This is a genomic window from Natronomonas sp. (assembly GCF_036625485.1).
Classification (GTDB): Archaea; Halobacteriota; Halobacteria; order Halobacteriales; family Haloarculaceae; genus Natronomonas.
This window is the reverse complement of the sequence record NZ_JAZKTR010000005.1, coordinates 1-41,973: the sequence shown is the minus strand read 5'-3', so window position 1 is coordinate 41,973 and position 41,973 is coordinate 1. Positions and strand designations below refer to the sequence as shown.

The following is a 41,973-nucleotide window of genomic DNA, read 5'->3' as shown; positions in this document are numbered from 1 at the left end:
CACCTCGAGAACGTCTGGGCGGACCTCGAGGATGACCCCTCCGCCGAGGACGTCGCCGCTATGATGGAAGAGTACCCCAGCGCGGACCTCCCGTCCTCGCCGGACCCGCTCATCCACGTCTTCGAGGACCCCGAACGCCCCCAGCCCCGCATGGACCGCATGCTCGGCGACGGGATGGCCGTGGCCGCTGGCGGTATCGAGGAGACGCCGGGGGGCGTCCAGTACAACTGTCTGGCCCACAACACGATCCGCGGCGCAGCAGGGGCCAGCGTGCTGAACGGCGAACTCCTGCTCGAAGAAGGCTACCTGTAAGGCGTTTTGAGGGTTCGTTTTCTGGAGTGGCTGTTTCGGTCGGTTTTCTGGTGATAGCTACTCGAAAGGGAACGCAACCACACCCGAAGCCCTCGGCCGGCTTGACCCTCCGGGCCTCGTTGTGCTCCTCGTCGCTCACTTCGTTCGCTCCTGCGGTGCTTACGTCGTCCGGGAGGGACCGACCCGACCTCGCCCTTCGAGTCCCCCGAGGACCGCAACCGCACCACACGCCTCCCCAACCGACTCCTTCCCTCACTTCGTTCGGTCAGTCGTCCCTCGCGCGTTGGCTGGCCTGACCGCCGCTCGGGCGAGCCTCGCGGCGGTCGACCAGCGCGCGCCATTTATAAATGCTCAACTGGCCGGGAGCGAGTGGCCGCCCGTGGCGGCCCTCGCGACTCGGGGGAGGGCAGGGCGGTGCGGTCGCGGTTCCTCGGCGGAATGAAAGGGCGAGGCCCGGTGGCGCCGGAGGGGAGTCGCTAAGCGGGCACTATCCGACCGTAGGGAGGATATCCTGCTTAGCGACCGCCAGCGGGCAGAGGGCTTTCCGGTCGTTTGCGGTTGGAAAGACGCCAAGCCCGATTTATAAAAGAACGAAAGAAACTGCAGAGAGTCCAGCGAGTTACTCGGAGTCGGTAATCGAGCCGTCGCCCTGATACAGCGAGTACTCCTCGCAAAGCGCATCCACCTCAGCAGACGCCTCGGCCTTGACGTCCTCGTCGTCGGGGTTGTCGACGACCCGGTAGATGATGTCGGCGACCTGTTCGCAGGCTTCCTCGTCGAAGCCGCGGGTGGTCAGCGCGGGCGTGCCGGCGCGGATGCCGGAGGGGTTGAACGGCGAGCGCGTCTCGCCGGGGACGGTGTTCTTGTTCAGGACGATACCGACTTCCTCGAGGGCTTCCTCGGCGACGGTGCCGGAGGTGTCGGGGTGGGATTCCCGGAGGTCCACGAGAACGAGGTGGGTGTCGGTGCCCTCCGAGACCAGCGAGAAGCCGTGTTCCTGGAGGCGCTGGCCGAGCGCTTTCGCGTTGTCGATGATCTGCTGGGCGTACTGTTCGAATTCGGGCTGGAGGGCCTCCTTGAAGCCGACGGCCTTGCCGGCGATGTTGTGCATGAGGGGGCCGCCCTGTGCGCCGGGGAAGACGGCCGCATCGATGTCGTCGGCGTACTCCTCGTCGCACATGATGATGCCGCCGCGGCCCGCACGGATGGTCTTGTGCGTCGAACCCGTGACGAAGTCGGCGACGCCGACGGGCGATTCGTGGACGCCGGCAGCGACGAGGCCGGTGATGTGAGCGATGTCGGCGAGGTGGTAGGCGTCGACCGAATCGGCGGTGGCCTGCACGCGCTGGAAGTCGACCTCGCGGGGGTAGGCGGAGTAGCCGGAGACGATGATGTCGGGGTCGAACTCCTCGGCGAGCGAGTCGAGTTCCTCGTAGTCGATGTAGCCCGTCTCGGGGTCGACCTCGTACTGTTCGACCTCGTAGGTCTTGCCCGTGAAGTTGGCGGGGTGGCCGTGGCTGAGGTGGCCGCCGTGTTCGAGTTCCAGCGAGAGGATCTTGTCGCCGGGTTCGAGCATCGCGAGGTAGACGCCCATGTTGGCCTGCGTACCGGAGTGGGGCTGGACGTTGACGTGCTCGGCACCCCAGAGTTTCTCGGCGCGCTCGATGGCGAGTTCCTCGACCTCGTCGGCGTACTCACAGCCGGCGTAGTAGCGCTCGCCGGGGTAGCCTTCGGCGTACTTGTTGGTCAACTCGGAGGACTGGGCTTCGAGAACGGCCTCCGAGACGTGGTTCTCGGAGGCGATCATCGCCAGCGTGTTCTCCTGTCTGTCGCGTTCGCCTTCGAGGGCGTCGGCCACCGCGGGGTCGACCCCACGGACCGTATCGTAGCTCATGTGAATAGGTCGGGAACGCCGAGACAAGAAGCTACCCGTTCTTGGCAAGCAACTCCGGTGTCGGTGGTCGCAGGGAGTCCGTGGTTCACGTCAGGCGAGGCTGTCCCGTCGAAACGGGTACCGTGTCGTGGCGGTGCCGTCATCCACCGGGCTAGGGCATACTACTATACACTCGGGAAATCTCCGCAAGTATTGATGGTCGAGTGGGTAGCCAGCGACGATTGCCTCCGCGGGTTCGGCGAGCGAGAGTCCGTCCGCCTCGGACTCGCGGGCTGGCGGCCGCGGGGACATCCACCAGCGCTTCGGGCGTCGGTCGACGCCGCGACCGTGGGCACCACCTGCGGACTCCGGTTGCCGGCCACCACTCGCGTGGCGGATGGGACTCCGCTGTCGACGGGAGCATCGTTCGACGGGGGCGTCCACCGACTCGTCGTCGACGGCACCATCGAGACGCGAATCGCGTTCGAGGGGGCGGCGAGCCTCGAGACCGGCGGCGAGGACGACGATGACAGCGTCTGGGTCCGGTTTCCGGCGGAAACAGCCGTCGCGGTCGGCTTCCGTGAGGAGCCGCCCGAACGCCCCTCGCTGTCGGTGCCGCCGACGCCGGCGGGGCTGGCCGCGGCAGTGACGGCGGCCGGCGCGACGCCCCGGACGACCAACCCTCGACGGTCGCATCCGGGTTTTCGACCGCGAACGCCCGCGGTCGCACTCGACGGGTCGGCGACGGCGGCGGTGCCGACTGACCTGCTCTCCGGCCGCCCTGACGACGACCCGCCCACGATGACGGTCCCGGATTCGACGACGGCCGTCCTCGTGGCCGCGCCGCTTGCGTACTACCTCGGGGCGCGGCTTCGCATCGAGGAAGGGCCGCCCCGGCTTCGCGGCCCCGGTCTCGACCGGGCGTTCGCGCCCCTGCCGGAGTTCGCCGAGGACGCCGCCGACGCGTTGCGCCGGCTGGTCGCGCTCGATTGCCGGCTTCGGTCGCTGCCGGGTGAAGCGCCGAGTCGGCCGTCGGGAATCGAGGCCGGTATCGAGGACCGGCCGCCGACCGAGCGCCTCGCGGCGGCCCTCGAGTGTGACCTCGAGGGGTTACCGGCGTGGCCGTTGTCGACCTACGTCGACGACGACCCCGCCAACGGCCGATATCTGCCGTACCTGCTGGACCGGTTGAGCCTCGTCCATCCGGCGTCCGCGTCGAGCCTCGACCCCAAAGCACTGCTCGAACGGAGCCTCGACGAGTTCTTCCGCGGGGAGGCACCGAACGTCGATGCGGTCGACCCGGCGCTTTCCGAGAGCCGGCATCACGCGTGGCTCGGGGAGGGGACGCCAGTCGACGCCTACACTCTGCTCGGCGCCCCGACGGGCGGCACCTCGTCCGGTGGGGACCTCACCGTCGACGTCGTCTGCAACGACGCGGCGATGGCGGCCGAACGGGACGTCGCGGGGGTCTACCGGCAGCGACTCGCGGCCGACGCCGCCGACGTGACGGTCCACGAACGGCTCTCGACAGCGGAACTGGCGGCGGTACTCGAAGCGGAGGCGGACCTCGTCCACTTCATCGGCCACTGCGAGGTCGACGGACTGGTCTGTCGGAACGGCACGCTCTCGGCGGCCGACCTCGGAACCTGCGGCGCCGAGGCGTTCTTCCTCAACGCGTGTGGCTCCTACTACGAGGGGTTCGACCTCGTCCGGCAGGGGGCGTCTGTCGGCGCGGTGACGCTGACGACCGTACTCGACGAACAGGCCGTCTCGCTGGGGACGACGTTCGCCGAACTGCTCGCCGCAGGGTTCGCCTTCGAGCGGGCGCTGTCGCTCGCTCGCGGCGAGATCATCGTCGGCCGCGACTACGCGGTGGTCGGCGACGGGACCCACCGACTCCGACCGGCCACGCACGCGCCGGGTGTCTTCACGGTCACGCCGACGGACGGCGACCGCTATACGGTTCGCTACGACGTGACGCCGCCCGATGGGGCCGGCCGACGATACTGGGACCCCCTCACCGAGGGGTACCGGCCCTGTGGTGAATCGGCGCCGGAGACGATGGACGGCGACCGGCTCCGAGAGTTGCTTTCGAGGACCACCCAACCGGTCCGCTACGACGGCGCCCTCCGGTGGTCGGACGAGTTAGCGCACGAGATGAGTGAATCCCGACAGACCTAAAAGACGGGACCGACTCCCCTCAAATAAGCGTGACCGGCCCTTGCCGGTTATTTAAATATTGTTTTCGTGTGTTCCGCGCATAGGCCCGCTAATATTAAATATGCTGTAGAACATACTAACGCTCACGATAATGGAATCAAACCTTCTCGAGCGGACGGTGGCGGACGTACTTTCCGAGGCGCTTTCGACGGTCGACGACGAGCTGTTCGTGGTCAATCCCACGACCGAGACGATCGACAAACTGGTCGACGTGATGGGCGACGAGGGGCCGACCGTTCGCCTCCTCGCCGGCGAGAGCGTCCTGAAATCCGTCATGGATGACTTCCTCGTCGCGAGCCGTGCCGCCGACCACGTCGAGGCCGGCCGTCTCGAAATTCGCACCTACGAGGAACCGACCAACACGCTGCTCGTGACCGACTCGACGGTCGTCTCGGTGGTCCGCGCCGACGGCCGCGTCGCCGGCCTGACCACCGACGACGAGGCGTTCATCGAGAGCGCATACGCTCGCTTCAGCGAGGCGTGGGACGACGCCGACGCGTTCAATCTTCGGACGCCGGCCATCTCGCGGGTCGAATCGACGCTCCGTGAGGGCCTCGGCGAGCCGACCGCCGACGACTTCGAGAGCGTCCTCGCGTCGCTCGAAACCGCTCGCGGCAACGGCAACGGTCTCGACGAGGTGACCATCTCGCTTCTGGTCGCCGCCAAGAACGAGGACCTGCTCTACGACATCTCCAAGTGGGGCGAGGACGTCGGCATCGCCTCGAAGGCCACCTTCTCGCGGACCAAGAGCCGCATGGAGGAGATGGGCCTCATCGACACCGAGAAGGTCCCCATCGACGTCGGCCGCCCGCGCCTACGCCTGAAGCTCGGCGACGACCGACTCCGTGACGCCGACGCCGGCCAACTGGCCAGCGTCGCCCAGTCGATGCTCGCGGCCTGATCTCGGTTCCTTCTTCCGTGCCTTTATCGACGCGTCGCCTGAAGCGACGCGTATGCATCTCACTTCGACGCAAATCCCGCTCGAGACGGTGATACCGTGACGACGGTCGGCTTCGTCGGCGACGGCCCCGCGATCGAGGCGATCTCGGCCGCCCTCTCGGATGCGTCGGCCGCGACGACGACCGTCGACCCGGGCGCCATCGCCGGCGCGGACATCGCCGTCGTCGCGGCGCCGGTCGGCGACAGCGCCTTCCAGACGGCGGCGACGGCCGCCAGGGGGTCGGGCACGCCCGTCGTCTCGGTCGAACTGGGCGGCATCGGTGGCGAACCGGTCGCCGGCGTCGACGCCGCCGTCTCCGGCTACGCCCCGGGGACGGCCTGCTTCGACTGTCTCTGCGGCCGTATCGCCGCGACCGACCCCGAAACCGACGATGGCGACTGTGCGGTAGCGACTGCCCGGTTTGCGGGCGCGCTCGCTGGCCGGGAACTCGCCTCGCTCGTCGCCGGCGGCCAGTCGACGCTTCTCGGCGGCGTTATCGAGGTGCCACACGCCCAGCGGCGGGTCCTGCCGGTGCCGTACTGCGAGTGTGGCGAGGACCCCTCGCGGGGGGCGGTTCCCCGCGAGCGGGCCGAGCGGTCGCTGGAGGAATCGCTGTCGCTGGCGGAGGGCGCCTTCGACGCTCGTCTCGGCCCGATCACCGAGGTCGGCGAAGCCGAGTCCTTCCCCGTTCCGTACTATCTGGCGACGCTGGCCTCGACGCCCTTCTCCGATGCTGACGCCCCCAGCCACGCGGCGGGCGTCGGCGCCGACTGGGACCCCGCATTCATGAAGGCACTCGGCGAGGCGCTCGAACGGTACAGCGCCGCGGTCTATCGGACCGGCGAACTCATCAGCGAGCCGTCGACTCCCGTCGCCCCCGAGCGGTTCGTCCAACCGGGTGACGCGACGGCTGAATCGGCAATCGAGTACTGGCATCCCGCCGAGGACCTCGCGACCGGCGACCCCGTCGAACTGCCGGCCGAACTCGTCGTCTTCCCGCCGCCCGAACGGAACGTTCGCCCGCCGATCACGACCGGACTGGGACTCGGCAACGACGGCATCGAGGCGCTGTTGTCTGGCCTCTACGAGGTCATCGAGCGCGACGCCGCGATGCTGTCGTGGTACTCGAGCTACGACCCGCTCGGGCTGGCCGTCGACGACGAGGGCTTCGAGACGCTCGCTGCTCGGGCCGAAAGCGAGGGCCTCGATACGACGGCCCTGCTGTTGACACAGGACGTCGACGTGCCGGTCGTTGCGGTCTGCGTCCACCGCGAAGACGAGTGGCCGCGCTTTGCGGCGGGGATGTCCGCTGACCTCGACCCCGAGGCGGCCGCCCGCGGCGCGCTGGAGGAGGCCATCCAGAACTGGCTCGAACTCCGCCGGATGGGCCCCGACCGCGCGGCCGACGAGTCGGGGGCCATCGGCCATTACGCCGACCTCCCCGAGGCGGCGCGGGCGTTCGTCTCGCCGGAGACGACCGTCCCGGCCGACAGCGTCGGCCCCGAAACGGCGCCGGACGGGGCGGCCGAACTCTCCGCCGTCGTCGACCGGGTCGCCGACGTGGGCCTCGACGCCTACGGCGCGCGGGTGACGCCGCGGGACGTGGCCTCGCTCGGCTTCGAGGCGGTTCGGGTCGTCGTTCCGGCGGCGCAACCGCTTTTCACCGGCGACGCCTATTTCGGCGAGCGCGCGCGGTCGGTGCCCGATTCCCTCGGTTTCGAGTTCCAGCCCGAACGTCCAATGCATCCGTTCCCGTAGGTTCCCCGGCGAAAGCCTGCGGGTGGACCGGCCGTTTCTACATGTACATCCGGTCTTCGGGACGATGCTCCTTCTGTTGGGCTTCGAGTTGGGCGGCCAGTTCCGCGTACTTCTCGGAGACGGCCGCCGCGAACTCTTCGAGGGGACCGGTATCGAGGTCGAGTTCGTAGACGGCTTCGACGGCTTCCAGCAGGCGCAGCGAGGCGTCGACGTCCGGTACCTGTTCGTGAACCGGGGTGGTGAAGATGCAGGCCTTCAGCGGTTCCTCGATGGCTCGCTCCATCAGCGCGCCGTTGAGACCGTCGAGGAACCCGCCGGGCATCGGCGCGACGTCGTGGTCGCCGCCGAGGCGGGCCCGCTGGTAGTCCTCGCTGGCGACGTAGAACGGGCGGTGGTCATCGGGGCCGTGTGCGATAGGGACCCCCGAGAGGACGACCACCTCCTCGACGCTGCTGGATTCGGTGTATTCGAGGATGGCGTTGCCGAACGGCTCGGCGGCGTAGGTCGGAACGAACAGTTCGCCGACGGCGATGGTGATATCGAACCCGGGCTTCGAGAACAGTCGGGTGTGGTGGCGCGGCGTCCCGTTCTCGAAGGGCGTCACTGCGGGCAACTGATCGACGGCGATGTGGCCAGTCTCCTCGAGTTCGAGCTGTTTCCGGATGTAGTCGACGGCCGTCAGTCCGGCGAGACCGTACTGGGCGAAGCCGGCCACCAGCGTCTCCGTCGGGTTCGGGTGGTTGATGTCGAAATCGGGTGGACGGTGAGTGCCAAACATACTCTCACAATCGCGGGGCTCGGTCTTAGCTTGCGGGGGCGGAACGCTTTTTTCGCCCCCCGGCGACGGGATGGGTATGTCTGGCTTCTGGGCAGTTCTGCAGGCGGGGACGCCGACGCCGACGGAGGCGGCGGAGCCGTTGGTTCGTCCGCCGTGGCTGCCCGACTACGTCCCGATGTTCGGTTATCGGCTGGTGTTGGCGGTGGCGCTGGTCGTGGGGTCCTACTACTTCTCGCAGTTGCTCCGACAGATCCTCGGGCGCCGTATCGCCCGCCGGTTCAAACGCCCGTCGGTGACCCGGACCATCCTCCGGGGGATGCAGACGTTCATCGTGCTTTCGGCGATCATGGTCGCGCTGTCCTTCTTCGGCCTCGGCTTCGGCAACCTCGCCCTCTCCGTGGGTGTCTTCTCGGCGGTGGTCGGTATCGTCCTCGCGCCGATCATCGGGAACATCCTCAGCGGCGTCTTCGTCCTCTCCGAACAACCCTACGAGATCGGCGACATGGTCGAGATAAAGGACACCGAGACGAAGGGGTTCGTCGAGGACATCACGCTGCTGTACACCAAGGTGTTCACCCTCGATAACACCTTCATGGTCATGCCCAACGGGGCGATGCGGGACCGCGACATCGTCAACTACTCCGCGGAGGACACTCGCATCCGGCTGACGCTGGACGTCGGCGTCACCTACGAGAGCGACATCGGGACCGCACGCAAGCAGATGGAGGCCGCCGCCCGCCACACCGAGGGCGTCCTGAAGGGGGGTCCCGACATCCGTATCGGAAGTGCCCGATACCCGGCCTCGCCGACCTGCTATGTCAACCAGTTCGGCGACAGCGAGGTGCTGTTGCGGCTTCGCTACTGGGCTCACGAACCCTACAAGCAGACGGCGGTCCGCTCGCGGGTGATGTCGCACGTCTGGGAGCGGTTCGAGGAACACGACATCGAGATCCCGTACCCGCACTCGCATCTGGTCTTCGACGATACCAGCGGCGAGATGCAGGTCGCGATGCGGGAAGCCGCGGAGGGGCCGGCTACCCAGCAGAGCGGAGCGACCAGACGGGACGAACCGGAGAACGCGGAGGGCGAGGAGGGCGGCGAATCGTCGGCTGATACCGAAACCGAGGACGACGCGGACGCTACGGGCTCGCAGTGATCACCTTACACTCCAACTCGCGACGGAGGAAATCCTCGACGTCGGGGTCGTCGACGAGGCGACGGACCATCGACCGCCAGCGGCTGGCCTGTTTCTGACCGATGACGACGAAATCGGCGTCCTCCTCGGCGACCTCGTCGAGGATGGTCTCTTCGACGAGAAAGCCCGGTCGGACGACGTAGCGAGCGAAATTCAGCCGGCCGAACTCCCGTTCGACGGCCCGTTTGAGTTCGGTCCGGGTGACTCGCTGGTCGTTCTGATAGAGGTTCACGTGAAGAACGGTCAGTTCGGCCTCCTCTTCGCGCGCGATGTCGATAGCGCGTTTCACGGTCGCCCGGGAGTGTTCGGAGAGAGGGTACCTGACGGGCACGAGGACGAGCGTCATTTGTTGGGGCAAGCAGGGGGTCGGCCCTCAAGCTTCCGGTCGTCTCACCGATCCGTATCACAGGCCCGTCCGAACGATTCGGCCTTCGAGTTCGGGGGCGATACCGACCTCACGAGCGTACTCGGCCAGTATCTCGTACTGGATGTCGAGTCGGCGGATGGCGTTCCGCTCGGTAAGCGTCGGGAACTCGGCGTCGGTATGCAGAAGGAACTCCGAGGTGGCGAGCCGATAGGTTGCCTCCGGGTCGATGGGCTCGCCGTCGACGCGGGCCTCGACGAGTTCGTCCTCGCTGTAATCGTAGACGAGGCGGGCGCCGGAGACGTGGGCGTGCCACCAGTCCGATTGTCCGAAGCCGGTCGTTTCGGCGCCCTCCCGGAAGAGGTCGACCAGTTCCGTTCCGGAGAGTTCGGCGACGGCCATCGACTCCTCGAAGGGAACGAGGCTGACGAGGTCGGCGACGGTCACCTCGCCGGCGAGCGGCGCGCCGGTTCGGATGCCGCCGCTGTTCTGGAGGCCGACGACGGGCGGGTCGGCGCCGAGTTCGCGCTGGGCGGCCCACCGATAGGCGTCGGCGACGAAGTTGCCGACACGGCTCTCGCCGCGGAAGGCCTCCCCTTCGGTGCGACGGATCGGCTCGTCGACGCGACCGACGACCTCGTCGAGGCCGGCGGCTTCGAGGCGGTCCCGATAGGTCGCCGCGAGGTCGGCATCCAGCGGCGCCTCGGCGACGGTGTGGCGGGTCACCTCGTCGGCCGCGAGGTCGATCTCGAGGACGACCTTGCCACCGGCGCCCGGGCGGGTCAGGAGCGTGCCGGCGGTCCGTTCGATGCGTTCGGAGTGGACGTGGCCGCCGAGGACGACGTCGATGTCGCAGGCGGCCGCGAGGCGCTCGTCGGCGCGACCGAGATGCGACAGCGCGACGACGTGATCGACGTCACGGTCGCGGAGGGCGTCGACGGCGCGGCGGGCCTCCTCGATGGGATCGGTGAGGGAAAGCGACTGGGCGTTCTCGTTGCCGGAGGGGGTCGTCGGGTCGGTGAGACCGAAGAAGCCGACGCGGTCGCCGTCGGCCTCGTGGATAGCCCACGGTCGACAGCCGGCAAAGCGGTCGCCCTCGCTGTAGATGTTGGCGGTGAGCCACTGCTGTGGGGAGGCCGCAACGAGTTCACGTGTGCGGTCGAGGCCGAAATCGAAGTCGTGGTTGCCGAAGGTTTCGACGGCCGGCGAGACGGCCTCGAAGAAATCCAGGGCCTGCCCGCCGCGGGTGGCAAGCGGGAGGACGCCGGGGGCGACGTTGTCGCCGGTCCCGCAGACGAGAGTGTCCGCCCCGCGACGCTCCGCGACGAGGCCGGCGATGCGGCCGATCCGTTCGGGGTCGTCGTGGGCGTTTTCGATATCCGAGTAGTGGAGGAGACGCACGTCCGGGTCGAGGAACGGGAGTCGCAAAACCGTATCGAGATCGGGGCATCGGCGTTTCGGTCTCCGCCCGGTCCCGGCTGCTTCGTGTCGGGACCGTGAGCGTTTTGCCGCCGGGCGGCCCACCGCCTGTATGGACGAACGAGAGGGTCCCGACGGGCAGACGCTGTACGTCTCTCGCGAGGTCGAACGCGGCAACAAGGCGCCGTTCCGTGTCGTCTACACGGACCCCGAGGCCGAGACTCGATGGGGGTTCTTCTGTGAGAACTGCGAGTCGTTCGACACCGCCGTCGACTCGATGGGCCGCATCCAGTGTAACGTCTGTTCGAACTTCCACAAGGCCGAGGAGTGGGACGCCGCCCACGAGTAACTATCTCTATACGTTCCCGAAGAACCGGCTTACTGCAACCGTATCCCTGATCATCCGTAGCTTATAGGTCACCCACCGGGCACGTACTAATCTTTATCTCCCAGCGTGACGAATCCCCAAATGAATGGGAGCTGTTAGCACATCCCTCGACGAGGAGGCACGAGACATCTTCACCGACCTTGGCTACGAGGTTTCCGAGGATGGCGAGGAACTCCGCGCCGAACGCAAATGGCGGACCGTCCACGTGACGACTGCCGATCCCGAACAGGCCGCGACACACGGTAACTTGCGCTGTTTCGTCACGCGGGCGGAGGAGGCATCGACCGTCCGCGAACGGCTACTCGCCGTCGAACCCGATTACGACTGGGCGGTCATCAGCGTCGAGGAGAACGGCTATCAGGTGCTGCATCCGAGCGCGGACGTGCTGCCGGCGCCCTGACGGGCGCTATCGGCTGAACTCGTCCGTCGCCGCCGAAACCCCCGCGCCGGGGGCCACGTCGATTCCCTTCCTTGCGAGCGTCTCGCCGAGCGCGCCGACGGTCTCCAGTACCGGCCCGCGGCGGGCGCCATAGCCCATACAGCCGACGCGGACCGCCTCGTCCGCGAAGGCACCGAGGCCCGTCGCGATTTCGACGTCGTATTCCGCACGCATCGTCTCGACGACCTCGCCGGGGTCGAGCCCGCCCGGCAGTCGGGCGGTGATGAGACTCGGCAGCCGGACCGACTCGTCGACGACCGGTTCGAGGCCGAGCGCCCACAGGCCCTCCTGGAGGGCCGCGGAGGCGCGCTTGTGGCGGTCCCAACGGGCTTCGAGGCCCTCCTCGTGGACGATCCGGAGCGCCTCACGCAGGCCGTAGACGTTGTTTATGGGTGCGGTGTGGTGGTAGGCGCGTTCATCGCCCCAGTAGTCGTCGAGCAAGGAGAGGTCGAGATACCACGACCGGACCGGCTCCTCGCGGGCGTTGATCTTGGCCATCGCGTCGTCGCTGACCGAGAGGGGACTCGCGCCCGGCGGACAGGAGAGACACTTCTGAGGGCCGGCGTAGGCCGCGTCGATGTTCCACTCGTCCATCCGGAACTCGACGCCACCGATGGAGGTCACACAGTCGGCGACGACCAGGGCGCCGTGGTCGTGGGCGGCGGCCGTAATCTCTGCCATCTCCGGTTGGCGAACGCCCGTCGAGGTTTCGGCGTGGACGACGCCGACGACCGAGGGGTCGTGTTCGGCGCAGGCGTCGGCCACCGTCTCGGGGTCCAGTGGCTCGCCCCATGGCGCCTCGACGGTGACCGGCGTGCCGCCGGCCCGGCGGACCATCTCGGCCATCCGGTCGCCGAAGTAGCCGTTGCCGGGCACGAGTGCGGTTTCACCGGGCTCGACCAGATTACCGATGGCGGCTTCCATCGCGGCCGATCCGGTGCCGCTGACCGGAATCGTCCGCTGGTTGTCGGTCCGCAGCGTCTCGCGGAGCAGCGTCTGTGTCTCGTCCATCACCTCGATGAAGGCCGGGTCGAGGTGACCGACCGGCTCCGTTCCGAAGGCCCGGAGCACACGCGGGTGTGTCTCGCTCGGGCCGGGGCCCATGAGGAGCCGTTCGGGTGGCTGCAACTCGTCGACGGCAGATTCCATACACGAACGTGTACAGCCGCCGTACAAAAGGAAAGCGAATCGGGGGAGCCATCAGTCCGGTATCTGATAGGTCAGGATACCTTTAGGAGCCTGCGGGGAGTAGAACCGCTTGCGATGGTATTCAAGAAAATCACGCTCGTCGGTACGAGTGACGAGAGTTTCGATGCGGCGGTAGACGACGCCGTCGACCGAGCGGAGGCGACCCTGGATAACGTCTACTGGGTCGAAGTCGAGGAACTCGGTGTCGAAGTCGCCTCGGTTCCCGACCGAGAGTATCAGGCAGAAGTCGAGGTCGCTTTCCAGCTCGAATAACCATCGCGGTCCTTCGAAAGGGGAAGGAGCCACCCCGGACTCGTGCCGGGGATTTTTGAAGAACGAAGTACCGTCGACCAGCCGCCGCGCTCGTCTCGTTACGTCCGGAACGACTCGCCACAGCCGCATTCGCTTTCGGCGTTGGGGTTCTCGACGTGGAAGCCCGCACCCTGCAGGCCGCCCTCGAAGTCCAGCACCGAGCCGTCGACGTACTTCTGGCTCGCCGGGTCGACGAAGATCCGGAGCCCGTGGTGTTCGGTTATCGCGTCGTCTTCCTCGGGTTCGAGGTCGAAGCGGAGCCCGTAGGAGAGGCCCGCACAGCCGCCCTGCTGGACGAACAGTCGAAGGCCTGCCTCGTCGGTGTCGTAGCCCTCGTTGGTGAGAAGGTCCAGCGCCTGGTCGGCGGCCGCCTCGGTGACCTCTACCGGTTGGTCGGTCGTTTCGGCGGTCTGGCTCATGCCATACTGTATCAGACCCAGGGACATAACCCTGACGCACCGGTTTATATAGGCAGGACGAGCCTACCGGCGCTCGTCAGAGGGTCCGAACGCCCCGATTCGCAACGGGATGGATACGGCGTCCTGTGAACTGGTCTACCACGGGTTCCACAATGGTTTTAGCCTTGCTCGACCTATATTAAGGCGTATCATGAACAATCATTTCGAAGACGCCCGACACCACCTGAAGCGAGCCGCAGAGACCGCGAAAGCCGGCGTTTCCGAGGAACTCGAACCGCTCCGCGAGAAGGCACAGGACCTCATGAACCGCGAGGAAGACGAACCCGAACCCGGCCGGTTCGAGGAACTCAAACAGGAGCTCAAGGAACTGCAGGAGAAGGCCGAAGGCGAGACCCGCGAAGCCATCCAGGACGCCCGCGAGAAACTCGACAGCTACCGCAACCAGCGCACCGAACAGTAACCGCGTCGGTTGAAAAGGGTTAAGTCCGGCCGTCCGATATTTCGACGCGCGGGTCGGTGGTCTAGGTCGGTTATGACACCTCCTTCACACGGAGGAAGCCGGCGGTTCAAATCCGCCCCGACCCATGAGTATTCTCTCGGAGCGAAGCTCTGCTGAGCGGAGCGAGTACGCGCAATGGGGAGGGAAGGATTCGAACCAGGCGAGTCGCGCGCAGCGAAGCGAGCACGTCTCGACACGGTTCGAATCCGCCCGAAACGACGACCGAGGCTATCCCGTTCGCTCTTCCAGATACACCTCCGCCCGCTCTAGCATCTCGTCTTTCAGGCCGATGAAGACGCCGCCGTCCTTGCCGCCGACGAAGGTGTTCTCGCCGGATTCGATGATCTCGTTGAGGTCGGGATGTTCGACGTCGATGTGGGTGCTGCTGGCGCCGGATGCCTCGTCTTTCTCGTGGACGTACACCGTGGCGCCTTCGAGTTCGTGTTTGGATTCGTGGGGGCCGGTCATATCGGGTAGTCGGCCGCCAGCTCCAAAAGCGTCGGCCGGTGTCTGCAGATTTTAAACTATTCGCACGTTCTCCAACTGTGTGTCACTGATTGTCTTACTTTTGACTGTGGTGTGGTAAGTTCGTCAATCGTTGCCAATGGCTTTTGGAAAGTTTTGTCACTAGCTACTTCATCGTGACTCCCGCGGAACACCCATGCGCATCGACAGACGTTCGATGTTGAAGATGCAGGAGCGGCAATCGGCGGCTCGTTGTTCTCGACGACCGGCACGGGTGGGGGAAGCTGGTCGACGACGCGCTGGATACCACCAGCGACGAGCTACAGGAGGCGCTGTTCGTCCTTCAGCCGGGATCGAACTACGACTTCTTCGACGGGTATACGCTCCCGGAGGGACGCTTCGAGATGGAAGCGCTCGATATCGTCTACGCGAAGGCGACCGGGACGGAGAACGACCGCAGCGAGTCCGTGAGTACCGCCTTTTTGAGGGCTGGTGCCCACCCGACGATGCCGACGTGAACGACGCCTTGCAGGAGTGGAAATCGGAGATGCAGGCCGAACACGCCATCGAGAACCCCGACCTCGACGAGGGCCACCGAATCGAGGGTGTGACGCAGGTGAACTATCGAATCGCCTTCGAGTACGACCCGGCGGCCGACGCGCTCGAACGAGCCGAGACCGAACAGGTCGACGAACTCGCGGATCCGGAACTGCTGTCGTGTTCCTGTGGCGTGCGCGGAATGACGCGTGCGGAGGCGCTGAGCCACATCGAGGCGGCCGGAGAGTAGATTTCAGCGCACCGATCTGACCGGGACTTTATTGCGGTGCCGTCTGACGTGCGTCATATGGACGAGAACAAAGCGGTGGTGGCAGTGTTCGGCCTCGCCATCGGTGCGGCCACCGTCTACGTCATCTATCGGTTCATCGCGGCGTTTACCATCGCGGCGTTCCTCTATTATTCGACCCGGAAGTTCTACAACTACCTCAGCAGACTCCGGATTCCGGCCCGGACTCGTGCGGTATTGACGCTCTCGTTGCTCGGGCTTCCACTACTGTTCTTACTCAGTTACACGCTCGTTTTGATGGTACTGGAGGTTCGGCGATTCGTTCAGGAGAACCCCTTCGTCATGTCGACCGTCGAGGACACGCCGTGGTTCCAGAACACCGAGGACCTTCCGCAGTTGACGATAGACGGCCTCATCCGGGCGTACCAGACCGGCCAGATGGACCCCTTCATCGACTTCGCGGTCGACCAGGCTGGATACGTCACCAGCATCCTGTCGTCGTTCGTACTCAACCTGTTCATAATCGTCGTCGTCACCTACTACCTGCTCATCGAGGGCTGGAAGATCCGGGAGTGGTTGCTCGATTTCGAGGACGGTTCGACTGCGAAGGAGTTCTTCCAGGCGGCCGACGAGGAACTGGAAGCGGTTCTCTACGGCAACCTTCTGAACGTCATCGCGATCGCGATCATCGCCGTCGTATCGTATCTCGGCTATAACGCGTTTGCGCCGTCGACCGTAGAGGTCCCGTATCCTGTCCTCGCGGGAGTGCTGACGGGCATCGCGAGCCTGATTCCGGTCGTCGGAATGAAGATCGTCTACATCCCGCTGGCGGCTGCGGCCGCGCTGCCTTCCGTTTTGGGTGGGGACCCGTCGATGCTAATCTACGTCGTGGGCTTTCTCGCGCTTGCGGTCGTCATCGTGGACACGATTCCGGACCTGCTGTTGCGGCCGTATCTCAGCGGCAACCGGACCCACGTCGGACTGTTGCTTCTGGCCTACATCTTCGGGCCCATCATCTTCGGGTTCTACGGGCTCTTCCTTGCGCCCATCCTGCTCGTGTTGGCGCTTACCTTCGTCGACGTGGCTCTCCCGCCGCTACTCGGCGCCGAACCGAGCGACGACGACCGTCTCCCACCGAGCCAGCGGCGTCTCGACGAGTTCTGATACGACTCGTTGTATGGGTCTGTCGGACGCGCTTTTGCTGTCCGGACCGGCGCCCTCGGCAGGTGTTATCCGAGGCTGAAAACGGACGGAACCGTTTATGTGGTGTAGTCCGAAGGGATAGATACCGAATGAGTGCTCCGTGTAGCTGTCGCGACGACTCCGTTCTGGCGGTCGATCCGCCCGCCAACGTACTTTTGCGTGCGCCAGCGCTGTCCCAGAGCGGAACCTCGGTGTGTCCGCGGGTCGGTCCCGATGCAGCCACGGAACGGAACCTCCTTTTCGTCTCGCTGTCGGGGAACCCGGACGACCGATTGGATTCGTGGCGCCGTCACGGCGGCCTTCCCGAGAAAGTGGCCATCGTCACGGCCGACGCGACACGGAGCGCGGCGGCGACCGACGGTGCCTCCGGTATGTGCCGGTCGGGTGGCACGGTCATCTCGACGACGACGGTCTCCGAACCGGGCGACCTGACTGGAATCGGCATCAAGATGAACAAAGCGCTCTCGGCGTGGGAGGACGACGACGCCCGAACGCACGTCTGCTTCGACTCGCTTACGACGCTCCTGCAGTACGTCGATACCAGACGGGCCTTCCAGTATCTCCACGTGACGACGAAGCGCATCGAATCCGCCGGGGCGATAGCCCACTACCACATCGACCCCAACGCACACGACGATCAGACGTTGGCGACCATCGAGAGCCTCTTTTCGGACGTCTTCGAGTACGACACGGAAACCGGAACGTGGGCCCGGATTTGAGGCCACACCCGCTATCTCCCATCCGTTCGGTTTGGTTCGATTCGGTTCAGTTTCCCGACGTGAGGCTCGTATGCGCCACGACTGGCCGTGATCTCTATTGTCACGACAAGATGTGACACGGGCACTACCGGGATATTAAAAGCCGGCTATACTGAGCAGAGAAGTTATACGTTTCATCCCGAATCTCACCGGTAAGGGAACGCGTTACGCATAGATGACAGAACGAGATACGACACCGGACGATGAACGTGACCAACCGGAGACGGTTGGCGGCTTCCAGTTCGGGGTGACCGACGGCGGCGAGGACGCCGACGAGCGGCCGCCGACACGGGCCGACGGCGCCGGCGCCGGCCGCAGCGCGGGATTCGATTTTCAGGAGTGGCTCGGAAGTTCGCTGTCGGACCGCCGTGAGAAGGACTCCGGCTCCGAGGAAACCGGGTCGGTCGACATGACGGCGGCCGAATCGGTCAGTTTCGCTGGCTTCGATTTCGGCGAGTGGCTCGACGCCACCGAGGCGGAGGCGGTCGAAACCGAAACGGCCGAGACCGAGCCGGAACCCGATCTCGGTCCGACCTACTCGGGCTTCGACTTCCGCCAGTGGATGGCCGACGACGGCGCAACCGGTCCGACGGAACCGCCGGAGACGCCCCGTGTCGTCGGCGCGACGCCGGAACCCGACGTCTCGACGCGGGCACGACTGCTCGGCCTGCTCCCGTTCGTCGGTGGCCCCACGGAAGTCGACACCTACCCCGGCGGCTTCGAGTTCGCCGAATGGCTCGCCGAGGGCGAAGGTACCGCAGAGATCATCGACCCCATCGACCCGGGCCCGGAACCCCGAACCGGTCGAGGACGCATCAGCGACCATCGAGGGGCCGGGCTACCCGACCCCGCCGGGCGGGAGCATCACCGACACGCCGCCCGTCAAGGCCGCCGCGTTCGCGCTCTTTGCGGCGAGTCTCGTCGCGGTCGGGCTGACGCTGACGGGAGCGATCGGCGCGCTCGGACCGGCAGCCGGGTTCGGTAGCCCGGCCCCCGCCGACGATGGCGGCGAACCGGTCGCGACGGCCACACCGACGCCGACGCCGGAGAACGGCAGCGCGCTCGATCCGATCACCGACCCGATCTTCGGGTGACGCGTTCGGAAAAGCAGTTTCAGCGGTTCGCTTCTATTCGAGGCCGAGATCGACGTCGAAGCTGTTGCCGGCCCGTGGCACGCCCTTCGCGGTGACGGTTTCGCCGTTCATGAACGCGGCGGCGTCGCTGGCAAGGAACTGGACGACGTCGGCGATGTCCTCGGTGTGGCCGATGCGGCGGTCGACCTCCTCGCGGGCGGGCATCTGGTCTTCGTCGATGCCGAGCGTCTCGGCGACGCCGGGCGTCTGGATGAGCCCGGGGGCGACGCAGTTGACGCGGATGCCGTATTTGGCCCATTCGGTCGCCAGCGTCTCGGTCAGGCGGATGATGGCCGCCTTCGAGGCGCTGTAGTGGCTCTCGTGGGGCGCGGCGTGCTGGCCGTTGACGCTGGCCATGTTGATGATGTCGCCACCGCCGTTTTCGCGCATGTACTCGCCGGCGGCCTGGATGCCGTGGCGGGTGCCGTGGAGGTTGAGGTCGACGATGGACTTCCAGCCGTTCTCGGAGATGTCCTCGAAGGGGGCGACGAACTCACCGCCGGCGTTGTTGACCAGCAGGTCGACGCTGCCGAACTCCTCGACGGTTTCGTCGACGAACTCTTGGACTGCTTCGGCGTCCCGAACGTCGCATTCGACGGCGAGGGCGGTACCGCCCTCCTCGCGGATCCCTTCGGCGACTGGGTCGACGCGCTCCTGTGCGCGCGAACAGATAGCGACGTTGGCGCTGTCGGCGGCGAGTCGTTCGGCGATGGTCTTCCCGATACCCTGCGAGGCACCCGTTACGATGGCGTTGCGCCCCTCGACGCTGAACTGTGAGGTTGGCATACAAGCCCCAATGATTTACGGTGTTAAGTTAGTACCGGCACCGGAGACACCATCGCTAACCAATACGTCGCGAAGGGTGGATCATCCGCGGAGCGAACGCACCGCTTTCCGGGAAAACGTGTGCCAGCAACAAAGAATAACCCGCCTCGCTCGGTGCTTCGCCCATGGACGACGGCATCCCCGAACTGCTGGCCCGCCTCAAACTCCCCCTCTGTTATGCGATGGGCGGTATCTACATCATCGCCGGCATCATGCATTTCGTCGTCCCGGAGTCCTACGTCCAGATCGTGCCGCCGTATCTGCCAGCACCGCTGGCGCTCGTCTATCTCTCCGGTATCGCCGAGGCGGCCCTCGGCCTCGGCGTTCTGCATCCGCGAACGCGGCCCTACGCCGCGTGGGGGCTCATCGCCCTGCTGATCGCTATCTTCCCGGCGAACGTCTACATGGCGACCAGCGGCGTGGTCATCGAGGGGGCGTCGGCGCCGATTCGGGACCCCTCCTCGCTGGCGCGGTGGGCCCGTCTCCCGATGCAGGTCGTCCTCATCGCGTGGGCGTGGTGGTACACGACGCCGATACCGGACGCCGACTGATACCGCCGGCTTGTCGTCCGGTCGCACTCCCGACCGGCCTTTATCAGGGCCGCCGTCGAATCACGAGATATGTCTACCTTCGTGGTCGTCGGCGGGGACGCCGCTGGGATGAGCGCTGCCAGCAAGGCCAAACGCGATGACCCGGACCTCGACGTCGTCGTCTTCGAGAAGGGACAGTGGGTCTCCTACGGCGCCTGCGGCCTGCCGTACTACGTCAAAGGCGAGATCCAGACGCTGGAGGAACTCGTCTCGGTGACGCCCGAGGAGTTCCGCGAGGAACGCGATATCGACCTGCGGACGGGCCACGAGGTGGTCGAAACCGACCCCGGGGACCGTACCGTTACGGCCGAAAGCGACGACGGCGAGGTGACCGTCGACTACGACCACCTGCTCATCGCAACCGGCGCCGAATCGGTCGTCCCGCCCATCGACGGCAAGGACCGCGAGGGCGTCTACACGCTCGGGTCGATGACCGACGGCAAGGAACTGCGCGATTTCGTCGCTCGGTCCCGGGAGGAAAGCCCGCTCGAACAGCCGGACCGCGGGCCGGCCTGCCACTTCCTCGAAACCTGTGAGGCCCCCATCGCCATCGTCGGCGGCGGCTACATCGGCGTCGAGATGGCTGAGGCGCTGGCCGAAAACGACTTCGAGGTCCATCTCTTCCAGCGGGGCGACCGAATCCTCAAGGGTTTCAGCGAAGCGACCAGCGAGGCGGTCCGCGAGCACGTCGAATCGAACGACGTCGCGGTGTACCTGAACGCTGAGGTCGAGGCCTTCGAGGGCGACGACGAGGTCGAGGCCGTCGTCACGGCCCACGGCGAACGCACCGAGGTGGGGATGGCGCTGCTCGGCGCGGGCGTCCGACCGCGAACCGACCTCGCGGAGGCGGCGGGCGTCGAACTCGGGCCGACCGGCGCCATCGCGACCGACGAATATCGGGAGACGAACCTGCCGGACGTCTACGCGGCCGGCGACTGCGCGGAGGCCGAACACGTCGTCACCGACGAGTCGGTCTACGTCCCGCTGGCGCTGACCGCCAATCGGCATGGGCGTGCCATCGGCCAGACCGTCGCCGGAAACCGCACCGAGGGCGGCGGTGTCGCCGGCACGGCGGCGGTCAAGGCCTTCGACGTCGAGGCCGCCCGCACTGGGTGTCTCGACCACGAGGAAGCATGCGAGGCGGGATTCGACCCCGTGACGAAGACCATCGACGCCAAATCCCGCGCGGGCTACTACCCCGAGGGCGGCACCGTCAAAGTGACCCTGACTGCCGACCGGGAAACCGGGCGCGTTCTCGGGGCCAGCCTCGTCTCCGAGTACGGCGAGGGGGCGGTCCACCGGAGCCACGCCATCGTGGGCGCCGTCACCGAGGGCATCACCGTCGAGGAACTGGCGAACTACGACCTCGCCTACGCGCCGCCGTTCAACACGACGTGGGACCCCGTCTTGACCGCGGCGAAGGTACTGGGTGGGAAACTGTGAGGCTCCACCGCCGCCGATTCCTCGCCGTCGGTGGTGGCGTCCTCGGAGTCACGGTGGCCGGGTGTACGGACGGCGGCCCCTCCGACGACGCCGACCCGGACGCCAACGGGACGGCGACCGACGGCGGGACGGACACAGGAGATGGCGGGACGGAGTCGGAGGGAACTGCCACCCGAACCGGCGATGGCTCGGAAGAACTCGACCTCCGTGAGGCGAACGTCGTCGGCGTCGAAGCCGAACGGGGCGACGGTGAGGTCCGGTTCTCCGTGACCCTGATCCACGACGACGACGGCGAGGACGGCTACGCGAACTGGTGGCAGGTCGATACGCTCGACGGCGAACGGGTCGGCCGCCGGGATCTCGCACACGCTCACGGGACCCAGGAGTTCACGCGTTCCGACACCTTCGAGGTCCCCGACGACCTCGCCTGTGTCGTGGTCCGTGGGCACGACCAGACACATGGATACGGTGGGCAGGCGATGTTACTCGACATCGACGCGGGGGCGACCCGGTCGGTTCGACAGGGGAGCGAACCTGTTGAACTCCACGCCGAGGACTGTCAGGAATAGACACGTTCGTGTATACAAACGGAAGTTCTGGGTAGCAAAGTAGCACGAACCCGGATATTTTATACGTCCGGGCCGACCACGCTCAGGTGATGACAGAGGACATCGACGGCAATGCCGTCGCCGCCGACATCCGTGACTCGCTGAGCGAGGGCATCGAGACGCTCGAAGCCGAGGGCGTCACGCCCGGTCTCGCCACCGTGCTGATGAGCGACGACCCCGCCAGCGAGACCTACGTCTCCATGAAACAGCGGGACTGCGAGGAGGTCGGTATCAACGGCATCCACGTCGAGATCGACCCCGATGCGCCCGCCGAGGAACTCTACGATACCATCGACGACCTCAACGCCGACCCCGAGGTCCACGGCATCCTCGTCCAGATGCCGGTCCCGGACCACGTCGATGACCGGCAGGTCCTCCGCAGTATCGACCCCATCAAGGACGTCGACGGCTTCCACCCCGAGAACGTCGGCCGCCTCGTCGCGGGCAACGACCGCTATCGGCCCTGCACGCCCCACGGCGTCCAGAAACTGCTGGAGGCCTACGATATCGAAACAGAGGGCGCCGACGCGGTCATCGTCGGCCGCTCGAACATCGTCGGCAAGCCGCTGGCCAATCTCCTCCTCCAGAAGGCGCCGGACGGCAACGCGACGGTGACCGTCTGTCACTCCCGGACCGACGACCTCGAAGCCAAGTGCCGCAACGCCGACATCCTCGTCGCCGCTGCCGGCATGCCGGAGTTCATCGACGCCGAGATGGTCGGTGAGGGCGCGACGGTCATCGACGTCGGCATCAACCGCGTCGACGCCGACACCGAGAAGGGCTACGAACTGGTCGGCGACGTCGACTACGACAGCGCCAAGCAGCAGGCCGACTACATCACGCCGGTTCCCGGCGGCGTCGGCCCGATGACCCGCGCGATGCTCCTCTACAACACGGTTAAGGCGGCGGGGATTCAGGAGGATATCGACGTCGAACTCCCGTAGATGGCCGAATTGAGTCCCGAGACGCTGGCGGCCCGCTACGGCGACCACTACCGGAAAGCCGAGCGCATCGAGATTTCGGCCGAGCGGTTCGAGAAGGGCCTCGAACGCGACGACGACGGCGAGTGGGGCGCCGGCTGTCTCGTCGTCGACGACGGTCGTATCCTGCTGGTCCGCGAGGGCGACGACTGGCTGGTTCCCGGCGGACGCGTCGAAGCCGGCGAGTCGCCCGTCGATGCCGCACGCCGTGAGGTACTGGAGGAGACGGGTATCTCGGTCGACGTGACCGGTCTGGGCGCCATCGCCGAACAGACGTTCGCCGACGAGGCATCCGGCGACGCCTACGAGTTCTACTTCGCGACGTTCGTCGGCGAACCGACCGAGTCCGACCCGTCGTTCGACCCCGAACCCGGCATCGACGAGGTGGCGTGGCACGACGAGGTACCCGAGAACACCTTCGACCGGGAGCTGGTCGAACGGCTTTTCTGAAGAAGGTGTGCGTGGAGAACGGGTGTCGAAGTACTGGGTGTCGAACCAAACGAAGGAATCGATTCGGTCCCCGGTGGTGCTTTCGATTTCGAAGCCGACGGAACGCCCGATTCGTCGCTTCAGGACGTCTGAGGCACATCTATAGCAACCAACCCTTCCATTCTACTACTCCCGTTTCGAAGAGTCCTCTTCGTTCAGGACGGGGGACGCACTTTTTGCCAGTCCTCCCGTAGCGTGATACATGAGTTACACCGAAGCTAAAGAGATGGAGAAAGACGAGCGTGATGCACACCTCGGTGACGGCGGTACTGGCGTTATCTCCTTTTGTGAGTCAGGTAATGATCCGCCGCATTCAGTACCAGTTTCGTACGGGTACGATGCCACAGAAGCGACCTTCTATTTTCGGCTCGCTATCGATACCGATAGCGCGAAAGCCGCGATTGCAGATCACGATGTCACGTTCGTTGTCTACGGCCAGACGGACGGGGAGTGGTGGAGCGTCGTCGCCAAGGGCCAACTGGAGGAAACGATGGAAGAATCAATCGCTACTGAAACACTGCAGGGCTTCGAGCACGTTCATATTCCGATCGTCGATGTCTTTGGCCGTCCTCCGAAAGACGTACCGTTCGAGTTCTACCGCCTCGTGCCCGACGAACTCACCAGTCGAATCGAAGGAAGTACTGGGTCTGCGTAACGCAGAGTCCCCTCCAGATCGGTTTCCCAGAGACGGGGCAGGAAGCGGGTTCGGTACGTCGCATACGACGCACCGCCTCGGGCGGACGCGGGTATCCGTCTCGTCCACAACGGTGTGAATAGCTACGAGCCGCCTCGACGCTCTTCGAGGAGCGATTCGCGTTGATTCTCCTCGCGAAGGGGTGATTCTCAGAACTAGTCTACTCGCACGAGACCGGCTCGATCGAATTTCTCGAACCGTGACAGGTTTCGATGGTCGTGTTGATACTGCCGGCTGTACCTATCCGAAGTGACACCGTCCGAAAAGGTGTGTTTCTGCCCGGCCGTCTCCGACTATCGCGGAGCGATTTTCATGGACGTACAGCCGGCAGCATGAATACAGGGCGCGTATCTTGTACAAGAGGCTTTGCCAGAATTACGAGACGGGTCGGTCAGTACAGACCCGTTCCGAATACCTGCTGGACGGACACCTTTGATGAAATCCCCCCAAAGTATATACTGGGTGGGGACATTTTTTTAGCGTGTTCAGATTATGAAAAATCGGGGGGCTAAACCGACGTTCTCGACGGACTCGCTCACCGTCGAGATCGTTAATGTACTTGAGGAACTCGGTATCGAACATGAAACGTATACACTTCACGATTACGTTGATATCGACGCGCTCGAAGAGTTAGTCGCCTCCGGAAACGCCAACATTGAGGTCCGAATAACCATCGAAGGTATCCAACTCGAGATTACTCAACACGGCGTGCAAGCCCTCAATTGGCCGTCAAATGCCCGCAACTCATCTTTCCAGCAGTCGTCTCACGCCGAGTAACAGGATTACGTCGCAAGCGTATTCTCACAAACAGCGCATATCGGTCACCGCTTCGACGGGTAGAGTGACTCATTCGGTATACTGTCGGACGCGGGGATGTACGAGCGTAGAGCGGTCGGCTTACAACCCTGTCGGACATGACCTGAAAGATACAGCCCTCGAGTCGGGCGATTTTACATTGTTTCGTATGATTATTGTCTCACAAGTAATTATATACACTCCACTTCTGTGTTAGTGTATGTCCGACGGTGGGGACGGATTTGATAACGCACCTGACTCGGGGAGCGACGTGTCGGAGAGTCTCCTGCTGCGTCCTGGGATGGACCGAATACTCGATATTCTGCGTAAACGTAATCGTCGGCTGATTCTCCTGCTGTTGAAAGAGGGAACTGTCGAAACACACACCGACCTAATGATTCGGGGCGAGAACAAGACAAAAGAGGTGGGCATAGCCCTCCGTCATACCCATCTGCCGAAATTGGAGGATACAGGGTACATCGAATGGGATCGGGAGACAGGCGAGATCTCGAAGGGCCCACGTTTTGAGGAAATCGTGCCACTGCTTGAACTGATCGAGACTCATGCCGACGAACTACCTCCCGGCTGGCCCTAACTGGACCACCCTGTTGAACACCTCTATATCTCGCACTATGGTTCTAACATATTCTATGAAGATTGATCCGGTGCGTGCAAGATACAGGGCGCATCTCGGTCACTGATTTAGTGAGAAAAGTAAACAAATAAATCATTCGCACCGTATATATTGCGCTGAGGATAAAGGATTTAAACTTGGAAAGGGAGCGTGGTGCGTATATGCAGAATAGTAATCTGACTGTATATTGTGGGTGTGCACCGGTTGTGGAGACGGTGTACAGCGTGGAGAGTAATCAATCACCGGCAGAGGAAATCATCAATGCAGTGGCAACGGCAGCCGACGTTGACCCAATGGAACTCCCACCGTTGTATGAGTACGCCGACCCTGACGCCGTCAATAACCTGTTTCGTCATAAAGGTGCTGAACATGCTGAGGCACTACTCAGTTTCAAGATAGAATCATGGAATGTGTTTGTCCGTGCCGACGGGAAGATCTGCGTCTGTGATGCCACTCAGTCGACGAGTCCCGAACCGGTCTTCGGGTAGTCTACAACCCACCCGGAAAAACACCTCACAGCCAGGATATGTATTAGCGATATTCTATCGTTAGATGCGATCAGGATTGTGTACCTAAACACACCCATCGGACTCCCGCATACATCCTCTATATTCAGCAGGCCGTTCGTAGCAACTGCTGAGGGTTCCAACAGGGTCTCTTTTACCGGCCATCGCCGACTCGCAGGGCGATGGCCGGTACATCGGTACAGCGATCCGTATCAGGCGAGGCTATCGAGTCGACTCTCGGCCTGTGCGAGCGCGTTTTCGTCGTCTTCTGCGAGATAGCGGCCGATGTCACGAGTCGAGGCCACGAGCGTTTCGGCCTCCCGCGGCGGAACGTCCCCATCGAGCGCGCGGACGCGCTTGGTGTGGTCGGCGAGTCGTTCCATCACTCGCCGGACTGCGGGGTCCGGGTGCTCGTCCAGGTAGGTTCGGAGGTCCGAGCGGTACTCTTCGACGGCGTTGGCGTAGGCCAACCCCGAGAGGGCTCGGAGGGAATCCGGAACTTCCTCGGGGTCCGGCCGCTCGCCCTCGTCGGCCTTCAGCAGTTTCGTGAAGTACCACTCCTCGTCGTCGGTGGCGCTCGTCTTCCGGGCGAGTTCGCCGGCGACGTGGCGGAGTTCCATCGCGGCGAGGTACGTGTCGTCGAGCGGCTGGAGGGTGCCGGCGTCGATGAAGCCGTAGCCGGCGGTGTACGCCTTCGTGCGCTCGGTCGCCCGTTCGGCGAGTCGACGCACCGGGGCGTCGTCGATGTCGTTCCGGATCGGCGTGAGGTCGAGCGTCTTCGGGGCCGCAGTGTGGAGGGACCGGTCCTCGTCGACGCCGACGCTGTGGAGGCTGCCGCAGTTCGGGCAGGCCACCTCGCCGGTCTCGTAGTAGGACCACCGCGTCCCACACTCCTTGCACTCCCGCTGGCCGCGGACTTTCATGTCCTCGGCTTGGGCGGCCGCGGCAAAACACCCTTGGACTCCCGTCGATGGTCAGTCCTCGACGACGACGGCGTTGCTGTCGGCGTCGTAGGTCTCGACCAGCCCCCACGCGACGATGGCCGTCGCGGCGAAGCCGACGAGGCTCGCACCGGCGAAGGCCACCTCGTAGGTAAAAAGGGTGGCCCCGGCGCCGACGAGTGCGGGGCCGACGACGCCGCCGATACCCTTCGCCGTCTCGCGGATGCCCATCAGTTCGGACTCCCGCTCAACCGGCGCCACGTCGCTGATGAAGGCGAGGCCGCCGATGGTCATCGCCGAGAAGGACGCGCCCAGCACGACGAACGTGAGGACGCCGAAGGCGATCTGTGGAAGGCCGGAGGGAAGCAGCGTCAGGCCGGCGGCCATGACGGCGAAGACGGCGCTGCCACCCATGCCGACGACCACGAGCGGTTTGCGGCCGATGTGGTCGGCGACGACGCCGAGCCAGTACATGAAGACGACCTGCGAGCCGTGGTTGAACGCGAGGAGGATGCCCATCGCGACCTGCGTGACGCCGACGACGGCGACGAGGTACGGTGCCATGATGGCCATGATTCCGAGGACGGCGACGTTCCGGAGCGCGACGGCGACGTAGAGCCACAGCAGGCCGTTCCGCGTGAGGTGGCCGCGTTCGTCGGGGGCTGGAAAGAGCCGGCGGCGCGTTTCGGCGAGCAGTTCGGTCGCGGTCGGTTGGCGTTCAGGCGTCGGCGTCGGGTCGGAGACGAGCAACACCGCGACCGTCGAGACGAACGTGACCGCGGCGATGGCCCAGTATATGTCGACGGGGGTGACGTACTCCAGCAAGGCGCCGGCGACGACGTAGCCGACCGCGAACCCGCCGGAGCGTGCGCTGTTGAAGATGCCGATGGAGCGGCCCCGTCCCGTCGTGCCGCCGTGGTGGCTGACGATGGCCAGGGCGACGGGCGCGAAGCCGGCGAGGAATGCGGCGTAGATACCCCGAGCGCCGATAGCGACCGAAACGGTATCGACGACGAGCAGGGGGAGAACCGCGAGGACGCCGCCGATGCCGGTCACGACCAGCACGAGGCGCCGTCGGCCGGAGATATCCGCCAGCGCGCCCCAGAACGGCGAGAAGAACATCAGGCCCGCGTAGTAGGCGGTGCCGACCATGCCTGCCGCGAAGGCCGAGGCGCGTTCCTCGACGATGACCGCAAGCACCGTCCCCATAAGGATGGCCCCGGCGAAGCGTGCGAACGTGGCGACGCTCAAGGCCGCCCACTGCCGACGACTCGTCATTATCGAGTCGTCGCACTGGCTGTTGGTAAGGGCCGCGTTTCGCGCCGACCCGAAGCTTCGAGGGGCGACCGGCCGAGGTGTGGGTATGCAGTATCTCGTCGCCACCGACTCGGTCCATACCACGGCCGCCGCCTGCGATTACCTCGAAGACCGCCTCGAAAGCGATGACGACGTTGCGGTCGTCACGGTGCCGGACGCCGATACGCGGGACGCCGCCGACGCCCTCAACGTCGCGAACGCCCGACTGCTCGGCCACGCAGACGTCACGACTGAGCGGCTGGAATCCGACGGCGACCCTGCGAGTGCCATCCTCGCGGCCGCCGCCGAGCGCAACGCCGATACCATCGTCATCGGCCCACACGCGGGGACCGAAGGCGCTGGCCCGGCGATGGGCAGTACCGCTCGAGGCATCGTCGAGGGTGCCGACGTGCCCGTGGTCGTGGTGCCGCCCTCGCTGTGAGCCGCGGAGGTTGATATGACCGGCCGTCGAACGACCGATATGAACCTGCTCGTCCTTCGGGAAGGCGTTCATCGCCACGACGCCGAGGAGTACGCGGCCGCGCTCCGGGCACGGCTCGACGACCACACGGTGCGGTACGCCGAAACGCCGGCCGAGGAGCGACGGGCCATCGCCGACGCCGACGTGGTGACGGGACCGCGAATCGACGCCGACCTGCTCCAACGGGCGGACGAAATCGACCTGTTCGCGTGTGCGTACGCCGGCTACGGACATCTGCCGCTCGAGGCCCTCGCCGAGGCCGACGTCGAACTCACCAACGCCGCGGGCGTCCACGCCCCGAACGCGGCCGAACACGCCATCGGTGCGATGCTCACGCTCTCCCGAGGATTCCACGAGGCGAGTCGCGCCGAGACGTGGCAGCCCCACTCCCCCGGCGAACTAGCTGGGTCGACGGCCACCATCGTCGGCCTTGGTGCCATCGGGACCGCCATCGCCGAACGGCTCGACGCCTTCGACGTACACACCCTCGGCGTGCGCCGAAGACCCGAACAGGGCGGCCCGACCGACGAGGTGTTCGGCCAAGAGCAACTTCACGAGACACTGGCCCGAACCGACTCCCTCGTGTTGTGCTGTCCACTGACCGAGGAGACGCGTGGGCTCATCGGCGAGACGGAGTTCGGGACTCTCTCGTCCGATGCCGTCCTCGTCAATATCGCTCGCGGTGCCGTCGTCGATACCGACGCGCTCGTGCGGACGCTCCGACGTGGTCGGCTCGGCGGCGCGGCACTCGACGTCACCGACCCCGAACCGTTGCCGGACGACCACCCGCTGTGGGGCTTCGACGACGTGTTGATAACGCCGCATACGGCCGGCGCGACGCCCGCCTACTACGACCGACTGGCCGATATCGTCGCCGAGAACGTCCGGCGGCTTGCCGATGGGCGCCCGCTTCGGAACCGAGTCGAAATTGGGGAAAGCGATTAACCCCCGGTCGTCTAACTGCCGGTCGTGACCCAGTATCTCGTCGCGACGGCGTCCGAACGGACGACCGAGGCGGCCTGTGACTACCTCAGTGACAAACTCGAGGACGGCGACCGGGTCAACGTGCTGACCGTCGACGTGCCGGACGAATCGGACGACCGCGAGGCAGCCCTCGATCTCGCGCAGATTCGACTCGCGGACGTGACCGAGGTACGGACGTTCCGCCGTGACGGCGAGCCAGCGCGGGAGGTCGTCACCTTCGCCCGCGAGAACGACGTCGACGAGATAATCATGGGTCCGGCACGGGAGGGTGGGCTCTCTACTATCGGGTCGACGACGCGTGCAGTGCTGTCGCGAGTCGACGAACCTGTTTACGTCGTTCCGAGCGACCCCACCTAGTCGTCGAGCGGCTCGATGAGCTCGATGACGTGGCCGTCGGGGTCCTCGATGAAGGCGGTTCGGGCGCCGGCGGCGGGCTGGTCGGCGGGTTCCTTGACGACGCCGTGGTCGTCGATCTCCTCGAAGGCGGCGTCGACGTCGTCGACCTTGACGGCGAGGTGGTCCCAGAGGTCCCCCTCGTCGGCGGGCGTCTGTCCGTCGGTGTCCGATAACTGGAGTTCGACGCCGTCCTCGTCGGCGACGTAGCGGTTGACGGTTTCACCGTCGGGCGTCTCGAAGCCCCACGACTCCTCGAAGTCGAGGTTCTCGGTATACCAGTCGACGGCGCGGTCGGCGTCGGCAACGTTGAGGCAGGTATGGAGAATTGCCATATCGACGGGGCGTCGGCCGGACGCATAACCCCGACGGTATCCGCGGTTCGTGCCGCAGTTCAAACGAATAGCGACAGCACCAGCAACGTCGTCCCGAGAAACACCGCCAGCACGACGAGTTGCAACAGCGCGAATCGGGACGGCGGCTCCGGCAACTCCGCCGTCCGACTGTCGTGGCGGTGCTTCTCGACGGCGGCGACGAAGCCGACCGTCCCGAGCAGTACGGCGCCGCCCGCCGACCCGACGAGGGTGGTCGCCGCATCGCGTAGCGCGCCGTCGGCGAGCGGTGGCCCGACGCGAGCGGCCGCCGGCACGAAGCCGCCGGCCCAACTGGCGAGGATGCTGCCGTTCAGATACCCGGCGACGAACGATAGCACGAGGCCACCCAGCAGGCCGATCGCCACATAGCCGTAGAGCGTGGCCCCACCGAGGTCTCCGAGGAACTGCACGCGTGCGGCTTCCAGGCCCGCGACGAGGACGGCCAATCCGAACGCGATGCCGCAGAAGTAGCCCGTCAGGCGCCGCGACCGGCCGACGATGTGTTCGCGCATATCGGCGACTGTTCGCGGAACGGCATGGCGTTTTGGATAGCTGGCGGATGGCCTTTCAGCGTCCCGTCCCGTGCGTTGCTACTATACCCCTTCCTTTCGAGAACCGACCAATGAGAATCGGACGTAACCTCGGACTTTTCGTCGCCCTCTCGGCGCTGTGGGGGCTTTCCTTTCCCGCCATCTCGGCCGGTCTCGAAACGCTGCCGCCGCTGCTTTTCGCCGCGTTCCGATACGACGTCGGCGGTGTACTGCTGCTCGCGTTTCTCGTCGTCCGAAGCGTCGAGTGGCGGCCCGAAACCCGCGAGGACGGCATCGCCATCCTCGTCGCGGGCGCGTTTCTCATCGCCGGCAACAGCCTGCTTTTCGTCGGCCAACAGACCGTCCCGGGCGGCATCGCCTCCATCCTCTATGCGCTCATCCCCATCCTGACCACCGGCTTCGCGGCGGTCTTCCTCCCGGCCGAACCGCTGACCGGCCGCCGTATGGTCGGCGTCCTCATCGGTCTCGCAGGCGTCGGCGTCATCGCCCGGCCGGACCCCTCGAACCTGCTCGGCGCCGAGTTCATCGGCGTCGCGTTCGTCGTCGCCGCCGCCGTGAGCGTCGCCTTCGGGAGCGTCCTCCTCCGGACGCGAAGCCCCACCCTCGGTATCGCGCCGATGACCGCGTGGGCGATGGTTCTCGGTGGGCTCCTCCTCCATGCCGGCAGTCTCGCCGCTGGCGAACCGGTCGCCAGCGTCCGCTTCTCGCCGGTCAGTCTCGTCGCCATCCTCTATCTCGGGGTCCTCGCCAGCGCCGTGGCCTACGTCATCTACTTCACGCTGCTGGACCGGTTCGGCCCGCTGGAGATTAACCTCATCTCCTACGTCGTCCCCGTCTTCGCCACCATCGGCGGTATCCTCCTGCTGGATGAGGGCCTAACTGTCACGATGGTCGTCGGCTTCACGCTCATCGCCAGCGGGTTCTTCGTGCTGAAAGCCCGCGTTATCGCACGGGAGTTCGGCTATCCAGCGTGAAGTGGCTCTGCCTCAACGGGCACGCTTTTTTAAAAGAACAATACAAGATTCGCCAAGTCGCAAGCCCGCCGTGCAGAACGTTCGGTGTAGAACGTGGGCGTTCTAGTCCAGCACGACCAGCGGGTCGCCTTGGTCGACGGAGTCGCCTTCGGCGACGGCGACTTCCGCGACGGTGCCGCCGACCTCGGCGACGACGTCGTTTTCCATCTTCATGGCTTCGAGGACGCAGATGACGTCGCCGGATTCGACGGTGTCACCCTCGGCGACGTTGACCTCGAGGATGGTCCCCTGCATCTCGGCGCTGACGACCTCCCCTTCGGCGGTGACGGCAGGTGCGGAACCGCCGCCACCTCCCCCGCCTCCGCCACCACCGCCACTGCCGCCGCCCGAGGGACCGGGCGCGGAGGGGCGTTCGGCAGCGAACTCGGCGCGTTCTTCGAGTTCGACCTCGAAGCGCTTGCCGTTGACCTCGACGGTGAACTCCCGTTCGACGACGTCTTCCTCGCTGGACGGTTCGACGTCGCCGGTGCCCCACTTTGCCTGGGCCTCTTCGAGGCGGTCCTGTTCGAGTTCGTGGTCGAGGTATTTCGTGGTGTGGGTGCCGGCGGTGAACTCGTCGTCCCGGAGCATCAACCGGTGGAAGGGGATGATGGTCGGGATGCCCTCGATGTCGTATTCGGCCAGCGCGCGGTCCGAGCGGGCGAGACACTCCTCGCGGTCCGACCCGTGGACGATGAGTTTGGCGATCATCGAGTCGTAGTCGGTGACGAGGTCGTCGCCCTGCCGGAGCGCGTCGTCGAGGCGGACGCCGATGCCGCCCGGCGGGTCGTAGGTCTCGAGTTTGCCGCCCTTCGCGGGCGCGAAGTCGTCGGAGGCGGTCTCGGCGTTGATACGGAATTCGACGGCGTGGCCGTCGAGTTCGACGTCGTCCTGCGAGAAGTCGAGTTCCTCGCCGTCAGCGACACGGAGTTGCCATTTGACGATGTCGATGCCCGTCAGCTCCTCGGTGACGGTGTGTTCGACCTGAATCCGCGTGTTGACTTCGAGGAAGTAGAAGTTCGCGTCGGGGCCGAGCAGTTCGCCGTCTTCGCGGTCTTCCTCTTCGACGAGGAACTCGAAGGTGCCGGCGTTGTAGTAGTCGGCGGCGTCGGCGCCGCGGCGGGCGGCCTCGCCGATCTCTTCGCGGAGTTCATCGGAGAGGGCCGGCGAGGGGCCTTCCTCGATGACCTTCTGGTGGCGGCGCTGCAGCGAGCAGTCACGCTCACCGAGGTGTCGGACGTTGCCGTGTTCGTCGGCGAGGATCTGGACCTCGATGTGGCGGGGGCTCTCCAGATAGCGTTCGAGATAGACCGAATCGTTGTCGAAGTAGGCTTCGCCCTCGCGTTTGGCGGTTTCGAGTTGTTCTTCGGCTTCCTCGGGGTCGCGGACGATCTTCATGCCGCGGCCGCCGCCGCCGCCTTCGGCCTTGATGGCGATGGGGTAGCCGTATTCGTCGCCGAACTCGTGGACCTCGTCGACGGTGGTGACGGGGTCGGTGGTCCCGGGGACGATGGGTACGTCGGCCTCGTTCATGATCTTGCGGGCCTTGGTCTTCTCGCCGGCCTGTTCCATCGATTCGGCCGAGGGGCCGACCCACGTTATCTCGTCGTGGGCCTCGACCTTCCCGGCGAATTTGGCGTTCTCAGCGAGGAAGCCGTAGCCGGGGTGAATAGCGTCGGCGCCGGCTTTCTCCGCGGCCTCGATGACCGCGTCGTGGTCGAGATACGAGTCGGCTGCGCGGGCTGGCCCGATGTTGTACGCCTCGTCGGCGTACCGAACGTGGCCGCCGTGCTTGTCGGCATCGCTGTACACAGCGACGGTGTCCACACCGAGGTCATCGCACGCGCGCATGACGCGCACAGCGATCTCACCTCGATTGGCAACGAGTACCTTGTCGAACATGCTGTGCGGAGAAAATCACGGCGCATACGTCATTCTATCGATTTTCACAATTGACAACTCCGGGAGAGTTCCACAATACAGGCCGTATACTGTTCGGATAAAACAGGTTGACGGACGTCGGAGGCGGCTCAGTAGCGGTCGGTTCGGCCGGCCGCGCTCCAGGCGTCCCGGGGAGCGTCGGTCGGCACGCGGACCATGCGGTTCTGCAGGGAGTTGACGCGGCCGGTGAAGCGCCACCGGTTGCCGGCCCATTCGGGTTCCACGTCCTCCTCGTCGGCCGCCTCCTCCTGTGCGCGCATGTGGGCGCGGACGACGGCGGCGATGGCAGCGGCCTCCTCGTCGTCGGCGTTGTCCGGGATGTCGAGCCGCATCGTTACAGCGGGATGTTGCCGTGTTTGCGGTCCGGCTGGTCCTTGCGCTTGGATTCGAGCATCTCGAGGTCGTTGATGAGTCGCGGCCGCGTCTCCTGGGGTTCCAGCACGTCGTCGACGAAGCCGCGCTCTGCGGCCGTATACGGGTTCGCGAAGGCGTCGCGGTACTCGTCGATGAGTTGCTGGCGACGCTCTTCGACGTTGTCGGCGGCTTCGAGTTCGTCGTCGTAGAGGATGTTGACCGCACCGCGCGGACCCATGACCGCGATCTCGGCGGTCGGCCACGCGTAGTTGACGTCGGCTTCCAGGTGCTTCGAGGCCATGACGTCGTAGGCGCCGCCGTAGGCCTTCCGGGTGATAACGGTGAGGAGCGGAACGGTCGCTTCCGAGTAGGCGTACAGCAACTTGGCGCCGTGTTTGATGATGCCGTTGTGTTCCTGGTCGGTGCCCGGCATGAAGCCGGGGACGTCGACGAAGGTGACGATGGGGATGTTGAAGGCGTCACAGAAGCGGACGAACCGCGAGCCCTTCAGCGAGGAGTCGATGTCCAGGGTGCCGGCGTTGACGCGGGGCTGGTTGGCGACGACGCCGACCGACCGGCCGTCGAGTCGACCGAACCCGGTCACGAGGTTGCGGGCGTAGCCCTCGGCGACCTCGAAGAACGAGTCCTCGTCGACGACGCGGTCGATGACGTCGACGATGTCGTAGGGTTTCTGTGGTTCGGGGGGGACGATGTCCTGCAGTTCCTCGTCGCGGCGTTCGGGGTCGTCCCAGGGTTCGACCCGGGGCGGGTCCTCGACGTTGTTGGAGGGCAGGTAGGACAGCAGGCGACGAATATCGTCGAGGGCGGTTTCCTCGTCGATTTCGCCGAAGTGTGCGACGCCGGTGTCGCTGGTGTGGGTCGAGGCCCCGCCGAGTTCCTCGAAGCCGACCTCCTCGCCGGTGACCGTCTCGATGACGTCCGGGCCGGTGATGAACATGTGGCTGGTGTCCTGGACCATGAAGATGAAGTCCGTGATGGCCGGCGAGTAGACCGCGCCGCCGGCACACGGGCCCATGATGGCCGAGATCTGCGGGACGACACCCGAGGCCTTCTGGTTGCGGTGGAAGATATCAGCGTAGCCGGCCAGCGAGTCGATGCCCTCCTGAATGCGGGCGCCCGCGGAATCGTTCAGGCCGATGATGGGCGCGCCCGTCTCGATGGCGCGGTCCATGACCTTGCAGACCTTCTCCGCGAAGGCTTCGCCGAGGGACCCACCGAAGACGGTGAAGTCGTGGGCGAAGACGAAGACCTGTCGGCCGTCGACTTCGCCGTAGCCGGTGACGACGCCGTCGCCGTAGGGCTGGTCTTCGTCCATGTCGAAGTTCGTCGACCGGTGTGTTTTCAGCTGGTCGAACTCCTGGAAGGTGCCGTCATCGAGGAAGTACTCGATGCGCTCGCGGGCGGTCATCTTGCCCTTGTCGTGTTGGGCTTGGATCCGCTCCTCGCCGCCACCTTTCTCGGCCTCACGCTTCTTCTCGCGTAACTCCTCTATCTTGTCATCCATCGTCATAGTGGCCGCCTTGCACGGGGAACGGACAGCAACGAAAAAGGCGTTCCGTTATCGGATAGATGAGGGATTTCCCCCAAACCCGCCTACAGCGGCGCGCCGGTCAGTTCGAAGACGCTCAGCGCCAGCGTGCCGAGGACGGCCACGAACACGAATGTCCGAACCGACCACAGCCAGACCGGCCCGAGGGAGGCGAGGCCATCCGAGCCCTGTTGAATCTCGGTGACTGCGTCGTCGGCGAGCACCCAGCCCACGAAGACGACTACCAGCAGGACCGTCGACGGGACGAGCAGGTTCACGCCGACGTTGTCGAACCACGTCAGCCACGCGGTATCTATCGCCGACGGCACCCCGAGCAGGAAGATGACGCTCCCGAGCAAGAGCGTCGTCCGCTTGCGTTCCATGCCGTAGGTGTCGACCAGATGCGAGACGACGACTTCGAGCAGCGAGATGGCCGAAGAAAGCGCTGCGATGGCCACGATGAAGAAGAAGACGAACCCGACGATAGCGCCGAGGGGGACCTCCGAGAGCGCGGTCGGCACCGACACGAAGACGGCGCCCGCACCGGCTGACCCGTAGTCGCCGCCCTGTACGGCCAAAAGCGGGAAGACCACGAGGCCGGCAGTGATACCGACGAAGGTGTTCGTCACCGCGATGGCGCCGCTGTCGACGAACATGTCTTCGTCGTCGCCGATATACGAGGCGTAGGTGATCATCACAGAGAACCCGACGGACAGCGAGAACAGCGCCTGTCCGACCGCGGCCGGGACGACCGTCTGATAGTTCTCGGCGATGACGGCGAAGTCGGGCTGGAGGAAGTACTCGTAGCCGGCACCGGAGCCGGGAATCGTGAACGCGTAGACGGCAAGGCCGATGAGCAGCACGACGATGCTCGGGACCATCACGCGCGTGGCCCGTTCGATGCCGCCCCGGATTCCGAACGCGACGATGCCGATCGTCACGGCCATGAACAGTGCGTGGAAGGCGATGGCCTCGGGGCCGGCGGAGACGGCACCGAAGTACTCGCCGGGCGCCGAGAGGTACGCGCCCGTCACGCTCCCGATGATGTATCGGAACACCCAGCCACCGACGACGCTGTAGTACGACAGCGTCCAGAAGCCCGCGATGACGCCCAGCGCGCCCACAGCGCGCCAGCCGGGGAACCTGAGCTCGTCGAAGGCGTCGATGGCACTCAGCCCCGCCCGACGTCCGATGACGAACTCCGCGAGTATCGCCGGGAGGCCGATGATCAGTACGGCGATCAGGTAGACGACGAGAAACGCCGCCCCGCCGAACTCGGCCGTCTGGTAGGGGAACCGCCAGATGTTCCCCAATCCGACGGCCGAGCCGACCGAAGCGAGTATGAACCCGAGCCGCGTCGCCCACGTCTCTCTGTCTGACATTCGTATCGGAGAGCAACATCGGATAGTGATAATTGGCACTATTTGACGGCGCTGTGGCAAGGGTTCGAGATGACCCCGATACTACACTTCCACCGCGTGGCGACCCTTTTTATAGTATGATCGGGCGGCATACGACAGGCACTTATTCACCAACCCGTCAGAGAGAGATATGCGACTCATCGCCCACCGTGGTTTCGCGGGGGCGTTCCCGGAGAACACCCGCCAGGCGGTCGAGGGGGCGACCGAGTACGCCGACGAGATCGAGATAGACGTTCGGCGGTGCGGAAGCGGCGAACTCGTCGTGATTCACGACGCGACCGTCGACCGCGTGACCGACGGCTCCGGCGCCGTGGCCGACCACACCGTCGACGAACTCCGTGCGCTTGACGTCCTCGGAACGGGGGAGGGCGTCCCGACCCTCCCTGAGATTCTGCGCGCTATCCCGAACTATATCGGCGTCAACGTCGAACTCAAGGAACCGGGACTCGCGGTCGACGCATTGACGCGAATGAGCTCACTCCACCCCCAGACGCTCGTCTCGTCGTTCCTGCCTGACGAACTCGCCGACTGTCGAACCGCGGCCCCCGACGTGCCTCGGGCGCTCATCACCGAGGAGGACGACGCCGTCCGGACCGCGCGCGAACTCGACTGCGAGTACGTCCACCCCTCCATCGACGCCTGCACCGAGCGACTGGTCGGCGCGGCCCACCGACAGGGGTTGAGCGTCAACGCGTGGACGGTTCGTACCCGCACGGAAGCCGAGGACCTCGCCGAACTCGGCGTCGACGGCATCATCGCCGACCACTGGGACCTCAGACCGAACGACGCCCCATAGCGCCGTTCCGTCGTTTTTGCGGTCGGCTATCCTGTGAGCGAGCCCGTCACGTGCGCCGTGTTATCACGGCTACGGCAGTATATGACACGTTTTAAGCGCATGCCGAACGCCAACTCAGGTGGATGAAGCTACACGAGTATCAAGCGAAGGGAGTCTTCGCCGATGCCGGAATTCCGGTTCCGGATTCCACGCTCGCATCGACCGTCGACGAGGCGGTCGAGGCGGCCGAGGAGATCGGCTATCCCGTCGCGATCAAGGCGCAGGTACAGGTGGGCGGCCGCGGGAAAGCGGGCGGTATCAAACTCGTCGACGACGCCGACGAGGCCCGTGAGGCTGCCGACGACATCCTCGGGATGGACCTCAAGGGACTGCACGTCGACCGCGTGCTCGTCGAGGCCGCCGTCGACTTCACGAACGAACTCTACGTCGGCGTGACGATGGACCGGACCGTCGGCAAGCCCGTCGCGATGGTCTCGACCCGCGGCGGCGTCAACATCGAGGAGGTCGCCGAGGAGGACCCGGACGCCATCGTCCGCGAACACATCGACCCCGCCTTCGGCATGCACCCCTTCCAGGCCCGGAAGGCCGTCTACGACGCCGGCGTCGACCGCGAGGTCGCCAACGACGTCGCCTCCATCCTGACCCAGCTCTACGACCTCTGGGAGGACAAGGACGCGACCGAGATCGAGGTCAACCCGCTGATGGTCACCGCCGACGACGAGGTCATCGCCGCCGACGCGGTGATGAACATCGACGAGGACGCGCTCTTCCGGCACCCCGATCTCGCTGAGATGGAGGAGGAAGCCGCGGAGGACGAACTCGAGGCCAAGGCAAACGAGTACGGCTTCGACTACGTCCGCCTCTCGGGTAACACCGGCATCATCGGCAACGGCGCGGGTCTCGTCATGACGACCCTGGACCTCGTCGACTACTACGGCGGCGAACCCGCCAACTTCCTCGACATCGGCGGCGGCGCCAAGGCCGAACGCGTCACCAACGCGCTCGATATGGTCTTCTCCGACGAGAACGTCGACGCTGTCGTCTTCAACATCTTCGGCGGCATCACCCGCGGCGACGAGGTCGCCCGCGGTATCAACGAAGCCCTCGAAAGCTTCGACGAGATCCCGAAGAAGGTCGTCGTCCGCCTCGCCGGCACCAACGCCGAGGAAGGCATGGAGATCCTGAACACCGACCTCGTGACCGTCGAAAAGACGCTGGAAGACGCCGTCCAGCGTGCGGTCGAATACGCCGATGAGGAGGCGAACTAACATGAGTATCCTAGTCGACAACGACACGCGCGTCGTGGTACAGGGCATCACCGGCGGTGAAGGGAAGTTCCACACCGGCCAGATGATGGAGTACGGAACCAACGTCGTCGCCGGCGCGGTTCCCGGTCGCGGCGGCCAGTCGGTGGAAGGCGTTCCCGTCTACGACACCGTCCACGAGGCCGCACGCGAGGAAGACGCTGACGCGTCCGTCGTCTTCGTCCCCCCGGCCTTCGCCGCGGACGCCCTCTTCGAGGCGCTCGACTCTCCCGTCGACCTCGTCGTCGCCATCACCGAGGGCATCCCCCAGCAGGACATGTCGAAGGTCTACCGCAAACTCAAGGAGACCGACACCCACCTCATCGGGCCGAACTGCCCCGGCGTCATCACCCCCGGTGAAGCCAAACTCGGCATCCTGCCGGGCAACATCTTCGAGTCCGGTAACGTCGGCCTCGTCTCCCGCTCGGGGACGCTGACCTACCAGGTCGTCGACACCCTCACCAGCCGCGGTATCGGTCAGACCACCGCCGTCGGCATCGGTGGCGACCCCATCATCGGCACCGACTTCGTCGACGCCCTCGACATGTTCGAGCAGGACCCCGACACCGAGGCCGTCGTCATGTGCGGCGAGATCGGTGGCGAGGACGAAGAGGAAGCCGCCGAGTTCATCGGCGCCAACATGGACACGCCCGTCGCCGGCTTCATCGCCGGCCGCACCGCGCCGCCGGGCAAGCGCATGGGCCACGCCGGCGCCATCGTCTCCGGGTCCGGCACCGGCACCGCCCAGTCCAAGATCGACGCCCTCAACGACGCGGGCGTCCCCGTCGGTGACACCCCGAACGAAGTCGTCGACCACATCGAGGACTACCTGTAAGCCACGTTTTGCACGGGCCGGCTTCGCCGTCTGACGCAGGCCGCCGGCCCGCTCACGGCTTACTTCGTTCGCTTGCGGATGCACTTTTCAACGACTCGCCTGTAGCCGGTATCGACCGAATGAGATTCGTCTGTCAAGTTCGAATATCCGAACCGCTGGCTAGCGAGTAGCCGAACACGCCCCAACGTGGGGTGCGGTGAGAAGCCGTCAGTCGTCCGACGGTGACTTTATTTGCGTTATCGTGACGATGTAGTTGGCGCCGCAGTCACAATGAACTCTGTCGTCGGTAGTATCGAATACGACCAGTGAACCGCATGTACAGGTAATCGTTCCTTCTTCGATCATAGATTCCTCCCCAACAAGCGGGAAGCGGGTGCATCCCCACCACTTTCCGATCCCCGGCTTGCTGTTGCGGCTACTAATTACACGAGCAAAAATCTTCGGATATAATTGGTCGGTCGGGTTGAACGAACTCTTTCATAAATCATCATACTCGGGGCTGGCTCGGGTATTCGGAGGATATTATGTCACACCTCGGCCCGAGAAAGGAGGATGAACAGCAGGAACACGCCGAGGGGGACCGCGACGAGACCGATCGTACCCAAGACGAGCAATGCGGTTATACGGTCGCCGCCGAACTGCAACCCCAGCGAGAGCTGTTTGGGGAGCATCGGTGCCGCGAGCGTAACGCCGAACGCGATGCCGACGAGAACGGCCACGCCGGTCCCGACGGGGTCACGGATGTAACTGCTCACAGGTCCCGTTGATGTCGATGTGATAAGAAGCTATCCGAGGAGCACGGTGGCCACCAGCAATACGGCCGCCGACCACAGCACGGCGATGGAGCCGAGGAGCGCGAACAGCAGGCCGACCGCGTTACTCTGCCGATTCACCCAGCCACAGGCGCCGACGAAGGCCATGCCGACGAAGACGTGGCCGGGCAACAGGGCCCACAGGTAGGGGTCGACGCCGACCATCCCCGCCAGCCGGTCGAGCGCCATCGTCACCATCCCGGTTTGGGTCCCGCCCAACTGTTCGACGACGACCGCCGAGGTGACGCCATCGAGGGTGATGGCCCCGAGCGTATAGAGGCCGGCCAATCGGAGTTCGGTAAGGGCATCGGTGTACACCAATCCGAGGACGAAGTAGCCGATGGCCGCGAGCAATGCGGCGGCGACGGGTGCGATGACGAACCAGACGAGGCGTAGCGCCGAGAGGTCGGCCTGAAAAAGGACCGCTCCGCCGAGGATGATGCCGGCCGTACTGCCCGTCGCGGCCAGATAGCGATCCCGATAGGTGAGTCCGCGAAGGTCCGCCAGATGGATGCTCCCGGCCCAACTTCCGGTTGCGAGTGCGGCGACGGCGGCGATGATGGTCCGAGACGATATCTCGACCGCGAGCGCGTCGTAGGCGCCCATGCGCGCGGCGACGACGGCGAGCGCGGCGGTGACAGTCCACGGCCCGGCGGCGAGGACGGTCCAGCGGGTCGGGACCGCCAACCGGGCTACGACCCCACCCATGAGGGCGGCGGCCAGCATGGCTGCCGCCTCGACCGGAGTGACCATACCTGTCGTGATACGGCCGCCGAGAAAGCGTTTGCGGCCGACGGCGCTTGAATATCGTGTCGATGCGAGAGATTATACCGGACACAGACTCGCCCGATGGGACGATTCGGTAAACTACCCCACCCTACTCCCTCGGCGCTCCGCGCCTCGGTCCTTGAGGGTGG

At 65.3% G+C, this 41,973-nt stretch carries 46 protein-coding genes, 1 tRNA gene and 1 pseudogene; 30 read left to right on the top strand and 18 right to left on the bottom strand.

Annotated features, from left to right (window positions below; genetic code table 11):
* Window positions 1-312, top strand: a pseudogene (locus V5A53_RS01385) (aspartate-semialdehyde dehydrogenase); the annotation flags it as partial.
* 619 nt (window positions 313-931) lie between these two features.
* On the opposite strand, the gene glyA reads toward V5A53_RS01385, so the two are convergent.
* Window positions 932-2,206 (bottom strand): serine hydroxymethyltransferase, encoded by a 1,275-nt coding sequence (gene glyA / locus V5A53_RS01380; RefSeq protein WP_332311766.1) that lies wholly within the window; start codon window positions 2,204-2,206, stop codon window positions 932-934.
* Between the two features lie 195 nt (window positions 2,207-2,401).
* On the opposite strand from glyA, the gene V5A53_RS01375 reads away from it, so the two are divergent.
* The 3 genes from V5A53_RS01375 to V5A53_RS01365 all read left to right on the top strand — a co-directional run bounded on the left by V5A53_RS01375 (window position 2,402) and on the right by V5A53_RS01365 (window position 7,103).
* Window positions 2,402-4,366: a hypothetical protein gene (locus V5A53_RS01375; RefSeq protein ID WP_332311765.1), complete on the top strand. Its 1,965-nt coding sequence runs from the start codon at window positions 2,402-2,404 to the stop codon at window positions 4,364-4,366.
* Between the two features lie 130 nt (window positions 4,367-4,496).
* Window positions 4,497-5,306 carry a transcriptional regulator TbsP gene (gene tbsP / locus V5A53_RS01370; protein WP_332311764.1) on the top strand — a complete coding sequence of 270 codons (810 nt, stop codon included), beginning with the start codon at window positions 4,497-4,499 and terminating at the stop codon, window positions 5,304-5,306.
* 96 nt (window positions 5,307-5,402) lie between these two features.
* Window positions 5,403-7,103 (top strand): YcaO-like family protein, encoded by a 1,701-nt coding sequence (locus V5A53_RS01365; protein ID WP_332311763.1) that lies wholly within the window; start codon window positions 5,403-5,405, stop codon window positions 7,101-7,103.
* A gap of 37 nt (window positions 7,104-7,140) precedes the next feature.
* Here the strand turns inward: V5A53_RS01365 and V5A53_RS01360 are convergent, their stop codons facing one another.
* A complete protein-coding gene (locus V5A53_RS01360; RefSeq protein WP_332311762.1) occupies window positions 7,141-7,881 on the bottom strand; it encodes a proteasome assembly chaperone family protein in 741 nt (246 codons plus the stop codon).
* 70 nt (window positions 7,882-7,951) lie between these two features.
* Here V5A53_RS01360 and V5A53_RS01355 point away from each other — a divergent pair, with 70 nt between their 5' ends.
* Window positions 7,952-9,037 carry a mechanosensitive ion channel family protein gene (locus V5A53_RS01355; protein ID WP_442928661.1) on the top strand — a complete coding sequence of 362 codons (1,086 nt, stop codon included), beginning with the start codon at window positions 7,952-7,954 and terminating at the stop codon, window positions 9,035-9,037.
* Here the strand turns inward: V5A53_RS01355 and V5A53_RS01350 are convergent.
* On the bottom strand, window positions 9,021-9,422 hold the full coding sequence (locus V5A53_RS01350; RefSeq protein WP_332311760.1) for a universal stress protein: 402 nt from the start codon (window positions 9,420-9,422) through the stop codon (window positions 9,021-9,023). The two genes, V5A53_RS01355 and V5A53_RS01350, sit on opposite strands and share 17 nt — an antisense overlap.
* 57 nt (window positions 9,423-9,479) lie before the next feature.
* On the bottom strand, window positions 9,480-10,841 hold the full coding sequence (locus V5A53_RS01345) for a bifunctional metallophosphatase/5'-nucleotidase (RefSeq protein WP_332311759.1): 1,362 nt from the start codon (window positions 10,839-10,841) through the stop codon (window positions 9,480-9,482).
* A gap of 130 nt (window positions 10,842-10,971) precedes the next feature.
* Here V5A53_RS01345 and V5A53_RS01340 point away from each other — a divergent pair, with 130 nt between their 5' ends.
* Both V5A53_RS01340 and V5A53_RS01335 read left to right on the top strand, forming a co-directional pair.
* A complete protein-coding gene (locus V5A53_RS01340; protein ID WP_332311758.1) occupies window positions 10,972-11,208 on the top strand; it encodes a DUF5816 domain-containing protein in 237 nt (78 codons plus the stop codon).
* 124 nt (window positions 11,209-11,332) lie between these two features.
* Window positions 11,333-11,647 carry a DUF7116 family protein gene (locus tag V5A53_RS01335; protein WP_332311757.1) on the top strand — a complete coding sequence of 105 codons (315 nt, stop codon included), beginning with the start codon at window positions 11,333-11,335 and terminating at the stop codon, window positions 11,645-11,647.
* Between the two features lie 6 nt (window positions 11,648-11,653).
* Here V5A53_RS01335 and V5A53_RS01330 read toward each other — a convergent pair whose 3' ends face one another.
* Window positions 11,654-12,835 (bottom strand): pyridoxal-phosphate-dependent aminotransferase family protein, encoded by a 1,182-nt coding sequence (locus V5A53_RS01330; RefSeq protein ID WP_332311756.1) that lies wholly within the window; start codon window positions 12,833-12,835, stop codon window positions 11,654-11,656.
* Between the two features lie 114 nt (window positions 12,836-12,949).
* Between V5A53_RS01330 and V5A53_RS01325 the strand changes: the two genes are divergently transcribed.
* Window positions 12,950-13,147: a dodecin gene (locus tag V5A53_RS01325; RefSeq protein WP_332311755.1), complete on the top strand. Its 198-nt coding sequence runs from the start codon at window positions 12,950-12,952 to the stop codon at window positions 13,145-13,147.
* Between the two features lie 98 nt (window positions 13,148-13,245).
* Here V5A53_RS01325 and V5A53_RS01320 read toward each other — a convergent pair whose 3' ends face one another.
* Complete coding sequence (locus tag V5A53_RS01320; protein ID WP_332311754.1) at window positions 13,246-13,605, bottom strand: HesB/IscA family protein; 360 nt, start codon at window positions 13,603-13,605, stop codon at window positions 13,246-13,248.
* Between the two features lie 190 nt (window positions 13,606-13,795).
* Between V5A53_RS01320 and V5A53_RS01315 the strand changes: the two genes are divergently transcribed.
* Both V5A53_RS01315 and V5A53_RS01310 read left to right on the top strand, forming a co-directional pair.
* Window positions 13,796-14,065 carry a DUF7553 family protein gene (locus V5A53_RS01315; RefSeq protein WP_332311753.1) on the top strand — a complete coding sequence of 90 codons (270 nt, stop codon included), beginning with the start codon at window positions 13,796-13,798 and terminating at the stop codon, window positions 14,063-14,065.
* Window positions 14,066-14,115: 50 nt separating this feature from the next.
* Window positions 14,116-14,190 (top strand) — tRNA-Val (locus V5A53_RS01310).
* A gap of 142 nt (window positions 14,191-14,332) precedes the next feature.
* On the opposite strand, the gene V5A53_RS01305 is transcribed toward V5A53_RS01310, so the two are convergent.
* Window positions 14,333-14,572 (bottom strand): hypothetical protein, encoded by a 240-nt coding sequence (locus tag V5A53_RS01305; protein WP_332311752.1) that lies wholly within the window; start codon window positions 14,570-14,572, stop codon window positions 14,333-14,335.
* Window positions 14,573-15,116: 544 nt separating this feature from the next.
* Here V5A53_RS01305 and V5A53_RS01300 point away from each other — a divergent pair.
* The 4 genes from V5A53_RS01300 (at window position 15,117) to V5A53_RS01285 (ending at window position 18,299) form a co-directional block, all read left to right on the top strand.
* On the top strand, window positions 15,117-15,356 hold the full coding sequence (locus V5A53_RS01300) for a hypothetical protein (RefSeq protein ID WP_332311767.1): 240 nt from the start codon (window positions 15,117-15,119) through the stop codon (window positions 15,354-15,356).
* Window positions 15,357-15,413: 57 nt separating this feature from the next.
* A complete protein-coding gene (locus tag V5A53_RS01295) occupies window positions 15,414-16,517 on the top strand; it encodes an AI-2E family transporter (RefSeq protein ID WP_332311751.1) in 1,104 nt (367 codons plus the stop codon).
* 128 nt (window positions 16,518-16,645) lie between these two features.
* On the top strand, window positions 16,646-17,275 hold the full coding sequence (locus tag V5A53_RS01290) for a DUF7504 family protein (RefSeq protein ID WP_332311750.1): 630 nt from the start codon (window positions 16,646-16,648) through the stop codon (window positions 17,273-17,275).
* A 214-nt stretch (window positions 17,276-17,489) separates the two neighbouring features.
* A complete protein-coding gene (locus V5A53_RS01285) occupies window positions 17,490-18,299 on the top strand; it encodes a hypothetical protein (RefSeq protein ID WP_332311749.1) in 810 nt (269 codons plus the stop codon).
* 142 nt (window positions 18,300-18,441) lie between these two features.
* On the opposite strand, the gene V5A53_RS01280 is transcribed toward V5A53_RS01285, so the two are convergent.
* A complete protein-coding gene (locus V5A53_RS01280) occupies window positions 18,442-19,233 on the bottom strand; it encodes an SDR family NAD(P)-dependent oxidoreductase (RefSeq protein WP_332311748.1) in 792 nt (263 codons plus the stop codon).
* A gap of 164 nt (window positions 19,234-19,397) precedes the next feature.
* On the opposite strand from V5A53_RS01280, the gene V5A53_RS01275 reads away from it, so the two are divergent.
* The 9 genes from V5A53_RS01275 (at window position 19,398) to V5A53_RS01235 (ending at window position 25,993) form a co-directional block, all read left to right on the top strand.
* Window positions 19,398-19,823 (top strand): DoxX family protein, encoded by a 426-nt coding sequence (locus tag V5A53_RS01275; RefSeq protein WP_332311747.1) that lies wholly within the window; start codon window positions 19,398-19,400, stop codon window positions 19,821-19,823.
* Between the two features lie 69 nt (window positions 19,824-19,892).
* On the top strand, window positions 19,893-21,305 hold the full coding sequence (locus V5A53_RS01270) for an FAD-dependent oxidoreductase (RefSeq protein ID WP_332311746.1): 1,413 nt from the start codon (window positions 19,893-19,895) through the stop codon (window positions 21,303-21,305).
* A complete protein-coding gene (locus tag V5A53_RS01265; RefSeq protein WP_332311745.1) occupies window positions 21,302-21,874 on the top strand; it encodes a hypothetical protein in 573 nt (190 codons plus the stop codon). Before V5A53_RS01270 ends, V5A53_RS01265 begins: the two co-directional genes overlap by 4 nt.
* A gap of 89 nt (window positions 21,875-21,963) precedes the next feature.
* Window positions 21,964-22,857: a bifunctional methylenetetrahydrofolate dehydrogenase/methenyltetrahydrofolate cyclohydrolase FolD gene (folD, locus tag V5A53_RS01260; RefSeq protein ID WP_332311744.1), complete on the top strand. Its 894-nt coding sequence runs from the start codon at window positions 21,964-21,966 to the stop codon at window positions 22,855-22,857.
* Entirely contained in the window at window positions 22,858-23,343 is a 486-nt protein-coding gene (locus V5A53_RS01255; protein WP_332311743.1) for an NUDIX hydrolase, read from the top strand.
* Between the two features lie 241 nt (window positions 23,344-23,584).
* The gene (locus V5A53_RS01250; protein ID WP_332311742.1) at window positions 23,585-24,037 is read left to right on the top strand and encodes a pyridoxamine 5'-phosphate oxidase family protein; all 453 of its coding nucleotides are present in this window, start codon (window positions 23,585-23,587) and stop codon (window positions 24,035-24,037) included.
* Window positions 24,038-24,568: 531 nt separating this feature from the next.
* Window positions 24,569-24,853: a HalOD1 output domain-containing protein gene (locus tag V5A53_RS01245; RefSeq protein ID WP_332311741.1), complete on the top strand. Its 285-nt coding sequence runs from the start codon at window positions 24,569-24,571 to the stop codon at window positions 24,851-24,853.
* Window positions 24,854-25,091: 238 nt separating this feature from the next.
* Window positions 25,092-25,466 carry a DUF7344 domain-containing protein gene (locus tag V5A53_RS01240; protein ID WP_332311740.1) on the top strand — a complete coding sequence of 125 codons (375 nt, stop codon included), beginning with the start codon at window positions 25,092-25,094 and terminating at the stop codon, window positions 25,464-25,466.
* A gap of 200 nt (window positions 25,467-25,666) precedes the next feature.
* Window positions 25,667-25,993, top strand: a complete 327-nt coding sequence (locus V5A53_RS01235) for a HalOD1 output domain-containing protein (protein ID WP_332311739.1) — start codon at window positions 25,667-25,669, stop codon at window positions 25,991-25,993.
* A gap of 230 nt (window positions 25,994-26,223) precedes the next feature.
* Here the strand turns inward: V5A53_RS01235 and V5A53_RS01230 are convergent, their stop codons facing one another.
* Together V5A53_RS01230 and V5A53_RS01225 are read right to left on the bottom strand one after the other, a co-directional pair.
* A complete protein-coding gene (locus V5A53_RS01230) occupies window positions 26,224-26,934 on the bottom strand; it encodes a DUF7117 family protein (protein ID WP_332311738.1) in 711 nt (236 codons plus the stop codon).
* A gap of 51 nt (window positions 26,935-26,985) precedes the next feature.
* Window positions 26,986-28,230, bottom strand: a complete 1,245-nt coding sequence (locus V5A53_RS01225; RefSeq protein ID WP_332311737.1) for an MFS transporter — start codon at window positions 28,228-28,230, stop codon at window positions 26,986-26,988.
* An 85-nt stretch (window positions 28,231-28,315) separates the two neighbouring features.
* Between V5A53_RS01225 and V5A53_RS01220 the strand changes: the two genes are divergently transcribed.
* Genes V5A53_RS01220 through V5A53_RS01210 form a run of 3 tightly spaced genes read left to right on the top strand, consistent with a single transcriptional unit; the run spans window position 28,316 to window position 30,070 of the window.
* A complete protein-coding gene (locus V5A53_RS01220; RefSeq protein WP_332311736.1) occupies window positions 28,316-28,690 on the top strand; it encodes a universal stress protein in 375 nt (124 codons plus the stop codon).
* 39 nt (window positions 28,691-28,729) lie between these two features.
* Window positions 28,730-29,674 carry a D-2-hydroxyacid dehydrogenase gene (locus V5A53_RS01215; protein ID WP_332311735.1) on the top strand — a complete coding sequence of 315 codons (945 nt, stop codon included), beginning with the start codon at window positions 28,730-28,732 and terminating at the stop codon, window positions 29,672-29,674.
* 24 nt (window positions 29,675-29,698) lie between these two features.
* On the top strand, window positions 29,699-30,070 hold the full coding sequence (locus V5A53_RS01210) for a universal stress protein (RefSeq protein ID WP_332311734.1): 372 nt from the start codon (window positions 29,699-29,701) through the stop codon (window positions 30,068-30,070).
* Here V5A53_RS01210 and V5A53_RS01205 read toward each other — a convergent pair.
* Together V5A53_RS01205 and V5A53_RS01200 are read right to left on the bottom strand one after the other, a co-directional pair.
* Window positions 30,067-30,441, bottom strand: coding sequence for a VOC family protein (locus V5A53_RS01205; RefSeq protein ID WP_332311733.1), 375 nt, complete (start codon window positions 30,439-30,441; stop codon window positions 30,067-30,069). The two genes, V5A53_RS01210 and V5A53_RS01205, sit on opposite strands and share 4 nt — an antisense overlap.
* Window positions 30,442-30,500: 59 nt before the next feature.
* Window positions 30,501-30,992 carry a hypothetical protein gene (locus V5A53_RS01200; protein ID WP_332311732.1) on the bottom strand — a complete coding sequence of 164 codons (492 nt, stop codon included), beginning with the start codon at window positions 30,990-30,992 and terminating at the stop codon, window positions 30,501-30,503.
* 110 nt (window positions 30,993-31,102) lie between these two features.
* Between V5A53_RS01200 and V5A53_RS01195 the strand changes: the two genes are divergently transcribed.
* Window positions 31,103-32,005, top strand: a complete 903-nt coding sequence (locus V5A53_RS01195) for a DMT family transporter (protein WP_332311731.1) — start codon at window positions 31,103-31,105, stop codon at window positions 32,003-32,005.
* A 102-nt stretch (window positions 32,006-32,107) separates the two neighbouring features.
* Here the strand turns inward: V5A53_RS01195 and V5A53_RS01190 are convergent, their stop codons facing one another.
* From V5A53_RS01190 to V5A53_RS01175, 4 genes are all read right to left on the bottom strand, one after another.
* Window positions 32,108-33,946 carry an acetyl-CoA carboxylase biotin carboxylase subunit gene (locus tag V5A53_RS01190; RefSeq protein WP_332311730.1) on the bottom strand — a complete coding sequence of 613 codons (1,839 nt, stop codon included), beginning with the start codon at window positions 33,944-33,946 and terminating at the stop codon, window positions 32,108-32,110.
* Between the two features lie 128 nt (window positions 33,947-34,074).
* Window positions 34,075-34,317, bottom strand: a complete 243-nt coding sequence (locus tag V5A53_RS01185; RefSeq protein ID WP_332311729.1) for an acc operon protein — start codon at window positions 34,315-34,317, stop codon at window positions 34,075-34,077.
* Between the two features lie 2 nt (window positions 34,318-34,319).
* Window positions 34,320-35,870: an acyl-CoA carboxylase subunit beta gene (locus V5A53_RS01180; protein ID WP_332311728.1), complete on the bottom strand. Its 1,551-nt coding sequence runs from the start codon at window positions 35,868-35,870 to the stop codon at window positions 34,320-34,322.
* Between the two features lie 83 nt (window positions 35,871-35,953).
* A complete protein-coding gene (locus tag V5A53_RS01175; protein ID WP_332311727.1) occupies window positions 35,954-37,270 on the bottom strand; it encodes a sodium-dependent transporter in 1,317 nt (438 codons plus the stop codon).
* A gap of 169 nt (window positions 37,271-37,439) precedes the next feature.
* On the opposite strand from V5A53_RS01175, the gene V5A53_RS01170 reads away from it, so the two are divergent.
* From V5A53_RS01170 to sucD, 3 genes are all read left to right on the top strand, one after another.
* A complete protein-coding gene (locus V5A53_RS01170) occupies window positions 37,440-38,105 on the top strand; it encodes a glycerophosphodiester phosphodiesterase (protein WP_332311726.1) in 666 nt (221 codons plus the stop codon).
* A gap of 122 nt (window positions 38,106-38,227) precedes the next feature.
* Window positions 38,228-39,373, top strand: a complete 1,146-nt coding sequence (gene sucC / locus V5A53_RS01165) for an ADP-forming succinate--CoA ligase subunit beta (RefSeq protein ID WP_332311725.1) — start codon at window positions 38,228-38,230, stop codon at window positions 39,371-39,373.
* A gap of 1 nt (window position 39,374) precedes the next feature.
* Window positions 39,375-40,244 (top strand): succinate--CoA ligase subunit alpha, encoded by an 870-nt coding sequence (gene sucD, locus V5A53_RS01160; protein ID WP_332311724.1) that lies wholly within the window; start codon window positions 39,375-39,377, stop codon window positions 40,242-40,244.
* A gap of 527 nt (window positions 40,245-40,771) precedes the next feature.
* On the opposite strand, the gene V5A53_RS01155 is transcribed toward sucD, so the two are convergent.
* Both V5A53_RS01155 and V5A53_RS01150 read right to left on the bottom strand, forming a co-directional pair.
* Window positions 40,772-40,999 carry a hypothetical protein gene (locus V5A53_RS01155; protein ID WP_332311723.1) on the bottom strand — a complete coding sequence of 76 codons (228 nt, stop codon included), beginning with the start codon at window positions 40,997-40,999 and terminating at the stop codon, window positions 40,772-40,774.
* Window positions 41,000-41,029: 30 nt separating this feature from the next.
* Window positions 41,030-41,809 (bottom strand): hypothetical protein, encoded by a 780-nt coding sequence (locus V5A53_RS01150; RefSeq protein WP_332311722.1) that lies wholly within the window; start codon window positions 41,807-41,809, stop codon window positions 41,030-41,032.
* Window positions 41,810-41,973 lie beyond the last annotated feature (164 nt).

What these genes read in the sequence shown, in the direction of transcription:
- V5A53_RS01190 (WP_332311730.1), bottom strand. Translation starts at nt 33,946, where the DNA reads ATGTTCGACAAGGTACTCGTTGCCAATCGAGGTGAGATCGCTGTGCGC.
- V5A53_RS01325 (WP_332311755.1), top strand. Translation starts at nt 12,950, where the DNA reads ATGGTATTCAAGAAAATCACGCTCGTCGGTACGAGTGACGAGAGTTTC.
- V5A53_RS01290 (WP_332311750.1), top strand. Translation starts at nt 16,646, where the DNA reads ATGAGTGCTCCGTGTAGCTGTCGCGACGACTCCGTTCTGGCGGTCGAT.
- V5A53_RS01245 (WP_332311741.1), top strand. Translation starts at nt 24,569, where the DNA reads ATGAAAAATCGGGGGGCTAAACCGACGTTCTCGACGGACTCGCTCACC.
- V5A53_RS01205 (WP_332311733.1), bottom strand. Translation starts at nt 30,441, where the DNA reads ATGGCAATTCTCCATACCTGCCTCAACGTTGCCGACGCCGACCGCGCC.
- V5A53_RS01375 (WP_332311765.1), top strand. Translation starts at nt 2,402, where the DNA reads ATGGTCGAGTGGGTAGCCAGCGACGATTGCCTCCGCGGGTTCGGCGAG.
- V5A53_RS01280 (WP_332311748.1), bottom strand. Translation starts at nt 19,233, where the DNA reads ATGCCAACCTCACAGTTCAGCGTCGAGGGGCGCAACGCCATCGTAACG.
- V5A53_RS01295 (WP_332311751.1), top strand. Translation starts at nt 15,414, where the DNA reads ATGGACGAGAACAAAGCGGTGGTGGCAGTGTTCGGCCTCGCCATCGGT.
- V5A53_RS01170 (WP_332311726.1), top strand. Translation starts at nt 37,440, where the DNA reads ATGCGACTCATCGCCCACCGTGGTTTCGCGGGGGCGTTCCCGGAGAAC.
- V5A53_RS01340 (WP_332311758.1), top strand. Translation starts at nt 10,972, where the DNA reads ATGGACGAACGAGAGGGTCCCGACGGGCAGACGCTGTACGTCTCTCGC.
- V5A53_RS01250 (WP_332311742.1), top strand. Translation starts at nt 23,585, where the DNA reads ATGAGTTACACCGAAGCTAAAGAGATGGAGAAAGACGAGCGTGATGCA.
- V5A53_RS01270 (WP_332311746.1), top strand. Translation starts at nt 19,893, where the DNA reads ATGTCTACCTTCGTGGTCGTCGGCGGGGACGCCGCTGGGATGAGCGCT.
- V5A53_RS01360 (WP_332311762.1), bottom strand. Translation starts at nt 7,881, where the DNA reads ATGTTTGGCACTCACCGTCCACCCGATTTCGACATCAACCACCCGAAC.
- V5A53_RS01150 (WP_332311722.1), bottom strand. Translation starts at nt 41,809, where the DNA reads ATGGTCACTCCGGTCGAGGCGGCAGCCATGCTGGCCGCCGCCCTCATG.
- V5A53_RS01320 (WP_332311754.1), bottom strand. Translation starts at nt 13,605, where the DNA reads ATGAGCCAGACCGCCGAAACGACCGACCAACCGGTAGAGGTCACCGAG.
- folD (WP_332311744.1), top strand. Translation starts at nt 21,964, where the DNA reads ATGACAGAGGACATCGACGGCAATGCCGTCGCCGCCGACATCCGTGAC.
- V5A53_RS01255 (WP_332311743.1), top strand. Translation starts at nt 22,858, where the DNA reads ATGGCCGAATTGAGTCCCGAGACGCTGGCGGCCCGCTACGGCGACCAC.
- V5A53_RS01240 (WP_332311740.1), top strand. Translation starts at nt 25,092, where the DNA reads ATGTCCGACGGTGGGGACGGATTTGATAACGCACCTGACTCGGGGAGC.
- V5A53_RS01230 (WP_332311738.1), bottom strand. Translation starts at nt 26,934, where the DNA reads ATGAAAGTCCGCGGCCAGCGGGAGTGCAAGGAGTGTGGGACGCGGTGG.
- V5A53_RS01355 (WP_442928661.1), top strand. Translation starts at nt 7,952, where the DNA reads ATGGGTATGTCTGGCTTCTGGGCAGTTCTGCAGGCGGGGACGCCGACG.
- V5A53_RS01330 (WP_332311756.1), bottom strand. Translation starts at nt 12,835, where the DNA reads ATGGAATCTGCCGTCGACGAGTTGCAGCCACCCGAACGGCTCCTCATG.
- V5A53_RS01175 (WP_332311727.1), bottom strand. Translation starts at nt 37,270, where the DNA reads ATGTCAGACAGAGAGACGTGGGCGACGCGGCTCGGGTTCATACTCGCT.
- V5A53_RS01180 (WP_332311728.1), bottom strand. Translation starts at nt 35,870, where the DNA reads ATGACGATGGATGACAAGATAGAGGAGTTACGCGAGAAGAAGCGTGAG.
- V5A53_RS01275 (WP_332311747.1), top strand. Translation starts at nt 19,398, where the DNA reads ATGGACGACGGCATCCCCGAACTGCTGGCCCGCCTCAAACTCCCCCTC.
- V5A53_RS01305 (WP_332311752.1), bottom strand. Translation starts at nt 14,572, where the DNA reads ATGACCGGCCCCCACGAATCCAAACACGAACTCGAAGGCGCCACGGTG.
- V5A53_RS01235 (WP_332311739.1), top strand. Translation starts at nt 25,667, where the DNA reads ATGCAGAATAGTAATCTGACTGTATATTGTGGGTGTGCACCGGTTGTG.
- tbsP (WP_332311764.1), top strand. Translation starts at nt 4,497, where the DNA reads ATGGAATCAAACCTTCTCGAGCGGACGGTGGCGGACGTACTTTCCGAG.
- V5A53_RS01200 (WP_332311732.1), bottom strand. Translation starts at nt 30,992, where the DNA reads ATGCGCGAACACATCGTCGGCCGGTCGCGGCGCCTGACGGGCTACTTC.
- V5A53_RS01195 (WP_332311731.1), top strand. Translation starts at nt 31,103, where the DNA reads ATGAGAATCGGACGTAACCTCGGACTTTTCGTCGCCCTCTCGGCGCTG.
- V5A53_RS01300 (WP_332311767.1), top strand. Translation starts at nt 15,117, where the DNA reads ATGCAGGCCGAACACGCCATCGAGAACCCCGACCTCGACGAGGGCCAC.
- V5A53_RS01215 (WP_332311735.1), top strand. Translation starts at nt 28,730, where the DNA reads ATGAACCTGCTCGTCCTTCGGGAAGGCGTTCATCGCCACGACGCCGAG.
- V5A53_RS01220 (WP_332311736.1), top strand. Translation starts at nt 28,316, where the DNA reads ATGCAGTATCTCGTCGCCACCGACTCGGTCCATACCACGGCCGCCGCC.
- V5A53_RS01350 (WP_332311760.1), bottom strand. Translation starts at nt 9,422, where the DNA reads ATGACGCTCGTCCTCGTGCCCGTCAGGTACCCTCTCTCCGAACACTCC.
- V5A53_RS01315 (WP_332311753.1), top strand. Translation starts at nt 13,796, where the DNA reads ATGAACAATCATTTCGAAGACGCCCGACACCACCTGAAGCGAGCCGCA.
- glyA (WP_332311766.1), bottom strand. Translation starts at nt 2,206, where the DNA reads ATGAGCTACGATACGGTCCGTGGGGTCGACCCCGCGGTGGCCGACGCC.
- V5A53_RS01185 (WP_332311729.1), bottom strand. Translation starts at nt 34,317, where the DNA reads ATGCGGCTCGACATCCCGGACAACGCCGACGACGAGGAGGCCGCTGCC.
- V5A53_RS01335 (WP_332311757.1), top strand. Translation starts at nt 11,333, where the DNA reads ATGGGAGCTGTTAGCACATCCCTCGACGAGGAGGCACGAGACATCTTC.
- sucC (WP_332311725.1), top strand. Translation starts at nt 38,228, where the DNA reads ATGAAGCTACACGAGTATCAAGCGAAGGGAGTCTTCGCCGATGCCGGA.
- sucD (WP_332311724.1), top strand. Translation starts at nt 39,375, where the DNA reads ATGAGTATCCTAGTCGACAACGACACGCGCGTCGTGGTACAGGGCATC.
- V5A53_RS01285 (WP_332311749.1), top strand. Translation starts at nt 17,490, where the DNA reads ATGACAGAACGAGATACGACACCGGACGATGAACGTGACCAACCGGAG.
- V5A53_RS01225 (WP_332311737.1), bottom strand. Translation starts at nt 28,230, where the DNA reads ATGACGAGTCGTCGGCAGTGGGCGGCCTTGAGCGTCGCCACGTTCGCA.